The sequence below is a fragment of the Rhodococcus sp. FW305-130 genome, assembly GCF_058788335.1.
The window spans coordinates 1-57671 of the sequence record NZ_JBYTAP010000013.1 but is presented as its reverse complement, the minus strand read 5'-3'; the positions used below and the strand labels follow the sequence as shown (position 1 = coordinate 57671).

Here is a 57671-nt window from a genome sequence, read left to right as displayed (position 1 = left end):
ATAGGCTCGTACGAGACTCGGTTTTCTTCGTGAGTTTTCCCAGGCAGGAGTTCGAGTGTTATGACCGCCACTTCGGAATCTCGTTCGACGACCATCTGGCCGACACTGCGCTACCTCGACGCCCGGGCTGCAATCCACTTTCTGGTGAGCACCTTCGGTTTCGTGGAGAAGGTCGTCTACGGCGAGGGAGACGTGGTGGACCACGCCCAACTCGACTGGCCGGGCGGTGGCGGCATCATGCTGGGTTCGCCGCGCACCGATTCGGCGATCGCCGGCCTGCCGCCTGGAATCGGTTCGGTATACATCGTCGTGGACGACGCGGACGCAGCTGATGCACTCCACGAACGCGCTGTCGCGGCGGGCGCCACGATCACGCAGGGATTGCGCGACGAGGACTACGGTTCGCGGGGGTTCACCTGCCGTGATCCCGAAGGTGTGTACTGGAGTTTCGGCACGTACGCAGGGGAGTAGCCGCCGCGACCTATCTGGTGGCCCAGTGCTCTGCTGGAACCACTTCCGACGGGATGGGCGGGTGAGGCGGTGTGCCGTCCCCGAACGGTCGGCCACCCAACTGTTCGCGGCCGTGCGGTTCGAGCCAGTGCGTCAATTCCGGTCCCTTGGGCACGATTCCGGAGGGATTGATCTCGGAATGCACGATGTAGTAGTGCGCTTTGATCTGTGTGAAGTCGATGGTGTCACCGAATCCGGGAGTCTGGAACAGATCGCGTGCGTAGTCCCACAGCACCGGCATCTCGCTGAGTTTGCTTCTGTTGCACTTGAAGTGGCCGTGATAGACGGGATCGAATCGCACCAGCGTGGTGAACAGGCGCACATCGGCCTCGGTGATGGTGTCTCCCACCAGGAAGCGTTGCCGGGCAAGACGTTCGGTGAGCCAGTCGAGGCGGGCGAACAGCGTGTCGTATGCCTCGTCGTACGCCTGCTGTGAACCTGCGAAACCGCAGCGGTAGACGCCGTTGTTGACGTCGCGGAACACGTACTCGGCCACTTCGTCGATTTCGTTTCGCAGAGGCTCCGGGTACAGATCCGGTGCGCCTTCGCGGTGGTACTTCTTCCATTGCGTCGAGAAGTCGAGGGTGATCTGTGGGTAGTCGTTCGTGACCACCTTGCCCGTCGCGATCTCCACCATGGCGGGCACCGTGATTCCCCTGGGGTATTCGGGATCTCGGGCGAAGTACGCGTCCTGTAGTCGCGGGATCTTCAGTACGGGATCGACGCCGCCCGGGTCGAGATCGAAAGTCCAGCTTCGCTTGTCGTGAACCGGACCGCAGATGCCCATCGACAGTACGTCTTCGAGGCCGAGCAGACGGCGGACGATGATGGCGCGGTTTGCCCACGGGCAGGCACGTGCCACGATCAACCGGTATCGCCCCGGTTCGACGGGGTAACCGTCGCGACCGTCCTCGGTGATCCGGGTCGGGATGTAGTTGGTGTCGCGTTTGAATTCACGACCCTCTTCGACGAATGTCGGTTCGCTCGCGCCGTCTTCCGTACTCATCTGCGGTCCCTCTCGTTCGAGTGTCATTTCGAGTGTCAACTGGGCAGGTGCACGTGTACCCGAGCGTATGCCCCCAGAACGTCGAATTTGGCTTTACGTGGAAGCGTCGCGGCGATCGCGCTGCCGCGACTCGTGCGTAGCTGGGGGATCAACCCGGAATCGAGAGCGTCCTCCGCAGCGAGAAGCGTTACTGCGCAGCCGATTCCGTGACGGCGATGCGCAGGAGCAGTCAGGGTCGTGAGATCTGCCACGAATCCCTGAAATTCGGAGTACGCCGCGCATCCGAGCACCTCGGTGGAATCGGTGACGGCGGTGAACCACCGCGTCCGGTTCTCGAGGTCGGCCGTGGTGCTGTCGTCGGGTGGGCACAGCGCAGCGACGGCGAGGGCGTCGTCGACCTCGTGGGAAATCAGCAGTTGCTCGTCGGGTGGCGCGTCCGTGTAGTCGCCGAGGAAAGCGAGATCGACGGGACCGGTGATTCGGCCGCCGTGATCGCCGGCGATCTCGAGGAGACGCGCCGGTTGCAGTAGTGCGTCGACGGAGATGTCCTCTGTGCGCTCGATGAACCACTGTGGCCCGACGATCGCACCGGAGCCTGCCAGATCGAGAACGTGGATGTCGTCGCCGACGACCCGGGCCGTGTGCGCCGGACGCAGTGCCGAGTCGCCGAGTCCCAGCTCACGCGCCCAGGCAAGTCGGATGATGTCGAGGTGATGATCGTCCACTCGCTACAGGCTAGTCCGATTCGAACGGGTTGATCGAGACGGACAGAGGTCGTATATTCCATGTGGACTATTTCGGGTGGAATAGTCAAGAAATGGTCAATTGCGGCTCGTCAGTCAACTACGGCTTGTCAGGGAGGGGGACTCATGGGTGACGTGTCACTGACGCCTTTGGGAATCACCGTGCTGGGCCTGCTGTCCGAGCGTTCGATGCACCCGTACGAGATGTACCAACTCGCCTCGGTGCGGCGGGGCGATCAGCTGGTGAAAATCAAGCCGGGATCGCTCTATCACACGGTTTCCCGGTTGGAGAAGCAGGAACTTCTGGCTTCGATCGGGACCGATCGTGAGGGCAACCGCCCGGAGCGGACGACGTACGAGATCACTGCCCGTGGCCGTGATGCCCTCGAACATCAACTACGCGAGATGTTGGCGGTTCCGGTGCGGGAGTATCCGCGGTTGCCGCTCGCGCTTGCCGAGATGCACAACCTCTCCGCATCGACTGCGTGTCAGATGCTTCGGATCCGTCTCGCGCACCTCGACAAGACGATTGCGAAATTCGAGGTCGACTACGAAGCGGTGAAGGCCGCGGAGAAACCACGAATCTTCACGGTGGGCGCGGACTACGCCCACGCACTGACCGTCGCCGAAAGAGAGTGGATCGGCGCGTTGGTGACAGACATCGAGAGCGGCGAAATGCCCTGGCTCTCACAAGAACTTCTCGACCGGCTGGCCGGCTCCGCAGGCTCGTCCGCACTACCTAAGGACTGAAGATGGAAAAGCAGGTCAATCCCTGGCACGCGCTGTGGGCGCTGTGTATCGGGTTCTTCATGATTCTGGTGGACAGCACCATCGTCGCTGTCGCCAACCCCGCGATCATGGAGGACCTCGGCACCGACATCAACAAGGTCGTCTGGGTCACCAGCGCGTACCTGCTGGCGTACGCGGTGCCGCTGCTCGTCACCGGCCGACTCGGTGACAGGTTCGGTCCGAAGAACCTGTACATGATCGGCCTCGTACTGTTCACCGGCGCATCACTGTGGTGCGGTCTGTCCGGCAGCGTCGAGATGCTCATCGTCGCAAGGGCTTTCCAGGGCCTGGGCGCTGCAATGATGACGCCTCAGACGATGGCCGTCATCACACGCACGTTCGCGCCGAACAAGCGTGGCGCCGCAATGGGTCTGTGGGGCGCCGTTGCCGGTGTTGCCACCCTGGTGGGTCCGCTTGCCGGTGGCGTCCTGGTGGACAATCTCGGCTGGGAATGGATCTTCATCGTCAACGTCCCGGTTGGTGTCATCGCCTTCCTGCTCGCGTGGAAGCTCGTTCCGTCGTTGCCGACCAGCGAGCACAAGTTCGACATCCCCGGCGTGATTCTCAGTGCCGCAGGCATGTTCCTTCTGGTGTTCGGAATCCAGGAAGGCAGTTCGTACGACTGGAACGGATTCGTCTGGAGCCTGATCGGCGCCGGTGTGGTGTTGCTCGCGGTGTTCGTGTTCTACCAGTCGCGCAACAAGAACGAACCCTTGCTTCCCTTGGAGCTCTTCAAGGATCGCAACTTCTCACTCGCCAATGTCGCCATCACCGCGATGGGCTTTGCGATCACGTCGATGGTCCTTCCGCTGATGTTCTACACACAGGCAGTTCGTGGCCTCTCCCCGACGCAGTCGGCGTTGCTGCTCGTTCCGATGGCAGTGCTGACCGGTATCTTCGCCCCGATCATCGGCAAGCTCGTCGACAAGACACATCCGCGCTACATCGCCGGCACCGGCTTCCTGCTGTTCGCCGTCGCCTTGGGTTGGCTGGCACTGGTGATGTCTCCCGACGTCGCGATCTGGGAACTGCTCCTGCCGATCGGCCTGATCGGCTTCGCCAACGCGTGCATCTGGTCTCCGCTCGCGGCCACCGCCACACACAACCTGCCTCCGATGCAGGCGGGCGCGGGCGCCGGCGTCTACAACACCACCCGGCAGGTGGGTGCAGTTCTCGGCAGCGCTGCGATCGGCGCTCTGATCACTGCACGATTGGCGGCTCAGGGACTGACCGGCGGCAGTTCGGAAGCCGGCGTGGGTCACCTCCCCGAGTTCGTCCGTGAACCGTTCAGCACGGCGATGTCGGAGTCGATCTGGCTACCTGCGGGTGTGCTGCTCATCGGTTTCGTCGCGTCGGTGTGCTTCGCCCGGCCTTTACGCGGGGACGCGCACGACGACGCGATGGCCGTCAGTGCCGAAGCGCGTCGGGAAACATCACTGCGCGATTGAGATAGTCGCTCGGGTCAAGGGCTCGCTTGATCGCCCACATCGTGGCTATGTCCTGCGCCGAGAGGGCCAGGTCCAGATAGTTGCGTTTGAGCGAGCCCACCCCGTGCTCGGAACTGACGTTTCCGCCGTGATCGCGAACCAGCTCGAGGACACTGCGATACACGGTGTCGGCGTTCGGACAGTTCAGGACGTTGAGGTGGATGTTTCCCTCGGCGACGTGTCCGAACAGGATCGGAATTGCCTCGGGCGCTCGGCTCGCGATCACCGCCGTTGCGTCCTCGGTGAAGGTGGCAAGCGAGTCCAGCGGTAGCGCCGCGTCGAATTTCAGTGGGGGACCGAACAATCCGACCACCTCGGCGAAGCATTCGCGTGCCGCCCACAAGCGCGTCGAGCCGGGGGCGTCGACCGCCACGGCCGGGGTCTGCGGTGGGCCGATGCGTTCGAGCAGCTCGGCCAGGTCTTCCAGCGGATCGTGGGCCGCGGACACCTCGGCGAGGAGGTACCACGGTCGCCCCGTCGGAACCGCGGCGTTCAAATGGCGTGCGGCCAGTTCGAGACCGCGCCCGTCCAACAATTCGAGTGCGTCGACGCCGTCGAGAGCGCGCAACACTCGCCCCGCCTCGACGACGTCCTGGAGTGCGTCGAAACCGATCAGCGACGTCACGCGGTAGGTCGGTATCTTCCGTAATTTCAGGTCGACGGAAGTGACCACCCCTAGAGTTCCTTCGCTACCGACCCACAGCGCGGGCAGGTTGTATCCGGAGTTGTCCGACAGCACTTTCGGTGACCGGCGCACAGTAGTTCCGTCGGGGAGTACCACCTCGAGTCCGAGCACCTGTTCGGCCATGTTCCCGTATCGAACCGTGTGCAGGCCACCGGCATTGGTGGACACCATGCCGCCGATCGTCGCAGTGTCCCGCGAGGCTATGTCGACACCGAACTTCAAACCGGCGGCGGCCGCCGCGGAATGTACCTGCGCGAGTGTCACTCCCGCCCCGACGGTGATCCGCCCGGCGGCAAGATCGACGTCGCCGATCGCCGCGAGGCGTTCGGTGGAGAGCAGGACGTCGTCGTGTTCGGGCACCGTGCCGGCGACCAGGCCCGTTCGCCCGCCCTGAACGGTGACCGGTACACCGCGGGAGCGGCACACGTTCAGCAGTGCAGCGATTTCGGCTGTATCGGCCGGTCGGACCAGGGCGCAGGCACGGCCCGTGTACCGCCCTGTCTGATCGGTGGAACGGGTCGTCAACACGTCGGCGTCGGTGACGACGAACCGGTGTCCCACAACGTCCGCGAGCGCATTTCTCAGACCGTCCACCCGACGATCGTAGGCCGGTTCGATGTGGCAGTGTGGCGGCATGACTGCTCCCGAATCGCATCCCACCCGTCTCGAGCGCTTCACCACCGATGGTGGTGCCGAGGTGGCTGTCCTGACGTTCGCGCACGGACCACTCAATCTGTTCGATCAGGCCATGTTCGACGCGGTCATCGCCGATGTTGCGGCGCTGACCGAAAACCCACCGCGCGCGGTGCTTCTGCGCGCCGAGGGCAAGGTCAACTCGGCCGGCGTCGACGTCCATGTGTTCGACGGCCTCGACCCGGAGCAGGGCGCGGAGTTGTGGCGCCAACTGTTTGCCCAGATCTGCCATCCGCTCGAGGCATTGCCGTGCCCGGTGATCTATGCGGCGCACGGGTTGACGCTGACTGCTGCATTCGAGATCTCCTTGGCCTGCGACATCATCCTCGCGGCGCCCAAGGCGAAGTTCGGACTGGTCGAGACAGTGGTCGGTCTGACGCCGTCCATGGGTGGACCGCAGCGTTTGGCCGAGCGTGCCGGTTCCGGACGGGCTCGGGAGTTGGTCATGACCGGCGATCTCTACGACGCCGTAACCCTGCACTCGTGGGGCGTCGTCAATGCAGTTCACGACGATGTCGATGCTGCGGCGCGTGCCCTGGCGACCAGGCTGGCGGACGGACCCACGCGAGCCCACGACGCCACCAAGCAGATCGTCGCGGCCTGGCGTTCCGGCGGGATCGCTCATGCGGATTCGGTGACTCCCGGAGTGTCCGGTGCGCTGTTCGCCACCGATGACCTACGCGGCGCTGTCCGCAGTTTCCTCGACGTCGGACCGGGCAAAGCGGTCTACTCCGGAAAGTGAGTTTGCGACGATTATCGCCAGAGACCTCCACGAACTGTGATCCACGTCATATAGTCGAATGGCCGGTGGGTTGTCAGTGACGTGGAGGTATCGATGCGGTCGACGCTTGTGGAATACCCGTGTTCGAATCAGCTCCTCGCCGACGCCCGCGTCACCCGCGCCGGTGACGGGGTGCTTCGGTACAGCCAACTGGACCCGTCGTTGTCCGAACTACTGGACATCGCCGTCCATCGGTTCTCCTCACGCGTCGCGGTCGAGGAGGTCGACGGCGAGCAGGTCACCTTCGCGGAGCTGTGGGCCGAGGCGTCGCGGGTCGCGGGAGGGCTGAAGTCGCGGGGCGTCGAGATCGGTGACCGTGTGGCCATTCGTGTCGCCGCTGGGGTGAGGTGGATGGAGGCGTGCCTCGGCGTCATCCTCGCCGGCGGTGTTCCGGTCTCCGTCGGTGTGCACTTGAGTGATGACGCGGCGGACTTCGTCATCGCGGACAGTGGTTCGGTGTTGGTGCTCGACGGGGAACTCCCGCACGGTGTTCCGTTCATCGACGACGGCGCCGCCCCGGACGAGATGGCGATCCTCGCGTACACCGCGGATTCTTCGGGCGAGATGCTTGGCGTCGAGTTGAGTAACGAGAACGTGCTTTCTGCCATCGTCGGAATTCTGCACTCGCGTGACTACGGCGTCGAAGGTGTGCGGAATCTGCTGGTGGACAACGACTTCAAGTCGGTGCGGCAGTTCGTGCACGTGCTCGCGACGTTGGTGGTCGGTGGAACGGTGGTCCTCGCCGGGGACTTCTGGCGTGAGAGTGTGCATACCGTCGACATCGTGACCGGGCGGCCCGAGGACTTGCTCGAGCCACGGTTGCTCACGCTCGGGCCGGCGGCGCGTTCCGGTTCGAGGTCGGTGCAGTGGATCGATTGCAGCGGGTCGCCGATCACGGCCGAACAGGAATCCAAGCTGCTGACTCTGTTCCCGGCCGCTCGGCATGTGATCGGGTGGGGTAAAACCGAAACCTGTGGGGCTGGTCTCATTCTGCCAACCGAGTCGGCGCCCACCCACCTCGGAAGCGTCGGAATCGCTTTCGGTGGAATGGAAGTGGCGTTGTACGGCCCGGATGCTCCAGGTGGTTTCGGTGAGTTGCTGTGCCGTGGACCGAGTGTCACGCGTCGGTATTGGAACTCGCCGCAAGCGACCTCGACGAGGTTCACCCAGGGGTGGTTCTGCACTCACGACACCGCGCAGATCGACCCCGATGGCTTCGTCCGTATTGTCGAACGCAACGTCGCGTAGTCACGCGAGCGTGGTCGACAAACGAGAGGGACATCATGGCGGACGAGGTTCTCACCGAGCGGCGCGGGCGGACACTGATCATCACCATCAACCGGCCCGAGGCGCGTAACGCCATCAACTCGGCGGTCAGTCACGCGTTGGCCGCCGCGGTCGAAGAGCTCGATGCGGACGACGATCTGTCCTTGGCCGTGCTGACAGGAGCCGGCGGAAACTTCTGTGCCGGTATGGATCTGAAGGCATTCGCGGCCGGCGAGAACGTCCTCGTGCCGGGACGCGGTCTCGGATTCACGGAAGGGCCACCGCGTAAGCCGATCATTTCGGCGGTCGAGGGCTTCGCGTTGGCAGGCGGCACGGAACTCGTGCTTGCCACCGACCTGGTGGTGGCGTCGTCCGAAGCGAAGTTCGGTATCCCGGAGGTCAAGCGAGGACTGGTTGCAGGTGGCGGCGGATTGTTGCGCCTGCCCAAGCGGATTCCGTACCAGAAGGCTCTGGAACTGGCGCTGACCGGCGACAGTTTCACCGCCGAGGAGGCATACCGCTACGGCTTCGTGAACACGTTGACCGAACCGGGCAAGGCGCTCGACGGCGCACTGGAGCTGGCTGATCGAATCACCCGCAACGGACCGCTCGCGGTAGCGGTCACCAAGGAGATCATCGTCAAGGCCGGCGGTTGGTCCGACGACGAAGCTTTCGCGAAGCAGTTGCAGGTCATGGCGCCGGTATTCGCATCCGAAGATGCACGCGAGGGCGCGACGGCGTTCGCCGAGAAGCGCGCCCCGGTCTGGAAGGGGCGGTAACACCGACATGGCTACACCTGTCGCAGAACTGCACATGCACATCGAGGGTTCTCTGGAGCCCGAACAGATTTACCGACTTGCCGAGCGCAATCGAATGGATCTGCCGTACAAGGACATCGACGATCTGAAGTCGAGGTACGAGTTCACCGACTTGCAGTCGTTCCTCGATCTCTACTTCGCCAACATGGCCGTCCTGCGCACCGCGGAGGATTTTGCCGACCTGACGCGAGCGTACTTCCGCCGGGCGGCTGCGGCCGGCGTCGCGCATGCCGAGTTCTTCTTCAATCCACAGGCGCACGTAGTCCGTGGTGTTCCGCTGACCGAGGTCCTGGACGGGATCATGGATGCGGTGGCATCGAGCGAGCGCGAGTTCGGGCTCAGCAGCGCGGCAATCGCCGCCATCCTCCGAGATCAGCCCGTCAAGGACGCCGAGGAGATCTTCTCCGAGATAATTCGCCTGCAGGCTCCGATCGTCGGGCTCGGACTCGACTCCGCGGAGGTCGGCAACCCGCCGTCACTGTTCGAGGACGTGTTCGCCCGCGCGCGTGCCGAGGGTTTGCACGTCGTCGCTCACGCCGGCGAGGAGGGACCGCCCGAGTACATCTGGCAGGCGCTCGACATTCTCGGCGCCGAGCGGATCGACCACGGAGTCCGGGCACTCGAGGATCCTGCCCTGATCGAGCGTCTGGTCGACGAGGAGATTCCACTGACGGTCTGCCCATTGTCGAACGTTCGTCTGCGGGTGTTCGATTCGCTGTCGGATCACCCGCTTCGATCGATGCTCGAGATGGGTTTGATCGTCACGGTCAACTCCGACGACCCGGCCTACTTCGGGGGATACGTCGACGACAATTTCACCGAACTGGGCCGAGCCTTGGGTCTGACCGAGGCCGAGCGAGACACCCTCGCCCGGAACTCGATCAAAGCCTCGTTTGCGAGCGATGCGCGAAAAGCGGAACTGCTGCGGCGCTGACCGTCAGTCGCCCAGCACCTGACGCAAGTAGTCGTTGTCGAACACACGATTCGCGTCGTACTTGTCTCTCACAGCGACAAAGTCGTCGAGTCGGTCGTACGTAGGACGCAGGTCGTCGACGGTCCGGTTGTGCATTTTTCCCCAATGCGGCCGGCCGTCGACGGCGCGCGCGATGGCTTCCACTGCGGCGAAGTATTCGGTTTCGGGTCGTCGGTGGTACTGGTGTACAGCGATGTATGCGGTGTCGCGGCCGTGAGCAGTCGAGAGCCAGAGGTCGTCGGCGGCAGCAAAACGTACTTCGACGGGGAATGCGACGTTTGTTCCGGACTTCTTCATCCAGCGATCGATTTCGTGGAGTGTCTCGGTGACGTGTTCGCGGGGAATCGCGTATTCCATCTCCTTGAACTTCACCCGGCGCGAAGACGCGAATACTCGGTAGCTGCGATCGGTGAACTCCCGGGCGCCGAGCAATCGAGACGACACGTTGTTGATTCTCGGGATCGCGGCCGGTGCCAGGGTGGCAACGCGGTTGACACCTTCGAAGAGTGTGTTCGAGAGGAGTTCGTCGTCGACGAACGCGCGAACCTTGCCCACTGGATCGGGTTCGGTATCTCCGGGCAGTCGCGTATTGCTCTTCGTCAGGACACGGTCGGTGTGCGGAAACCAGTAGAACTCGAAGTGGTCCAAGCCCAGACGATCGCTCTCGAGGGTGTCCAGTATGTGAGACAGCGTGTCGGGTTCCTCGATTGCGCGAAGTGTGAATCGCGGGACGCAGGCGAGAGTGATCTTCGAAATGATGCCGATTGCGCCCAATCCGAGGCGGCCTGCTTCGAACAATTCGACGTTTTCGTCTGCGCTTGCGGTAACGACGGATCCGTCGGCGAGAACGATCTCGATTCCGCGAATCTGTGTGGCGATACCGCCGAATCGTGCGCCGGTGCCGTGTGTGCCGGTGGACGTCGCGCCGGCCAGTGACTGGACGTCGATGTCGCCGAGATTGGCCATCGCATATCCGCGTTGCCACAAGGCGTCGTTGAGAGCATGAAGGCGAGTGCCTGCAAAAACAGTGACCAGCGCACCGTCGTCGGTCGGCGTGATCGAGTCGATTCCGCTCAAGTTGTCCAGGCTGACGAGGACACCGTCGGTGACCGCGACACCGGTGAACGAATGGCCGGCGCCGACGGCCTTCACGCGTTGGCCGCGCGCCGCGGCCTCGGCGACCAACGACGAAAGTTCACGGGTATTTGTCGGCGTCGCAAAGCGACGCGGCGCGGCACTTTGAGTGCCCGCCCAGTTCTGCCAAGTGTCCGAAGCCATTACGCAATAATGTACTTGGACGGTCGTCCAGGCAAGTATTGCGCGAAGATTTTGTCATTTGCGTTCTACGATCATTGGATGCTGAACAGGCTTCCGGCGGACGAACGCCGCACACAATTGGTCGAGTCCGCTTTGTCTATTGCGGAACAGCGCGGTGTCAGTTCTGTGACGGTGAGGGCGGTGGCAGAGGAGGCCGGCGTATCGCTCGGCGTCGTTCATTACTGCTTCGAGAGCAAGGAAGCGCTGATCGCGGCAATGGGTGAAACGCTCATTCTGCAGCTCAGCGCGTCGATGCAGTATGCGTTCGCGCAGGTCCGCCATGCGCCGGATCTCAGTGGCGTGCAGGGGCTCAGGGAATTGCTGCATATCGGCCTGACCGGAATGTGGCCGACCATCGAAGCAACCCCGGATCGCCAGTTGTTGACCTACGAAATTACCGCGCAGGCACTGCGTAGTCGCAATCTCGGAGCCGAACGTGCTGGGGCAGTTGCATTTGAGCAGTACCGAATCATGGATGAGCTCGCGGTGTCGTTTCTCGAAGAGTGCGCCAAGATATCGGGCACGGTGTGGACGGAGCCGTTGAGTTCGATTGCGCGACTGAGTCTTGCAATGATCGACGGCCTTGTTCTGCGATGGCTGGTCGATCGTGACTCCGACGCGACTATCGCCGAGTTCGGAGAAATGGTTCAGGTAATCGCCAATAAAGCAGTGGTCGCGCCTCAGTAGAACCGCCATCCTGGACATACGTCCAGGATTGGTGATTGACTGGTCGCACGCCGCGACGATTGGATCATCTGTGACCAGGACCCTCGATCGACTCACTGCTGCCACGCGAGAACTCGACCCGCCTCTGGCTGCTCTGGATCTGACCACACTGCGCAGTAATGCAGCCGACCTGGTGCGCCGCGCCGGTGGAACCCCGGTGCGAGTGGCGAGCAAATCGGTTCGTTGTCGTACGGTTCTGACTGAAACTCTCGGTGACACACTGACTGCATCCGGCGGGTTCCGCGGAATCATGGCGTACTCACTGCGCGAGGCTCTGTGGCTGGTCGGGCTCGGCGCACGGGACATCCTGATGGGATACCCGACCGCCGATCGTGGCGCCATCGCGGATCTCGCTGCCGATGACACCGCCCTCCAATCGATCACCTTGATGGTCGACGACGATGCGCAGTTGGATCTCATTCGTTCGGCGTCGACGGGAGATGCGCCTGTCCGGGTATGTCTCGACGTCGATGCGTCACTGCGGATCGGTCCGATCCATCTAGGCGTGCGACGCTCGCCGCTGCGCGAACCTGCCGCGGTCGCCGCACTCGCGGCGCGTGCTCGCCAGCGCGGATTCTCCGTTGTCGGAGTGATGTTCTACGAAGCCCAGATCGCCGGCCTCCCGGACACCAGCGCTCCGATCGGTTGGGTCAAGAAGGCCTCTGCCCGCGAACTGGCGTCCAGAAGGGGCGCTGTGGTCGCGGCCGTCACCGATGCCGTGGGTGCACTCGAGATCGTCAACAGCGGCGGTACGGGGTCGCTGGAGGTCAGCTCGGCCGATCCTGTGGTGACCGAGGTAACAGCAGGCTCCGGACTGTACGTACCGACCCTGTTCGACCGCTACCGTGCCTTCCGTCCCGATCCGGCGCTGTTCTTCGCACTGTCGGCCGTGCGCAAGCCGACGCCGTCCGTCACGACCCTGTTCGGCGGCGGATACATCGCGTCGGGACCTGCCGGAGCCACCCGCGTTCCGTCACCGGTCTGGCCCGCTGGTCTCAAACTGCTCCGCAACGAAGGAGCCGGCGAAGTCCAGACACCGGTCACCGGGAAGGAAGCCGGAAACATCGCGATCGGCGACCGCGTATGGTTCCGTCACGCCAAGGCCGGCGAGCTGTGCGAGCGCTTCGACCGCGTGTATGTGGTCGAAGCCGACGGCACCCGAACCTCGGTTCCCACCTACCGCGGCGAAGGGCAGTGCTTCGGGTAGGACAGTGCTTCGGGTAGGGCAGTGTGTCGGGTAAGGCAGTGTTTCGGGTAGGGCAGCGTTTGGCTGTGAAAATATTCGGCTAGCTCGTCAACCTCATGAACGCGCCCAGCTCCACCAATCCTGCGGGCGTGCTCGGCATGTACTGCGTCAACGCGTGTGATCGGACGATGATCGCGCACCACTTGCCGCGGGAGACAGCAACATTGAGGCGGTTCCGCGACAGAAGGAACGACATTCCTCGCGGGACGTCCTCGACGGCAGATGCGGCCATCGACACGATTGCCACCGCGGCCTCGCGGCCCTGGAACTTGTCGACGGTCCCGACCTCGACCTCCGTGAGACCGGCTTCGGTGAGATCGCGCTCGACGGTACCGACCTGGGCGTTGTATGCCGCGACCACGAGGATGTCCGACTGCTCCAGGGGCCGGGTTCCCTCGAACTCGCTCGGATCGGTCCATGGCGTACCGAGAAGGCCCTGGATCTGGCGAACGATTTCCTGGGACTCTTCCGGGGAGTACGTGGAATTGCCGCGGTGATCGACGAACACCGTGTGCACTCCGGCAGCGAGTCCGTCGAGTTTTCTTGCCGCACTCACGGTTTCCTGAGAATGGAGCTTGCCCTCGTACGACAGTGCGGACACGGGCGCACACAGATCCGGGTGCATCCGCCAAGTCTTCTCGAGGAAATAGCCGAGTTCGGGTGGCAGTGCGCCGTGTCCCTCGGCGAGCCAACCGAGCGCCGATTCGTCGACAGGTTCGGGGTGAGTACCTTGGCTCACCTGCGGCAACTGCTGCGGATCGCCCAGCAGCAACAGGTTTCGCGCGGAAATCGCGACGGCAATGGTGTTGGCGAGCGCGAACTGGCCCGCCTCGTCCACCACGAGCAGGTCCAAGCTGCCCGCTGGAACACGATCGGTGTTCGCGAAATCCCACGCAGTGCCGCCGATGACGCAGCCGACGCCTTCGGCCTCGGCGATGAATCCCGCATATTCTTCGGATGCGATGTCCTGCCATTCTGCGGTCTTGCTGCGGCTGCCCTTCTTCGCGACCAGTGCAGGGTCCACGCCGGCCTTCAGAATGCCGCCGAGCATGTTCTCGACCACCGAATGTGATTGAGCCACCACTCCGATTCGCCACTGATGTTCTTCGATCAGTGTCTTGACGACACGAGCGCCCGTGTACGTCTTGCCCGTACCAGGGGGACCCTGTACTGCCACGTAGGAATCATCGAGGTCGAGAAGTGCGGCGGTGATGGCGTCCGCGTAGTTGTTGTCGGTGCCGACGGGCGGGAGCGGTGAACCCGAGCGTGTCCTCGGGGTGCTGCGCCGGAGAATGTCGACCGCTGCTACGGGTGGCAGTTCGGGCAGGATCTCGCTGGCGCCGGATGCGGCAGCGGCGATGGACTTCTCCATGCATCCGGTGGGAATCGGACGACCAGGTGCCAATGCGACTGGAGCATCGAGGTATTCGTCACCGCCGAGCAGTTCTTCGACGGTGACCACGTCGAGTCCTTCGGACTTGACCACGGCCGTGACCTTGACGCTGCTGGTGCCGCGTTGGGTGGGGTTCTCGCTGGCAACAGCATCGGGGGAGGGGGTTGCGTAGAGAGCGAACAGATCACTGCCCGGGCTCAAAGACGTTCCGGTGCCGAAACTTCCGGTCAGCTGAATGTGTCGACGGAACTTCTTCTGACGTGGGGTGCTCTTGTGCCAGTCCGCCTCGATTTCGGACTGTTCGACCACCATGACGTCGCGGATGTCCACCAGGTCTTCGATCGGTGTGACCAATCGGTCGAAGTGGGCCCACCAGTACGGCTTCCGCTCACGATTGTGGTACCCCACCGCAGCAGCCAGTAGAGCAGCTGCCTGCTGATCGGGGGTACGCGCCGAACCTGCCTTGTGTCCTGCGAATTCGCGGAGCGCGATCTCCGATTCGGTGAGCTCCTCGAGTGGAATCTTGATCTGCCCGGTCGGCTCACGAAGTTCGACGCCGTGTTCTGCGGCGCGCTCGGCAAGCCAATCGCGCAGGCGCAGAGTGGATTCGCAGTCGTATTCGTTGTAGTCGGAGATGCCCTGAAGAAGTTCCCTGGCCTGGTCGGCTGGTCCGCCGTCGCGCAATTGGCAGTAGTCGGCATAAGCGACAACCGAAGCGGCGGCATTGGTCACGTCGCCGTCGCGGCCGTGCTCACCCATGTAGAGCGGCTCGAGTTTCTTGATGCTGTACGAGCGTTGTCCGATCCGCAGGCAGGCGCGGACGATCGGGTACAGGTCCACGAGCACGTTCTCGCTGAGCAGCGTGTCCACCGTCTGCTCGCCGACACCGTGACGTGCGGCCAAGCGCAACAGCGCCGATTTCTCGTACGCGGCGTAGTGATAGATGTGCATGCCGGGGTGAGCTTCTCGGCGCGCGGTGACGTAGTCGAGGAAGTCGAGGAGTGCCTGGCGTTCACCGTCGCGATCGTGTGCCCAGAACGGCTTGAACACGTAGTCGTCCGCCGGTCCTTCGACCACACCGAAAAGGTATTCCAACCCCCAGTCGGTGGATCCGTCCTCGGCCCAGAGGGGATCGCCCTCGAAGTCGAAGAAGATGTCGCCGTCGTCGGGGACGGGTAGTCCGCCGAGCGCCGAGGGTCCGTAGACCTCGAATTCGGCGTCGCCGGATTGTTCCTGACGAAGTTGAACCGCGGCCTGTGCACGGAGTTTGTCGAGTGTTTCCCGTCGAATTCCCTCGACAGGGCCGGTGCTCGCGGCGAGTTCGTCAATTGTCGTGATCCCCGAGACGATCAGCTGTTCACGCTGATTGCCGCGGACGCCCGCAACCAGCAGCAGGTCCCGATGACTTTCGACTTCGACGCTGCAGGTGTTGCATCGACCACAACGCAGGTACCGATCGTCGAGCCACTGTGTCGGTTTCCCCTCGGCGCGGTGCTCGTCGAGGACTCGTTCGAGTTCAGCTCTGCGTGCTGCGAATACCGGCGCGATGTCTCCGATGTCGTGCGACGACGTGCTGCCGTCGCCGAGCAGTAGATGAACCTGATCGGAGGCGGCAATTGCATTGCGCTCCAACGCATCCGCGTATGCGGCGAGTTGTAGAAGTGCCGACACCTTGGCGTGCCGGGAGAGCTTGCTGTCGTAGACCGCGTAGGTGTCGCCTTCGCGGACGAGGAAATCGCAGAACCCGAGGAATCGGCCGTCGAAAAAGGTTCCCTGATAGATGACGGGCGCGCCCGATCGTGCTGCCTCGACAGTGGCCAACGTGGCAGCGGTCAGGCCTGCGCGTGAGTGTTCCGGTCGCGGCATGACGACGACGCCGTCTCCGTGTTGATCGATGAACTTCTGAAGCTGTTCGCGCTCGTGCGAGTCGCCGAGGCTCGACGTCCGCTCGAGCATCGGATCCGCCTCGACCGCCTCGGCTGAGATCAGACCGGTTCGGGCGTCGAGTTGCCGCAACAGTGCGAACTCGCACGAGGCCGCGGCCGAGAGGTCGCTGGCGCTGTAGACGATCTGATCATCGAGTAGGAACACACGGAGATTGTGCCATCGCTCACCGACAAGGCAACCCACCAGTAATCGCCCACCGCCCGCGGATGCCCGTAGGAGAGTGCAGAATGACGAGCATGCCCTTCTTCGACGGACGAACCGGTCAGGTGCACTTTCGGCATTGGCCGGCGGCAGGGGGCGCAGTGCCCACTGTGTCTTTGGTCTTTCTGCACGGCCTCGGTCAGCACAGCGGGCAGTATCACCGTTTCGCGGGTGCAATGACGGCGTCGGGGATCGACGTGTGGGCGATCGATCACACCGGGCACGGTTTGTCGGAGGGTGATCCGGGAGTCGGGGCTCCGCTCTCCGATCTTGCTGCCGATGCAGCCGCGCTGGCTGACATCGCTTTGGCCGAACTGCCCGAAGTTCCGCAGGCGGTGATGGGTCATTCGTTAGGTGCCGTGACTGCGCTGACGGTGCTGGCTCATCGCGATCACGAATTCGCGTCCGCGGTGTTGTGCGGCATTCCGCGCAGCGCGGTGGAGCAACACGGGTGGGCGGAACTCTCCGACGCGGGCATCCCAGTCCTGGTCGTTCACGGTACCGACGACCGGATCGCCCCGGTCGATCCCGTCCGAGATTGGGCGCGGACGCTGCGCAACGTCGAGATGCGCGAGTTCGAGGACGCCGGTCACGACCTGCTGCACGAGAAGGTTCACGCCAGTGTCACCAACGTCAGCCGTGAATTCCTTCTCGCGCATTCCAGGTAGTCCTCTCAGGAGAGCGCGCCGAGCACCTCTTTCGACGTGACGGGGTGCGAGAACATCGGGTAGTCGTAGGTGATTGCGTTCTCGTGTTCGGCGACCGAAGTGCCTGCCACGCAATCGGTGAGTGTGATGACCCGGTAACCGTTCTCGTATCCGGTGCGCATGGTCGATTCGACGCAGCAGTTGGTCAGGAAGCCGCCGAGAACAATCGTGCGAATTCCTTTGCTGCGCAGAATGAAATCGAGGTTTGTGCTGGCAAAAGTGTCGAGTCCACGCTTGCCCTCGATGACGATGTCGCCGTCTTTCGGGGCGAGTTCGTCGACGATCGCAGCTCCCCAGGAACCCTTCACGAAAGCCTTGCCGTCGACGACGCCCTTGAGGATGCCGTACGGATGCGAGGTGATTTCGTTGTACCCCTCGGCGAAGGTGATCGGTGCGTGCATCACGGTGACACCTGCCGCCCGAGCCGCATCGACCAGCGCAGCGGTGTTCGCGAGGAGTCCGTTCGATTCCATGACCGGAGCGACGGCCTCGTGAAGAACACCGCCCTCGGTGGTGAAGTCGTTCTGGTACTCGATGAGCACGACGGCTGTGGTTGCTGGATCCAATTCGAGCTTGTCGGTCATGGTCGACACCTTGTCTGTTGTGGTCCGGGTCACGAATCTCCTCAATTAAACAGTTTGTCAGACAAGCAGGCAAGGGGTGGTAGCGTCGCGGCATGGATACGACTCCGTTGTCGCGCATGCCGCTCAGCCTTGCCGTGTCGGGAAGAATCCGTGCTGCCATACTCGACGGCTCGCTTCCCGTCGGCGAGGCGTTGCCGACCGAACAGGAACTCGCGCAGACCTTCTCGGTGGGTCGATCGACGGTCCGCGAGGCACTTCGTGTCCTGCAAGCACAGGGATTGTTGACCGGCGCGGACACCACTTCTACTGCCAGGCCTCGGGTGACGCACGAGCACACGGCCGATTCTGCGGCCACCGCTCTCAGTACGGCACTGCAAGTGGGCGCGGTTCCGCTCGGCGATCTTGTCGAATTGCGAGTGCTGCTCGAAGCTGCTGCGCTACGAACCGTCACCGCCGTGCCAGACGACGCCCGGGCTGCGATCGAGCGAATGCGCATCGCAACCCGGGCCGACGACTCGGTCGCATTCCACGACGCCGACGTCGACTTTCACGTTGCGCTCGCCGGAGCGGGCGGGAACAAGGCGTTCGGGTTGGTCATGACGGTTCTCCGCGACAGCATCGCCGGCTACCTGCTGAGCGAACTGGACTCGCGCGAGAACTCGGCGGCCACGCTCGGCGCACTGCTGGCCGAGCACGAGGGTATCGCCGACGCGATCGAGCGCGGCGCAGCTGACGAGGCCGCCGATTTGGTCGAGCGCCATGTGCGCGGATTCTACGAAGGACGAACGGAATGACCACGAGTATCGATCTGTTGGGCGAACGCTTGCAGAAAGCGGTGGGGGACAGGGCGACAACCGATCCCGACCGGATGGGCGCCTACGTCCGGGATCAATCACTGCTCACTGCAGCCGGAAGGCCCGCCGCGCTGGTCAAGGCGAAGACGGTCGACGACGTCGTCGCGGTTATGACAGTGGCGCACGAACTCTCCGTTCCGGTGGTGACACGAGGGGCAGGTACGGGGTTGGCCGGCGCTGCCAATGCGCTCGACGGGTGCATCGTCTTGAGCGTCGCGGGCATGGATCGCATTCTCGAGATCGATCCTGCCGCGCGCACCGCCACGGTGGAGCCCGGAGTGATCAACGGTGACCTGGCGGAAGCTGCTGCACAGCAGGGTCTTTGGTACGTACCGGATCCGGGAAGCCGGGCCATCTCGAGTATCGGCGGCAATCTGGCGACAAATGCAGGCGGCATCTGTTGCGCCAAGTACGGCGTCACCGGTGATCACGTCGCGGCCCTGACGGCGGTACTCGCCGACGGGCGTGTGGTCCGTACCGGTGCACGGACGCGCAAAAATGTTGCGGGGCTGGACCTGACACATCTGCTCGTGGGCTCGGAGGGAACGCTCGCGGTCATCGTCGAAGCCACGATGCGGTTGCGTACGGCGCCCACTGCGGCGACCACCGTCGTCGCCTTCTTCGATTCCGCGGAGTCCGCGATCGATGCCGTCCTCGCCGTGTCGGCAGTGGCCGAACCGTGTCAGATGGAGTTGATGGACGACGTCACCATCGGCGCGGTCAATCGGCTGACGAAGATGGGGTTGGACGAATCGGCCGGGGCGATGCTGCTCATCCAGTGCGACGGTAGGTCGGCGGCCGCCGAGGCAGCGGACTGCGCCGCGGCGTGCGAAAGTGCCGGGGCTCGAGAGGTTTTCCACACCGACGATCCCGTGGAAGGTGAGGAGTTCACTGCCGCCCGCCGGATGGCGTTGCCAGCTCTCGAGGCGTTGGGCACGGTACTTCTCGACGACGTCGCGGTGCCGGTGCCGGCGTTGCCGTCCATGTTGGAATGCATTCGTGAAGCGGCCGATCGCCACGGTGTCACGATCGGAACCTTCGGCCACGCCGCCGACGGCAATCTCCACCCGACCATCGTGTTCGACGCTGCCGAAACGGGAGCGCAGGATCGTGCGCGCGGAGCTTTCGACGACATCGTTGCCGGCGCACTGGCATTGGGCGGAACGATCAGCGGTGAACACGGTATCGGGGTTCTCAAAGCGCCGTACATGGCAGACATGGTCGGCCAGACCGAACGCCAGTTGATGCTTGCGGTGAAGGCCGCATTCGATCCGAAGAGCATTCTCAATCCCGGACGGGGTATCTGAGCGCTTCTTCCGACCCTCACTCGTCGGAAATTGCGCTACCAGACGAACTTGTTGCTGCACGACGCTTTTTCGAGTGACGATGGCCGTCATGAAGTTGCTGATGCTCGGAGGAACACGGTTCCTCGGCCGTGCCCTCGTCGACGACGCCCTGGCACGGGGCTGGGAAGTGACAGTGCTCCATCGGGGGCTCACCGGAGCGCCACCACCTACCGCGGAGGTTCTGTTCGCGGATCGCACCGATCAGCGAGCGATGGTTGAGGCGCTCGGTGATCGTCGATGGGATTTTGTCGTCGACACCTGGTCGGGTAGCCCCCGAGTTGTCGGTGAGAATGCACGCGTCTTGCACGGTCACGTCGACCGGTACGCATACATCTCCAGTGGATCCGTCTACCAATGGGGCTTGCATGTGGACGAGGGCTCGCCGGTGGTTGCCGCATCTGCGACGTCCGATGACTACAGCGATTACGCGTCCGCCAAACGCGGGGCCGAACTCGCTGTCCTGGAATCCTTCCCGGACGCGCTGCTCGCGAGGGCAGGGTTGATCCTCGGTCCGCACGAGGACATCGGGCGGTTGCCGTGGTGGTTGCAGCGCATCGCTGCGGGTGGACGCGTCGTTGCTCCCGGAGCGCCGACCAGACCGTTGCAGTACGTCGATGCCCGCGACATCGCATCGTTTGTCCTGTCCGGACTGGCGGCCGAAATCAGCGGGACGTACGACGTCATCAGTGCGTCCGGGCACACCACTACCTCCGGGCTCCTCGAGGCGTGCGTGGACGCCACCGGTTCGGGTGCGGAGTTGGTGTGGATCGACGAGGACCGACTTGCAGCAGCGGGAGCGCAACCGTGGACACAACTGCCGTGTTGGGTCCCGCAAGAGGGCGAGTTCGCGGGTTTCCTCGAAGCCGACACTGCCAAGGCGGCGCGGGGAGGGTTGCGGTGCCGTCCCGTCGAAGACACCGTGCGCGATACCTGGGAATGGATGCAACGGGAAACTCTGCCGACCCAGCGGGAGGATCGTGCGGTGCACGGCCTTCCATCCGAGATCGAAAAGGAACTACTCTCTGCCGGTGAGTGAAACGAGTCTGGCCCGGTTCGCATTCGAACCGGGCCAGACTCGTGAAAGACGATCGATCAGGCGTACAGGTCGCTGATCTTGGTCTTGTGAGCTTCGTGAATGATGTTGCGCTTGAGCTTGAGCGTCGGCGTCAATTCACCGGTCTCCTGGGTGAAGTCGACCTCGAGGATCGTGTACTTCTTGATCTGCTCGGGGTTGGAGACCTTCTTGTTCGCGTCGGCAACGGCCGAGTCGATCTCGGCGATCAGGTCGGCGTTCTTCACCAGATCCGCGATAGCGGTGCTGGCGGGCAGGCCGTTGCGCTCGACCCAACCGGGCAGAGTCTCCGGATCGAGGGTGATCAGTGCACCGATGAACGGCTGACCGTCGCCGACGACGAGGCACTGGCTGATCAGAGCGTGCGCACGCAGGGAATCCTCGAGGCCTGCCGGTGCGACGTTCTTGCCTCCGGCCGTGACGATGATTTCCTTCTTGCGCCCGGTGATGGAGACGTAGCCCTCGTTGTCGATCGATCCGAGGTCGCCGGTGTGGAACCAGCCGTCGACGATCGATTCGGCCGTCGCCTTGTCGTTGTGCCAGTAGCCGGCGAACACGACCGGGCCCTGCAGGAGGAGTTCGCCGTCCTCGGCGATCCGTGCTGCATGGCCGTTGATCGGCTTGCCGACGGTGCCGACGCGCTGCGCGCTCGAGGTGTTGACGGTGATTGCGGCGCTGGTCTCGGTGAGTCCGTAGCCCTCGTAGATCGGGATGCCGACGCCGCGGAAGTAGTGGCCGAGACGCGCGCCGAGGGCTGCGCCACCGGAGACTGCACGCTCGCACTCGCCGCCCAGAGCTGCGCGCAACTTCGAGTAGACGAGCTTGTCGAATACCGCATGCTTGAGCTTGAGTGCCAGCCCGGGGCCACCCTTTTCGAGGGACTCGCTGTATTCGATGGCAGTGGCGGCAGCCTTGTCGAAGATGCTGCCCTTACCGCCGTCGACTGCCTTCTGGCGAGCCGAGTTGTACACCTTCTCGAACACGCGCGGTACCGAGAGGATGAAGTTGGGCTTGAAACCGGCGAACTGCTCGAGGAGCGTCGTCAGATCCGACGTGTGGGCGACGGTGACCTTGGCGTCGAAAGCGCCGAAGGAGATCGCTCGCGCGAATACGTGGGCGAGCGGCAGGAACATCAGCGTCTTCTTGCCGGGGACCATCGACTCCGGCATCGCCAGGCGGCAGGCGTTGGACTCGGCGTAGAAGTTGGAGTGCGTCAGCTGGACACCCTTGGGGCGTCCGGTGGTTCCGGAGGTGTAGATCAGGGTCGCGGGCGAGGCAGCGGTGACCTGGTGACGACGAGTGTGCAGTTCTTCGTCGGTGATTGCCGAACCGCGACTGGACAGCTCGTCGATAGCACCTGACTCGATGACCAGAACCTCGCGGAGGGCTTCTGCACCGTCGGTGACTTCCTTGTGAGTCTCCGCGTGCTTGGCCGTTTCGACGACCAGAAGTGTTGTCGCGGAATCCTCGAGGATCCACTGGGCCTGATCAGGGGAGGAGGTCTCGTAGATCGCGACGGTGCATCCGCCGGCAGTCCAGATGGCGTAGTCGAGAACGACCCACTCGTAGCGAGTTGCTGACAGGATAGCGACGCGGTCGCCGAGCTCGACGCCCGAAGCGATCAGGCCCTTGGCAACTGCGGAGACCTGCTTCGCGAATTCAGCTGCAGTGACGTCGACCCATCCACCGTTCGACGGCCTCTTGAACGGCACGAATGTGGGGTCTTCTTCGGCGTGACGGAACACGGAGTCGGCCATGGATACGTTCTCCGGAATTGAGAACGACTGTGGAACTGAGAACTCGCGCACTATTGACCCCTCCAGTGACTACTGACATTTCTGATGTGCATTGCATCACATTAGTCGTCATTTTGCACTGTCGTTACTATTCGGTAGAACTGGTCGGGCGCTGACCTGCAGTTTAGTGTGACCGCCTGTTTACAGGTACTCAGGCGACGTGTTGGAGCATGCGGCCGTGCACGGACAACCACCGGCGAATTGCGTAGTCCAATCGGTCCGGATCCACTCCGAGTTGCTCTGCAGTAGCTGCAAGGATCTCCGAGGTGTCTCCTGACAACTCGGTGGTGCCGAGTGTTGCGCTGATGAACGTGTCGGCAGCGGTACCCAGATCGGTGTGTGGAATTCCGGCCAACATCAACAGGTGGGCCCAGGTCACTTCGGAACCGTCTCCGCAGGCGTCCACCCAGGCAAGGTGAACCGCATCGAGAGCGTTGTCGGAATCGGCAGCAGAGAGCAGGTCCTCGACGCTGTTGATCCGCAAGTGATGGAGTTTTTCGGCGACCTGTTGGATGTGACGTGCCTCGATCGGGACACCCGTCGCCGTGTAGCGACGCTTGTACGAGCCGATCTTGCCTGCCCACTGGTCCGAACTCCCGGCTTCCTCGAAGGTGCGGAGTAGTTCGCGTGCGCCGTCCGTGACGGGTTTGTCTTCGCGGGCTTTCCGGTAGGCCAGGTAGCGATCTACGACGGTCACTTCGCTGTGACCCGACGTGGACTGAACGGATTCGATGATGCACAGGGCGAGGCTCTGTCGATAAGCGTCTGACGCAACCCAGGCGGAAGGGTCGCCCAGGCGGTCACGGCACGCAGCTGCGACGGCGTCGACGGTATCGGTCGAGATGGTCACGGTTCCTCCAGAAAGCCGAATTCTTTTTGTTCCATTTGGGCTATCGGCACCGAGGAGCGAAATGTTGCACACATCACAAATTCTCAGAGATCTCTTGGACTGCGCTCAGGCTGGAGGGGTGTCCTCTCAGGCGAGGAAGGTCAGCACTTCGTCGTCGCTGAGTTGATGAAAGTCCTCGAATGCAGCACCGACGCCGCCCAGCAGGGCAGGAACGAAGGGGCAGACGACCCGATCGGCTGAGCACGCGATCACTCTCATTGCTTCAGGGGAGGCAACTGGGACAGCGACGATGACGGATGCAGCACCCGCGGTGCGCGCGCAGCGGCAGGCAACGGCGGCACTCGCACCCGTGGCCATTCCGTCGTCGACGATCACTGCGGTGCGTCCGTGGAGGGAAACCGGGGTCCGTCCCTCGCGCAGGAGTCGCGCTCGCCGTTCCAATTCGGTTCGTTCGTCGCGTTCGACGGCGGCGAGTTCACTTTTCGAGACGCGAACCGCTGCGATGACGTCGTGATTGAGGACCCGCACGCCACCCTCACCGATGGCGCCCATCGCCAGTTCCGGGTTGTACGGACTGCCGAGCTTGCGCACCACCACGATGTCCAGCGGAGCGTTCAGTGCCGCAGCCACCTCGGCTGCGACCGGTACTCCGCCGCGTGGGAGTCCGAGAACGACAGGCTTGTCGAGACGCAAAGACTCGAGCCGCCCGGCCAGAAATTTGCCGGCGGAAGATCGATCCCGATACTGGGTCACTGCGTTGTCCTCGAGAAGCTCGAACCCCGACCTGTTCGACGCTACCCGCTGCAGGTCACCGCGACGAGACTGTGAACCTCCGCAGCGCGAGAGCGGGATTCTTCTCGCGTACTTCGGCGATGCGAGCGGCCGAAACAGTCGCGGCGGCAACCCCGACCTGCTCGCCCAGTGAACACATCACGACGCCCATCGGGTCGACGATCATGCTGGCACCCGCGCCGCCGCGCGCGCTCTGGTCAGCCGCTGCGATGTACATCGTGTTCTCGATGGCCCGGGCGCGTACGAGAGTGGTCCAGTGGTCTTCCTTGAGTGGCCCGGGCACCCACTGGGCGGGCAGGAGCAGGATGTCCGCGCCGACGTCGACGATCCGCCGGGTGACTTCCGGGAAGCGCAGGTCGTAGCAGGTCTGGAGGCCGAAGGTCAGGCCGTCGCACCCGAAAGTCTGCGGTTCCGTGATGTCGCCGGCACGGATCACGGCCGACTCCTGGTAACCGAATGCGTCGTAGAGATGCAGCTTCCGGTAGGTCGCCACCAGTTCGCCGTTCGGGTCCATCGCGACGAGGGTGTTGGAGATTCTGCTCACGTCGTCGATCCGCTCGTTCATTCCCGCCACGAGGAAGATTCCGAACTCCGCGGCGACCGCCGCCAGTGCCGAACCGAATTCGCCGTCCAGGTCCTCCGCGGACTCGATCAGTCGTTCATCCGTCTTCGGTGCGGTGAACATCGAGTATTCCGGCGCCACGACAACTTTCGCGCCCCGTGCTGCTGCATCGGAAGCCAGTGATCGCAGTGATTCGAGGTTGGCTTTCTTGTCCGTCCCCGGGGCGAATTGGGCAATCGCGACAACGGTCTGGGCGGGGGTGGCAACGGTGGCTTCGGTCATGCTCCATACGCTAGGCGAAACCCGCTGGGAGGGTGGATCTGTCGTAAATGCACCCCCGGTATGTCGTCGTGTCTATACTCTATCCGCTAAACTGCTGGTCAAATGAGTGATATTGAGCGTGACCCCGAACCCCCAACATTTGCCGACCTCGACATCGATGATCGGGTACTGAAGGCACTGTCAGACGTGGGCTACGAGTCGCCCTCGCCGATTCAGGCTGCCACCATTCCGCCGCTGCTCGAAGGCAAGGACGTCGTCGGTCTCGCACAGACCGGTACCGGCAAGACCGCAGCTTTCGCAGTTCCAGTCCTGTCGCGGATCGACACGTCGATCAAGCAGACCCAGGCGCTGGTGCTTGCTCCCACGCGTGAGCTGGCGCTTCAGGTTGCCGAGGCATTCGGCAAGTACTCCGCGCACATCCCCGGACTCAACGTGCTGCCGATCTACGGTGGCCAGAGCTACGGCGTCCAGCTGTCCGGCCTGCGCCGCGGCGCACACGTCGTCGTCGGTACCCCGGGTCGTGTCATCGACCATCTCGAAAAGGGCACCCTGGATCTGACCAATCTCAAGTACCTCGTTCTCGACGAGGCCGACGAGATGCTCAAGATGGGGTTCCAGGAGGACGTCGAGCGCATCCTCCGCGACACCCCCGGCGACAAGCAGGTTGCCCTGTTCTCCGCAACGATGCCCGGCTCGATTCGCCGGATCTCGAAGCAGTACCTGAACAATCCGGTCGAGATCACCGTCAAGTCCAAGACGTCGACCGCTTCGAACATCACGCAGCGCTACATTCAGGTTGCTCATCAGCGCAAGCTCGATGCACTGACCCGAGTCCTCGAGGTCGAGGCATTCGAGGCGATGATCATCTTCGTCCGTACCAAGCAGGCCACCGAAGACCTGGCGGAGAAGCTGCGGGCCCGCGGGCACTCGGCTGCCGCGATCAACGGCGACATCGTCCAGGCACAGCGTGAGCGGACCATCGGTCAGCTCAAGAACGGCGCCCTCGACATCCTTGTCGCGACCGACGTTGCCGCTCGAGGCCTCGACGTCGATCGAATCTCCCACGTCGTCAACTACGACATCCCGCATGACACGGAGTCGTACGTTCACCGCATCGGTCGTACCGGCCGCGCCGGTCGTCAGGGTGACGCGTTGCTGTTCGTCGCTCCGCGTGAGCGTCATCTGCTCAAGTCCATCGAGAAGGCGACGCGTCAGCCGCTTGCGGAGATGCAGCTTCCCAGTGTCGACGACGTCAACGCCCAGCGCGTGGCCAAGTTCGGTGACTCCATCACCGAGAGCCTGGCCTCGGAGAATCTCGCGATGTTCCGCAAGATGATCGAGGACTACGACCAGGAACACGATGTTCCGCTCATCGACATCGCTGCCGCTCTGGCATTGCAGTCGCGCGACGGCGAAGCATTCTTACTTTCTCCCGAGCCGCCGGCACCGCCGCGCCGTGAGCGCGAGCCGCGTGAACCGCGTCCCCCTCGTCGTTTCGACGACGGCCCGGCTCCTCGCTCGCGTGGACCCGAGGGCCAGGAGTTGGCTGCATACCGCATTGCAGTCGGCAAGCGTCACCGCGTCGTTCCGGGTGCCATCGTCGGTGCCATCGCCAACGAGGGTGGACTTCGTCGAAGCGACTTCGGGCACATCAGCATTCGCCCGGATCACAGCATCGTCGAGCTGCCGGCCGACCTCTCCAACGAGACTCTCGAAGCTTTGCGTCGCACACGCATCTCCGGCGTCCTGATCCAGCTGCAGCCTGATTTCGGCCCGCCGCAGGGACGTCCGAGTGGCCGTGGCGACCGTGGTGGCCGGGACGATCGCGGTGGACGTGACGACCGCCGCGGTGGCGGACGCGATCGCTACAACGACTGACCTACAGCTTCAACGACTGACATAAAGACTGAAACAGGCGCTGCCCTCCGCGAGGAGGACAGCGCCTGTTTTCTGTGTGGAGGGCAAGGCGCTGCGCGGTATCAGATCGGCGTCGGTGCGAGGGCGCCGTTCTTCCGGGCGTTGGTGTCGAACTGCGTGCGGTACAACTCGGCGTAGCGGCCACCGTGCGCGAGCAGTTCCTCATGGTTGCCGCGCTCGACGATCTGGCCTGCTTCGACGACGAGGATCAGGTCGGCGGAACGGATCGTCGACAACCGGTGAGCGATCACCACCGCAGTCCGCCCGGCGAGTGCTTCGCCGAGTGCTTCCTGAACCGCGGCTTCCGACGTCGAGTCGAGATGCGCGGTGGCCTCGTCCAGGATGACGACGCGAGGCTGGGCCAGGAGCAGTCGTGCGATGGTCAGGCGTTGGCGCTCGCCGCCCGAGAGGCGGTAACCGCGTTCACCCACCACGGTCTCCAGTCCGTCGGGCAGCGACGCAACCAGGTCGGTGAGCCGTGCTCGCTCCAGAACCTCGCGCAGATCTTCTTCGGTGGCATCCGGTCGCGCAAGGAGCAGGTTGGATCGAAGGCTCTCGTGGAACAGGTGCCCGTCCTGCGTGACCATGCCGACGGTCTCGCGGATGGAATCGGCACTGAGGTCGCGGACGTCGACGCCGCCCAACTCGACCGATCCGGAATCGATGTCGTAGAGACGCGGAATCATCTGGGCAACGGTCGACTTTCCGGCGCCGGACGTGCCGACCAGGGCGACCATCTGTCCTGCTTCGGTGCGGAAAGACAGGTTGTGCAACACGTCCTCGCCGCCGCGAGTGTCGAGGATCGCGACTTCCTCCAGAGAGGCGAGAGACACCTTGTCCGCTGACGGGTACGCGAAAGTGACGTTCTTGAACTCGACCGACACCGGGCCCTGCGGCACCGTGCGTGCATCGGGCTTCTCGGTGATGAGCGGTGCCAGATCGAGAATCTCGAATACCCGCTCGAAGCTGACCAGAGCGCTCATGACGTCCACCCGCGCGCTGGCCAGTGCGGTCAGCGGCGAGTACAGGCGCGTCAACAACAACGCCATCGCAACGACGGCGCCTGCGTCCAACTGTCCGCGCAGCGCGTAGAAGCCGCCGAGTCCGTAGACGAGGGCAAGAGCCAGGGCCGAGACCAGTGTCAGCGCTGTGACGAAGACGGACTGCAGCATTGCGGTCCGGACTCCGATGTTGCGCACACGCCTGGCACGAACCGCGAACTCCGCAGACTCTTGCGACGGGCGACCGAACAGCTTGACCAGAGTCGCTCCGGGAGCGGAGAACCGTTCCGTCATCTGGGTGCTCATAAGCGAATTATGGTTGGCTGCTTCACGATTGAGTGCTGCAAGTTTTGCACCCATCCGCCGAGCGGGGATGACGAAGATGGGGAGAAGCAACAACGCGAGGACGGTGATCTGCCAAGAGATCCCGAGCATGACGATCAGCGTGATCACCAGGGTGACCAGGTTGCTGACCACTCCGGACAAGGTGTCGCTGAAGGCGCGCTGTGCGCCGATGACGTCGTTGTTGAGCCGGCTGACCAGTGCTCCGGTTCGAGTTCTGGTGAAGAACGCGATGGGCATCTTCTGGACGTGATCGAAGACGGTGGTGCGCAGATGCAGGATCAGATCTTCACCGATGCTGGCCGAAAGCCACCGGGTCAACAGGCCCAGAGCGGCTTCGAGAAGTGCAACCAGTGCGATCAGTGCGGCAAGTTTGACGACCACGTCGACGGCGTCGCCGCCGACTATCGCGTTGACCACGCGCCCGGCCAGGACGGGGGTTGCCACGGCAAGTGCAGCGGTGACGACGCTCAGTACGAGGTACCAGCTGAGGTTACGTTTCTGCGGAACCGCGAACGTCGCGATCCGCTTCAGTGTCGCCTTCGAGAACGGGCGCCGATCTTCTTGCGCGTGCATCGCGTTGTACATCGCGTTCCACGCGGTGACTTCCATACTCATGACTTCGCCCCTCCGGTCGCCGGCCACGAAGATTACGTGGCCGGTACGACACGAAGGTAGAACCTCAACCAAACTTCAGGTCAAGTGCGGCCTCAGCGGGCCACGTCGACCACCACTCGCGGAGGGTCGCTGAGCGTCGTGACCGTGAACGGCTGCTTCTCAGTCACGCCGATGAACGACTGGGTGACTCCCTCGAAGACGTTGGACCCGTTGACCTCGGTCACGACTCCGCCGACGCCGGGGACCGGGTTGGGGCCGGAGTACTGCTCGACTCCGCTGTCGAAGGGATAGGCGGAACCGTCGATCAGGACCTGGATCACTGCGGCACCCTTGATGTCCACGGGCTTACCGCTGCCTTCCTGTGTCGCCGCGTCGACGTACTTGACGCGCCATCCGGGTGTGCCGGTTCCGCCCATTTCGTAGACGACACGATCGAATCCGTCGTGCTCGCCCACTCGGATGTCGACGACGGTGAGCTTGGATTCGGTGCCCGCAGCCGACGTCTTGTCGGAGCTGTCCGTCGGGACTGGTTCTGTGGTCGACGCTGCTGCACTCGAGGTCGAGGTGACGGCCGAGGTGGCTGCCGTGGGAGTGGTCTCCGCGTCCTGCGAACAGGCAGTCAGGCTCACGCCCACTGCGATGGCAGCGACAGCGGCAAATGATCTCGTCCGGTTCGTTGTCATGACTCGATCGTAGGGCTCGCGTTATCGGGATCCGCGGCGGCGGTGCCCGGAGTTACCTAACCGATATCGCCGTCGACGTAGAGCCACTTACCCTCTGTTCGCGCAAATCGACTGCGTTCGTGGAGCATTCCCCGCTCGCGCCCGAATGTGTAGTGAGCGCGAAATTCCACGACGCCGTCGGAATCGAACAGCCCGCCCCGTTCGGTGTCCAGGATCTCCAACCGGAGCCATGTCTGGTCGGGGTCGAGATCGAGTTCGGTGGGGCGATGGGCGGGATGCCAAGTCTGCGTGAGATATTCGTCGTTCATCACAGCGAAGGCCGTGTAACGCGAACGCATCAGGGTTTCGGCAGTCGGTGCGTGCGCTTCACCGCTGATGTACTTTCCGCAGCATTCGGCCAACGCGTTGCCGCTGCCGCACGGGCACGGATCGGTCGGATTGGGTGTGGTGGGGCGGCGCGAAGTCACCGCCCCATTACAGCACGCGAACTCAGACCAGTTTGTGTTCGCGGTTGTCCCAGTACGGTTTGCGGAGGTCGCGCTTGAGGATCTTTCCGGTGGGATTGCGGGGAAGGATCTCGACGACGTCGATACTGGTCGGGCACTTGAACTTTGCGAGGCGTTCCTGTGTATAGGTGATCAGTTCGGCTTCGTCGATCTGCGCTTCGGCAGTGAGAACCACGACTGCCTTGACGGTTTCACCCCAACGGTCGTCGGGAACGCCGATGACCGCGACCTCGGCGATTGCCGGATGCTCCACCAGTACTCGTTCGATCTCGGGGGAGTAGACGTTCTCGCCGCCGGTGATGATCATGTCCTTGAGGCGGTCCTCGATGAAGACGAAGCCGTCGGAGTCGGCGCGGCCCATGTCGCCGCTACGCAGCCACCCATCTGCGGTAATCGTTTCGGCCGTCGCCTCGGGCTTGCCCAGGTATCCGGGAGTGCACTGTTCGGATCGCCACCACAGTTCGCCGGTCGTTCCGGTGGGCACGTCCTCGAGCGTGACGGGGTCCACCACACGCATCTCGACGCCTGGGATCGCCGTGCCTGCTGATGCCATGCGCTCGACCTGCGACTCGTCGCGGTGAACGTCCGGCATCAACGCGGTAATGACACCTGCCATTTCGGTCATGCCGTAGACCTGGACGAATTCGGTGTCCGGCCAAGCCGCGAGTGCTGCTCGCAACAACGGAAGGGGCATGGGGGCGGCGCCGTAGGTAATGCGTTTGAATGCCTTGAAGGCGGCGACGGCCTGCTCGCCTGCGGCCAGGACTCCGGCAATGACCGGTGGGACGAGAAAGGCGATGTTGGCTCCGGCGGCGAGACCGGCGAAGATCGACGGTCCGTCGGCTTCTCTCGTGAAGTAACAGCGCCCACCCGTGTGAATTGCCATGATGGCGTAGCACGTTCCGCCGACGTGAAACATCGGCATCGCGATCAAGAATCGGTGATCCTCGTGGGCCGGCAGGATTTCGAGCACATTGTTGCTGTGCGCGAACAGGTTTCGATGCGTGAGCTGTACGCCTTTGGGCCGACCGGTCGTCCCGGAACTGTAGAGAACCAGAGCGGTGGCATCGGGGCTCACCTCGGGGCGGGAGTGCAGCGGTGCGACCTCGTCGATCCACGGTTCGAACTCGTCGTGTTCCCCGCCGACGGCGAAGATCGATTCGACGGCCGTCAAGCGGTCGCGCATGGCGACGATCTGGGGGAGTAGTTCGCTGCCGACAAACAGAATGCGAGCGCCACAGTCCGCGAGGACGTAATCCAGCTCTTCGCCCGAAAGTCGCCAGTTGGGAATGACATTCGCGGCGCCGAGCAGTGAGGCGGCGTAGGTGACTTCGAGGCAGGACAGATGATTCTTGTCGACGAACGCGACAGTGTCGCCGGCGCCGATGCCGGATTCGGCGAGGGCGGCGGCGATACGCAAGATGCGGTCTCGCCACTGGGCCCACGTGTATTCGGTCCCTTGGAAGGTCATCGCTGCTTGATCAGGCTTGACCGTCGCCCAGTGCTCTAGCCGATCGAAAATGATTCCAGCGGTGGCGTCGGACATTCGGCCGCCTCTCTCGTGTGATTGGTGTCACAAGGTTAATGTGCGCCCGGTCTTCGTATCGCTGTTTCTCGTCAATGCGCACAAGCAGAAAGAGCACATTCCCGCGACCCTGACCGGCTCGGCTGCAGATATCAGGGTGGTCCCCGATGGCGAGCGCGCCCGACACCCGACAGGATGGAACCAACCATTGCGGGCGTCCGTGTTTTCACGGGCGCCCGTCACGCCCACAAGTAGTACCGAAGTGAACAGGAAAGGCGATCATGAGTTCGCACGCCCAGGATGTCGCGGCCCGCGCAGTCGGCCTGTCCAAGACCTACGGCACCGGAGATACCCAGGTGCACGCACTCAGTTCGGTGTCCGCAGATTTCGCCCGCGGTGAGTTCACGGCGATCATGGGGCCGTCCGGTTCCGGTAAGTCGACGCTGATGCATTGCCTCGCCGGTCTGGATTCCGCAAGTTCGGGTTCCGTTCTCATCGGCGACACGGAACTCACGACGCTTTCCGACAAACAGATGACCCAATTGCGACGCGATCGCATCGGTTTCGTTTTCCAGGCGTTCAACCTGGTGCCGACGCTGACGGCGCTCGAGAACATCACGTTGCCGCTCGACATCGCGGGACGCAAAGCGGACCCGACCTGGCTGAACAGCGTCCTGACCAAGCTGGGTCTCGGGGATCGCCTCGATCACCGGCCGGGAGAGCTCTCGGGTGGTCAGCAGCAGCGTGTGGCGTGTGCGCGTGCGCTGGCGGGTCAGCCGGAGATCATCTTCGGCGACGAGCCGACCGGAAACCTCGATTCGAAGTCCTCCGGGGAGGTGCTCTCGATCCTGCGGGCGGCCGTCGACGAGTTCAACCAGACCGTGGTGATCGTGACGCACGATCCGCGGGCAGCGGCGTATGCCGACCGGGTGGTGTTCCTCGCGGACGGCAAGATCGTCGACGAATTGCGCGAGCCTACGGCGGATTCGGTCCTCGACCGGATGAAGCGTCTGGACGCTCCGCAGGCGGTCGTGAACGTGGAAGCCGGGGCTTGAGCACATGGCTTCGGTAAGCAACTCGCCGATGCGCAAGGTTTCCCTGCGCAACTTGGCGGCACACAAGGTGCGACTTGCACTGACGGTTCTCTCCGTGGTGCTTGGTACGGCTTTTGTCGCGGGGTCGTTCGTTTTCACCGACACCCTCCAGAAGACTTTCGATTCGATCTTCGAGAACACCGCCCAGGGCGTCGACGTCCGGGTATCGATGGAAGAGCGCAACACCAGTGGCGTTCCGGTCGAGGATGTCGACAAACTTGCGGCGGTCGACGGCGTCCGAGCGGTAGCCCCGGCCGTCAGTGGACAGATCGTCCTGATCAACGCAGACGGCGGCGCCGTTCAGACCGGCGGCGCGCCGAGTATCGGGCAGTCCTACCTACCGCCGGGCCAGGCGATTGCCGAACCCGACACCTTCGTCGAGGGCGCGCCTCCGACGCAGACCGGTCAGGTCGCGCTGAACACCAGCGCCGCCGAGCGAGCCGGACTGAAGGTGGGGGACTCCGCCAAGGTTCTGGCACCGGCCCGCGGAATCGTGGACGTGACGTTGTCCGGCATCTACGAGGGGGCGGGCAGTGACACCGGCGGGTTCATCGGCGCGCTCTTCACCGACGAGCAGGCCCGTGGACTCTTCACCGACGGCCAACATGTCGAGTACATCGACGTCGCGGGCGACGGGGTGTCGCAGACGGAACTGCAGCAACGCGTCGAGCAGGTTTTCCCCGATCTCAAGGTGCAGACCGGCGACCAGGTTCGTGAGGAGACCAAGGCCGAGGTCGACTCGGCGCTGAGCTTCATCAACTACTTCCTGTTGGCGTTCGGCGCGATTGCTCTGCTCGTCGGAACGTTCATCATCTACAACACCTTCTCGATGATCGTGGCGCAGCGTCTTCGTGAGCTGGCGCTGCTGCGTGCGATCGGTGCGAGCCGAGCGCAGGTCGGCCGTTCGGTGGTCACCGAGGCGCTCGTGGTCGGACTCATCGGCAGCATCATCGGTCTGCTCGGCGGTATCGGTCTCGCCTACGGATTGCGCAGTCTGCTCAACACATTCGACGTCGGTCTGCCGGAAGGCCCGCTCCAGGTGGGTGCCCGCACGATCATCGTCGCGTTGGTGGTCGGCGTCGTCGTCACGACGCTCAGCGCTTACGCCCCGGCTCGTCGTGCGTCGAAGATCCCGCCGGTAGCGGCCATGCGTGAGGAGTTCGCCTCCACCGGTGACTCACTGCGAGTGCGGACGTTGATCGGTGCGATTCTCGGCGTGATCGGTGTGGCACTGCTCGTGTTCGGCTCTCGCGGTACCGGCGGCGGCGCGGCGCTGATCGTCGGGCTCGGTGCGTTCTCGTTGATCATCGCGGTTCTTCTCGGGGCTCCGGCGCTGTCGCGGCCGATCGTCGGCGCGCTCGGTGCCGTGTTCGCCAAGCCGTTCGGCGCCATCGGGCGATTGGCTCGTACCAATGCGGTGCGTAATCCTCGCCGCACGGCCGCAACGGCATTCGCGCTGACTCTCGGTCTGATGCTGGTGACGGTCATCGGAGTGTTCGGTTCTTCGGCCAAGGCGAGCATCAATGCTCTTGTGGACGTGGGTGTCTCGGCCGACTACATCCTGACCGGTCCCAACGCGATCGGTGTGCCGCGAGGTGCGGCCGACGCGGTCCGGCAGGTACCCGACGTACAGAGCGCGACGTCCTTGCACGGGGTGCGCGCGAAGGTCGACGGTGAGGACGAGCAAGGCGCTTCGTTCGACGGACCGATCGAAGGTGTGCTCGAGTACAAGATCCTCGAGGGCACGGTCGATCTGACCGGCAACAACATGCTCGTCTCGAAGTCGACTGCGGATGACAAGGGCTGGACTGTCGGCTCGACGCAGACGTTGACCGGTCCTGGCGGCGTCGAGTACCAGACCGTTGTCGCGGGAGTGTTCGAGGACAACCAGCTGATCGGCTCGTGGATCGTCTCGGACGAGGCGTACCGGAAACTGATGCCGGCCGAGAGTCTCCCGGACTTCGTGGTGCTGGTGAAGGCGAAGCCTGGTGCGGATCTGACCATGCTGCGATCCGAGCTGGAAACGGCCACGGAGAAGTACGTCGTCGTCCAGGTGCAGGATCGTGAGGAGTTCAAGGGAACTCAGGGCCAGCAGATCAACACCTTGTTGGCGATCCTCTACGGACTGCTTGCACTCGCGGTCGTGATCGCAATCCTGGGCATCATCAACACCTTGGCACTGTCGGTGGTCGAGCGGCGACGAGAAATCGGAATGCTGCGAGCTGTCGGCATGCAGCGCGGACAGATGCGACGCACGATCTACCTCGAGTCGGTGCTCATCGCGGTGTACGGCGCGGCGGTCGGAGTTGTTCTCGGCATCGCGTTCGGTTGGGCCTTCGTGAGCACTCTCGCGGATCAGGGCCTCGACAAGATCACGATCCCGTGGGGTCAGGTGGTCGGAATGCTGATCGGCTCGGGTGTGGTCGGTGTCTTGGCGGCGCTGTGGCCGGCCAACCGAGCGGCCAAGACGAAGCCGCTGGAGGCGATCGCAGACATGTAGGGCCTTCGGCCCCGTGCGCACTTTTGGTAGCGGAAGCAGCCGAAAGTGCGCACGGTACCGTTGCCACATGAGCACCCTTCAAGAAGTCGGCGAACGTGAATCCTGGCGCTGCTGGCTGTGTGACGAACCGGTCGATCCCGACATGTCCGTCAACGATCCGCGCGGCCCGAGCATCGACAGCATCAACACCGCAAAAAAGGGTGGCAAGACCAAAGGTGGCGTCGAACGCTTGGCGCACCGCGCATGCAACACCAAGAAGGGTGCGGTCAAACCTGTTGTGGAATGGCCGGATCGGCTGTTCGTCGTGGATCCCGCTCCGATCATCGGGGTCGTGGAGCAACTCGAGCGCAAGGGTGGCCGCGTCGCGGTCGCTCGCTGCCCCGGCAAAGACGACGCCCAGGAAGCGTCTGATTGGTTGATCGATCGGTTGTCACGTTTGGCTCCGTCGCTGAACGTGGAAACGAGCATCGACGCCGCGGGCGGGGGTTACCTGTTGGTCCTCAAGACCGTGTAGAAGGTCGGCCCTGAGTGCCGTCTTTCGCGGTACCTGTTCCGCCTCCATGGTCGTCGGGGTACGGTCGAACCGAACATGAATCCGGTTTCGAGTGCGAAGGAATCCCGATGAACCTGGCATTGACCGACGAGGAACTAGCGTTCCGCGACGAGATGCGGACGTTCTTCCGTACGCAAATCCCCGCGGACATCAGGGAGGCGTACGCCCACGGCGAGGAGTTGGGGCGCGACCGTATGGTCGAGGCGCAGCAGATCCTCAATGCTCACGGTCTGGCGGTACCGCACTGGCCGGTCGAGTGGGGCGGCAAGGACTGGACCCCGGTCCAGCACAACATCTGGCTCGACGAACTTCAGCTTGCGTCGGTCCCCGAACCGTTGGCGTTCAACGCCAACATGGTCGGTCCGGTCATCGCAGCCTTCGGCTCGCAGGAGCAGAAGGAGAAGTTCCTTCCCGCGACCGCGAACCTCGACATCTGGTGGTGCCAGGGATTCTCCGAACCCGAGGCCGGCTCCGACCTCGCTTCGCTCAAGACCCGCGCGGTCCGCGACGGCGACGACTGGGTCATCAACGGTCAGAAGACCTGGACGACGCTGGGACAGTACGCCGACTGGATCTTCTGCCTCGTGCGTACCAATCCCGATGCGCCGAAGCGCCAGGCAGGTATCTCGTTCATTCTGGTCGACCTGAAGACGCCTGGCGTCACGGTCCGCCCGATCAAGCTGATCGACGGCGGCTACGAGGTCAACGAAGTGTTCTTCGAGGACGTCCGCGTTCCGGGAGAGAACCTGGTCGGTGAAGAGAATCAGGGCTGGGGCTACGCCAAGTTCCTGCTCGGCAACGAGCGCACCGGTGTCACCCGCGTCGGTTTCTCGAAGGTTCGTCTGGCCCAGGCCAAGGCCCGCGCTGCCGAGGTCAAGGTCGGCAACGGGACCCTGCTCGAAGATCCGCTCTTCGCTGCTCGCCTCGCCGAACTCGAAAACGAATTGCTTGCCCTCGAGCTCACTCAGCTCCGGGTGGTCGCCAGTTCCGCTGACGGCCAGCCGAACCCGGCGTCGTCGCTGCTCAAGCTTCGTGGCTCCGAATTGCAGCAGGCGAGCGTCGAATTGTTGATGGACGTGGCCGGCCCTGATTCACTGCCGTACGACGCGGGCAGCGACATCGCCTCCGCGAGCTGGGCACAGCACACTGCCCCGACGTACCTGAACTACCGCAAGGTATCCATCTACAGCGGATCGAGCGAAGTGCAGCGCAGCATCATCGCCTCCTCGATCCTCGGATTGTGAGGCGTGGCATGGACTTCGAACTGAACGACGAACAGAAGCTTCTCCGCGACACCACCAAGGACCTCCTCTCGCGTAGCTACGACGCCGAAAAGCGCAACGCGATCATCGACTCCGATCCAGGGTGGAGTCCGCAGGTCTGGAAGCAGTTGGCCGAGGTCGGCTTGCTCGGCCTGACATTCTCCGAGGACGACGGCGGCATGGACGCGGGCCCGGTGGAAATCGGTGCGGTCATGACCGAGATCGGTCGACGCTTGGCCCCCGAACCGTTACTCGACGCGGTCGTGACGCCGGGCGGGCTCATCTCCGAAGGAGGCAGCGCAGAGCAGCGCTCGTCGATTCTTCCCGGAGTGGCCGAGGGCACCACGTTCCTCGCGTTCGCCGATCAGGAACCCGGAATTCGTTGGCCGGCAACCGAACGGGCCACCGCGGCGGCGCAGGTCGACGGCGGCTGGACCATCACCGGTATCAAGAATCCCGTTGGCCACGGCGCGACGGCGGACATCCTCGTCGTGAGCGCTGCGCTCCCGGATGGCGGCGTCGGACTGTTCCTCGTCAAGAGCGATGCCTCGGGCTTGGTACGCAAGTCCTACGCCACTCACGACGGTTTGCGCGGGGCGCAGATCGAGTTCACCGATACTCCCGCCGAAGCGCTCGGTGAGGGCGGAGACGCTTCTGCTCTGATCCAGGCCGCACAGATCCGTGAGCAGGCCGCGCTGTGCGCCGAGGCTGTCGGAGCAATGGAAGAGGCGCTGCGTCTGACCACCGAATACCTCAAGACGCGTAAGCAATTCGGTGTTCCGCTCGCAAAGTTCCAAACATTGACGCATCGTGCCGCCGATCTGTACGTCTCGCTCGAGTTGGCGCGCAGCATGAGTCTGTACGCAACGATGTCCCTTGCCGACGGCGTCGTCGATCCGGTGATCGCTTCGCGGGTGAAGTTGCAGATCGGGCGTTCGGCTCGGCTCATCGGCCAGGAAGCGATCCAGATGCACGGTGGCATCGGTATGACCGCGGAGTACCCGGTGGGTCACTACGTGAGCCGACTCGTCGCCATCGAGCACACCCTCGGCAGCACCGAAGATCACCTCCGGGTGTTGGCCGCCGGTGTGGCTGATCACGAGATGGTCAGCGTGGTCTGATCTTTCACCATCGACAGAGGGGCCGCATTCCGTTCGAGGGATGCGGCCCCTTCGTCGTTCAGTGGTGATGACGTAGAACGTCCAAGCGGAGTTGACGCTGCTCGATGTTGACGGCGCTGTCGGTGAATGCTTGTTGCCACCCGGGGTCACTCGTTCGTGCCGCCGCGTCCTGCAGAAGCGGTACGGCATCGAAAGGGAAGCGCGCCTGCACGCTTCGCAGAGTGGAAAAGTGACTGTGCCGCGAGTGAATGCCCAAGTCCTCACCCGTCGCAGCATGCTCCATCGCTTCGTTCTCCAAGGCGTTCAACAACTTTTCGGCGACGGCGAGGGGCCATGGACGGTCGATGCCGTCGAGTAGTGCGCTGCCGTCGACGCCCAGAAGGTATTCGTCCGCGTGGCCGGCAACGATGTATTCGACGCGCTCGCGTGGGTCTGCGATGGCGACGATTCTCCGGTCGGTCGTGCGCCCGTCCCGCTCCAGAAATGCCGACGCCCACGCTGTGTTCTTCTGAAGAACTGTTGCAGCAGTCCATGATTCGATCATCACGGTGCGCCATTGCTTCTCGATGGGGATGGCGAGGGCCTCGCGTGGCGAACCGGCCATCGATTCCCACAGCGTCAGTGGAGTGGCGGTCACGACTTGCCGTAACCACCAGCGCCGGATGCCTTTGTTCTTGTAGTGGACGTCTTCGATGCCGTCACGAAATGCGAGGTCGTCGAGCGAGCCCGGCAATCGGACGGCAAGGCGCGGTCGCAATGGCTTCGTCTCGAGCCGGACCCACGACTTAGCCCGAGTGACCATGCGAGAGGCAAAAGGAGATCGGGGGAGTTGCCGTAGTAGTTGAATTGCACGCTCACGAACCCGCACGGCTGGATCGTCGAGTGCACGCTCGAGGAGGGTGTGATCGTGTTCACCCAGTCCGACCTCGAGGTGATCGAGGAAGTGCAGGCGGTTTGCGGTGGGCTCGTCGTCCCAGGCGATCTCGAGCTCCTCGCTCGCCAGTTCCGGGTCGACCGTACGTATGTAATCGAACCAGGCCGTACGGTCGTTCGGATCGGGCGATAGCCACAGTTCGTCCCGGCGTGACCCGATCCGCCGCAATTGGGCCCAATCGGGATTCTGCTCCGCCAGGTACTGCCCGCGTCGGCCGGCGAGGCGAAGGAGCGCCTCGCGGTGCTCGGGATACTTCAGCGCGGCTTCCATGAAGAGCGGAACACTGGCCGCGGGCGCGAGGAATCCGCGTTGGTCGGCCATCGCGAACCATTCCGCGAGAGTCCAGGAACGTACCTGCAACAACGACTGGAGTTGTTCGATCGCGAGATCGGGAAGTAGTGGTTGAACCGCTGGAGGAGTCCGCGGTGCGCGCGAGTGACCTGCTTGCACGTCTGATCGCAGGGAGGTCACCCGCCTACGGTATGGCAGAGGTGCGTCGGCTTCGGGAGCAGGGGTCGGGCGCGTGTCGGCAGATTCTGGAACAGTGGTAACCGGCACCCAGCAGGAGGCGTGAGATGACGGATGGCCGTGAGATGGCAGACGGAAATGGCGACGTCTTTGTCGTGGCGTCGGTGACCGAACGGCGAACGCTCATCTCCACCCGAGTCAGGGAGTGGTGTGCGGCGGGGACCGTCGAGTCGAACCGGCCGGAGTTGTCCGACGATGTCGCATTGCTGATCGCCGGCGGCTATGCGGACGAGTCGACGCGGTCGATCCTGGCGAACCGGCGCGGTGTCGGACGTTCGTTCCCGGAGATCGGCGGCTTTTCGGAGTTGAGGTATCTCACCGACGAGCTGGCCCGCACCAGGCGTCGACTGCTCGCGACCCGTCTCGGCCCGGTTCAGGTTGTCCTCGACCGGCGGGTGCAGGCGCTCGAGAAGCGCGTTCAGTCGATGCGGTCGGCGATCGTGCATTCCAATCGCCACTTCGCGAGCAGCGTCCGTGCCATTCGCAAGGACCGCCGCGACGGTCTCCATCTCGACGTCGAGCAGCGCGAGGCTCTCTTTGCCGGGCTCACCCGCACGCCGGTTCCGGCCAAGCTGCCGGTGGGTCTCGGTGTCGTGGCCAGCAGTGGAAACGCAGCACTCGACAAACTCGCCGCCCAGTTCGGGAAGGTCCAGGGAACCGGTGTCATCGCCGATGCCGGAAGACGTATCGCGGAAGTCCTCGACGGACTGGTCGATTCCGAACCCGAAGGACGCGCCGGTGAGTACGACGCACTGCTTTACCTCGCCGGGAATCTTTTCGACCGGCTCGAGAGTTCCAGCGCGTGGCATTCCGATCACTTCGTCATTCAACGTAATCAACTGGACTTGGCAGACGAGATCACGCAGATCGCGGTCGATACCGTAGCGCTGCGTTCGATACTCGCAGAGCTGGACGACGCGGCTGCGCTGGCACGCGACGAGGGAACCCGAGCCGGAATCGCTTCGCGAAGGGAAGCGCTCGGCACGGTCTGGGACCAGCTGGTCGAGCGCGTCGCGGCGCTCGCGCGGATCGGTGACCTGGTCGCACGGGCCGAGGATCAGTTGAGTTCGCAGCGTGCGGTTGCGCATGCAGCGAGCCTCGACAGCCGGATCGACGACCTCCTCGCGCGCTCTGGTTCACGTGAACTTTCGGCTGCCAACACGCACTACGTCGGGGATCAATTCGACGGTGTGGAAGAACTGATGTTCGCTCACCGGGCGGCTCTTTACGGGGACATTGCACTGCTGACCTCCGGGAACGAGCGTCGGGCGCCGTAGTCAGGCTGTCGCCGGAGCTGTAAGGTCGAAGGTACTGACCGGCCGCACGATCGAAGAACAGGCCGAGAATTCGCTCTTTGCTCGACCCCGATGCCGATCCGGTGATGCGGGCGTACCCGCTCGAGACAGGTCGATCATGGAAGACACCGCAAGCCGCGGCATCAATGCGTTCATTTCCGAAGCTACGCAGCGTGGGGGCAAGGCTGTCCGCCTCACGCACTCACGTCGTAATCCCGTCGAGGTGACGGGCGCAGACGGCATCAGCCGAATCGTCCGAGTGCGTTCCAAGCTCGACGGTGACTGGCAGGCCAGGCGTCAGGACGAGTCGCTCGAGAGCGACGACACGCGCTCCGAGTTCTGGGTATTCGTCGACCTGGCTGCAGACCCGCACGAGTTCTTCATGCTGCCCTCCAACGAGGTCGCGGACGACATCCGTGCCGAGGTCGACCTGTGGATCATGGACAGCCCCGGACGCAATCGCACCGGACATCACGCGATTCCGCGCGGACGCGTCGTACACGGTCACGATCGTTGGGATGCGCTGGGCCTGGCCGCGGTCAAGGATCCGAGCATTTACGTGGAGGCCCCGGTTGCGACCAAGCGCAAGACGTCGCCGGTCGCCGCGAAGAAGCGTCGCGCCAGCGGTGTCGAGGAGATCGAAGTTGTCGACAATCGCCTCGAGATGACGGCTGATTGCCATGGATACCGCTGGGTCGGACGCTTCGACGAAAGCACCGAGGTCGTCGAGATCATGCGCGGACCGATGGAAGGCCGCCGATTCCCTGATCCGACCGCGGCCGCCAATGCCGTGACCGGTCACATTTCAGGCGACACCGAGAGCCATGACGGCTGGTCGTTTTGGACGATCAACAACACGGCCCTCGGCGCTCATCTCAAAACTGCCTGATTTCAGGCGCCGACTGCCGCCGACACCCGTTCGAGAGTGTCCAGTTCATTCGACGACAGCACCAGATTCGGGGCGTCCAGTAGCGCCGGGAGCTGCTCCGGCCGGCTGACGCTCGCGATCGGTGCGGTGATGCCCGGTCGAGTCAGCAGCCAGGCCAGCGCGACGGTCGAGATCTCGCTGTCGTGTGCCTGCGCGATTGTTGCCAGTTCCGCGACGACGTCGAGTCCGGCGTCGCTGAAGTATCCGGCGGTCAGCCGTTCGCGGGAGCTGCCTTCGATGTCCGCGCGGGTCTTGTACTTTCCGGTCAGGAAGCCGGAAGCGAGAGCGAAGTACGGGAAGACGCTGATGTTGTTGTCGGTGGCGATCTGCGCGAGTTCGGGTTCGTACGACTTGCGGTGCACCAGGTTGTAGTGCGGTTGCAGCGCGATGGGCGCGGCGTAACCGTTCTCCTCGGTGATCCGCAGCCACTCCCGGACGCGGTCGGGGCTGTAGTTGGAGATTCCGAGATAGCGAACCTTGCCCGCGACGACCAACGCATTGAAGGCTTCGAGAGTTTCCTCGAGCGGAGTCTGCGGGTCGTCGAAATGTGCGTAGTACAGATCGATGCAGTCCGTCTGCAGGCGCTGCAGCGACGCCTCAGCTGCGGCCGCGATGTTGTCGGCCTTCAGTCCCTTGAAATCGGGATGGCTACCCACCTTGGTGGCGACGACGATGTCGTTCTGCAGTCCCCGATCGGTGATCCATTTCCCGATGATCGTTTCGGATTCCCCGCCGGAATTGCCGGGAGCCGACGCCGTGTACGAGTCGGAGGTGTCGATGAAGTTTGCACCGGCTTCGGCGAACGAGTCGAGGATCTCGAAGGACGTCTTCTCGTCTGCTGTCCATCCGAAAGGGTTGCCGCCCAAGCTAAGTCGGAAGATGTCGAGGTCCGAATTTCCGATGATCGCCACTGTGTGGAACTCCCGTCGATGAAGGTGGTCGCTGCATCCCGCACCGTACCCTCTCACGGCGCTGACGATGGCGCGCCCTCGCCAGGTTCGCCGAAAAATGTATCGGATCGTGATTGCCGCCGTCGGTGTTGGGTATGGCCTCAAATACTGAATTCTTCGATGGACTGCTGATAGGAGCGTCCGATGATGATTGTCGACGAAGCCACCCGCGTCGTTCGTGGTGTGGCAGACGCAACGACGACGGTGGCTGGAGCCGTCGGTGGTGGAGTGATCGGTGGAGTGACGGGCGGGATACGCGGAACGGCGGAGGGCGTCCGAGACGGAATTCGTGCGGGTAGTTCCTCGACGCCGACCGCGGTTCTCACGATGGCCGCCGTCGGCGCGGCGGGATTGGTGGAGTGGCCGCTGCTCTTGGCGGTCGGCGGCACGGCCCTGGTACTTCACGAATGGGATCGCAAGAGCGCGCGGCCCGATCGTGCGGTCAAGGCGGTTGGGCGCGCGACCAAGACGGAACCGGCAAAGAAGGAATCGAGCGGAAACTCCCACAAGGCGGCCAGTCGGTCGCAGGATCGAACTCACAGTTCTTCGCACACTCGATCCACTTCCTGATGTTCTCAGCGATGGCCCGGCGTGCGGTGTCGGTGGCAACTTTGCCGCCGCGCCTGGCGTTGTCGGGTCTGGCGTTGGTCGGTGGTTCGACGATTCCGCGAACCGCTGTCAGTGACGTGGCGCTGCGGACTGGCACTCTTGCGCTGGCGGGCGTCGGGATGATTCCTGCAGCAGCGGGATCGTTTCTTCGTGCGCCGCGAATGCCGGGTTCCGCCTATGTCTCGGCGGCGGTGTCGGCGATCAATTATCAACCCCGGGTGCGTCGGCGAATCGAACAGCGCCTTGGCCGTTCGCTCACCGACTTCGCTTTGGAGTCGGCGACGTCGTTCGCGGATGTTCTGACCTATGCGCCTGCGTCATTGGGCGTGGATTTCGGGCTGCGGACGATGCTGCTGCGCGAAACTCTGGCGGCGCGAAACTCTCGGCTGGTGTGGCCACTCGAACCTGGCGCTCGCGGTTCTTCCACGAGGCGTGACCCGAGTGGTCCGGGGGAGCGTTATGCCGACAGGATCGCTGGGGTTCAGCTGGCGGCTGGGGCTGCACTGGCTACTGTGTCTGCCGGCGGTGACACCGTTGCGACGAGCATCAAGGTTTCGGCGCCGCGGCCGCTTCGGATGTCGCGCGAATCGTTCGCTGCTGGTTTGTCATACGGTCTGTGCCGGACGCACCACGTCGCCGTTTCGGACCCCGCGGCTCTACGCATGCTCGATCGTGTCGATACCGTCCTCGTCGATCCGAGTGTCCTTTTCGAAGACGCGCTCCGGGTTTCCGACATACGAGAGGTGTCCGAGTCGGACCGCGTCGTGGTGTGGGCACATGCCAGGGAAGCGCTTGACGCCGGCTCGCTCGGGGTCGGAAGACACCGCATCGACGGCGCCGAAGTTGTCGTAAGACCGGTGCGAAAAGGGTTGGCGGAATCACTGATAGGTGAGATACGCGCGAGCGGAGTCGCAGCGGCCACGATCGACGACGACGGGCTCGGATCACTGCGAAGCGGATTCGACGAGCTCTATCCGGCGCCATCGACTCCCGAAGCCGGCCTGCGCGACGCTCTCTCGGCGTTGGTGGCCGAGGGTCGGACAGTTGCGATCGTGTCGAGTAGGGCGATAGCGGGGCAGGCAGTGCTACGCATCGGGATTTCACCACCGAGTGGCGAGCACGTGAGTGCCGACATCCACACCGACTTGGCCGGGGCGTGGCGGGTCGTCCATGCGCTCTCGGCTGCCCGAACAGCGACGAGGCGCGGCGTCGAACTCTCCTCGGGTTCTTCGGCATTGGGTGCCTTGATTATGCTTCCGGGAATTCGAGGGGCTGGGCCGGGGCCGGTCACGGCTGGTTCGGCCGCGGGACTGTGGACCGGATACACCCTGTCCCGATCTGTGATTCAGGCTCCCGCCCCTGTCGGTGCTCCGAGCGATAGCTGGCATGAGATGGACGGTGATTCTGTCGTTCGCGAACTCGCCGAATCCGTCCGGCATACGCCGCAGCGCGCCGACGCTCGTGTGCGAGCGCCCGCACGCTTCAGGTTGATCCGTGACGGATTGTCGGCGTTGCGAACAGAATTGGCGGATCCACTCACGCCGGTGTTGGCAACCGGCTCGGCGGCCAGTGCAGTCCTCGGTTCACCGGTAGACGCCGTCCTGGTCGGTTCGGTTTTGGTCGGCAATGCCGCGATGTCCGCTGTTCAACGACTGCACTCGGAACGCGCAGTGCAGCGACTGTTGCAGATGCAGGATCCGGTAGCTCGGCGAGTAACCAACGCCGGCACGGTCGAGACTGCGGCAGACGGGCTCGAACTCGGTGACGTCGTGGCCCTCGAGTCCGGGGACATCGTGCCCGCCGATTGTCGACTGTTGAGCGCCGAATCGCTGGAAGTCGACGAGTCGTCGTTGACGGGGGAGTCCATGCCCGTCGACAAGCAGACCGACCCGACCCCGGGGATGCCCCTGGCCGAGCGAAGGTGCATGGCCTATACCGGGACAACAGTGCTTGCCGGCTCCGGTCGTGGCGTGGTCACGGCCACCGGAGCTCGTACGGTGACCAGGCGCGCCGATGTCGGTGTATCCCGATCCGGACCTGCTGTGGGCCTGACCAACAGACTGCGCGAACTCACCAGGGCGACTCTACCGGCCAGTATCGGCGGCGGAGCGTTGGTGACAGTCGCGGGTCTGATTCGTGGTACCGGTCTGCGCCGCGCCGTCACCGGAGGCGTGGCCGTTGCCGTGGCCGCCGTGCCGGAGGGATTGCCTCTGGTTGCGACCCTGGCTCAGCAGGCGGCAGCTCGAAGGCTCACTGCAGCAGGAGTGTTGGTGCGTGCTCCACGTTCGATCGAAGCGCTCGGCCGTGTCGACGTGGTCTGCTTCGACAAGACCGGAACCCTCAGCGAGAACAAGCTACGGGTGGCCGCGGTCGAACGCGTCGACGGTTGGGGCGAAAGTGAGATTTTGGAAGTTGCGGCGCGCAGTGCTCTGGGAAGTCGCGACGATCGCGTGTTTCATTCGACGGACGCCGCCGTCGTCGATGCAGCCGAACAAGCTCTGGACGAGGCTCGGGTTTTCGGTGATGCCGACGCGCTCAACCTCGTTCCGTTCAGGTCTGGGCGGCCGTACTCGGCAGCCCTACTGGGCAGACGGATCGCACTGAAGGGTTCACCGGAATTCGTGGCGGAGGCAGGGCGGGATCCGAATGCTGTGTCGGCGAGCCACGTTCAGAGCATGGCCGGACGCGGACTGCGGGTGGTTGCCGTCGCACAGCGCGAGTTGTCGGAACACGATGCGCGACGCGCTGCGGAGGACTCGGAATTTCTCGAACAGTGTTGCTCCGAGGGGTTGGAAGCGGTCGGCCTTCTCGGACTCTCGGACACGCTGAGACCCGAAGCAACGCAACTTGTTCGAGAACTTGAAGGCAACGGACAGCAAGTGCGCGTGCTGACCGGGGATCATCCGACAACAGCGGCGGCGGTCGCCACCGAACTGGGGATGGATGTGGCGCGCGAGGACGTGGTCACCGGTCCGGACTGGGAGAACTTCTCTCGCGCAGAACGACGGAACGCCGTCCGCGGCAGCAGCGTCTTTGCGCGCGTGACACCCGAGCAGAAGGTCGAGATCGTGCAAGCGTTGGAGACTGACGGGCGCGTGTGCGCCATGGTCGGTGACGGCGCGAACGATACTGCGGCGATCCGAGTTTCCAGCGTGGGAATCGGGGTGGCGTCGACTGACAGCGATCCGGCGCGCGGCGCCGCAGACATCGTGCTCCTCGACGGCCGTGTCGGCGGATTGACCGACGCATTGGACGAGGGCAGTCAATTGTGGCGGCGGGTCAGATCAGCGGTGGGGGTTTTGCTCGGAGGCAACGCGGGTGAAGTCGCATTCGCTCTGATCGGTTCTGCGCTGTCCGGCGAATCACCGCTCAACGCAAGGCAGTTGCTACTGGTCAATCTGATGACGGACGCCTTGCCCGCTGCTGCGCTTGCGGTGAGCACCCCGTCCGAGAACGGATCCGAGAAGTCCGAACAGATGGACACTCATGCGTTGTGGCAGACGATCGCTGTCCGCGGCACTGCCACGGCAATCGGTGCGCTGGCAGCGTGGCTTCTGGCCCGGACGAGCGGCAGGCGGCGGCGAGCGTCGACGGTGGCGTTGGTTGCCCTGGTGGGCACCCAACTGGGGCAGACGCTGCTCGAATCGCGCAGTCCGCTGGTGGTCGCAACAGTTGCCGGGTCCGCTGCGGCGCTGGCGACGCTCGTCAGCACACCGGTGGTGAGCCAATTTCTCGGTTGCACGCCGCTCGGTCCGATTGGGTGGGGACAAGCAGTGGGCTGTGCGTCGGCAGCGACGCTGCTGGCGGCGCTGGCTCCGCGGGTGTTGGAGCGGATCGCCGCAACTGAGGAGACTGGAACCGAGGAGAGCGCGGAAGGTCAGTCGACGATTCGCAAGATCCCGACGCGGACGAGCACCGCGTACACCTCCCGAACCGGGGGAGTCAGCGCTCGCGACAGCGTGGAAATCAGCGAAGCGGAAATCAAAGAAGCGGAAACCGGTGAATCGGACACGCTTGTGAGCGTCGCTGCTGGAAGTGACACGTCGCCGAACTCCCGGGCGACCCGAGATGAATCCTGAGGAATCGTGACATGTCCCAGAACACCGTCGACCAAAGGAACCCCGTCGATCACCGCGCGGTAGTGGAATCCGTCCGTTCGGCACGGAGCTTCGAGTTGGAGCTACCGATCGTCGGTGCCATTCCGGTTCCGAGACCCGAGCAGATCGCCTATTTTGCGGTGATGGGACTGATGGTTGCGTTCGAGATCATCGAGTGGCCCGTGGCAGGCACCATCGCGGCGGGGCATCTGCTCGCAACAGAGCAGCACAATCACGTCCTCGAAGAGATCGGAGAGGCGCTCGAGGGCGTCTGATGCCGGCGCGGTGCGGACACAAATCGAGCGGCCCCGCATTTCGCGGGACCGCTCGACGTGCGGAGAAACTTACTGCGCGAGTGCGCGCTTCATGCCGCGTTCGACTGCTGCGATGATCTGCGGACGCAGTTCTGCGGCAGGGACGATCTCATCCACCGAGCCGACCTCTCGGGCCCGCTGGATGTTGTGGATCGCTTCGAATTCGGATGCCACTTCGCCGAGCTTGTCGGAGCGGACGGCGATGCGCTGAGCGTTCAGTTCGACGCGCAGGTGTGCTTTCTCCGTGTCGTCCTTGGCTGCTGCCAAGTCTGCTTCCAGTTGCTGCACCTTCGGGTCGTTGTTGGTGCGGGTGTTTACCTCACGGGTGAAGACCACTGCGGCGGCGGGGGCGCCGCCGAGTACCGAGGCGAACGAACCTTCGACAGCAAGAACTTCCATGTTGTCGTTGAGCGCACCGGAGAATACGACGAACGCGCCGCCGTGGTAGCGGGAAACGACGCAGAACACGATCGGTCCGTCGAAGTTGACGATGGCGCGGCCGATCTCGGCGCCGTACTCGAGCTGGATGTTGCGCAGTGACTCCGGTGAACCGTCGAAGCCGGACAGGTTGGCCAGCACCACGATCGGACGGTTGCCGCTCGCCGCATTGATCGCGCGGGCCGTCTTCTTCGACGAGTTCGGGAACAGCGTTCCCGACGTCCAGGTGTCGGGACCGTCGGCGGGGAAGTGACCCTTACGCGGGATCGCGCGGGATTCGATGCCCACCACTGTGACCGGATGTCCGGCGAGGTGCGCGTCCAGAACGACCGAGGTGTCGGCGCCGGCCATGTCGGCCCAACGCTCGAGAACCGAGTGGTCCTGGTCGACCACCGAACGCATCACGGTGCGAATGTCGAAGGGCTTCTTGCGATCCGGGTTCTTCGCCGAGGAGAAGATGTCGCCGACCGTCTCGAAGTCGCTCGACGGGTGGGTGTGCGGGAAGCTACGTACGTCGCGATCGACTGGGTCCGTCGTCGCTGCGCGGCGTGGGAACCGTTCGCCGGGAGCGAGGTACGAGTGTGCGTAGTGACGGAACAGGATCTCGCACGCCGCAGTGAGGTCGGGGGCCCAGTACTGCGCCTGGCCGTTGGGGCCCATGACGCGGTCGTAACCACCGATACCGAAGTTGTCCTCGGCCGACACACCACCGGAGTAGTCGAGAGACTGCTTGCCGGTCAGCACCATCGCGCTGTCCGGGGTCATCACCAGAATGCCCTTGGTGTGCATCAACATGGTGGCTTCGGCGTTCCAGTAGGGCTGAGCGCCGACGTTGATTCCCGTGACGACGATGTTGATCTCGCCGCCGTTCTGGGTGAAGGTGATGATCCGGCGCAGGCCACGGGAGACCCAGTCCATGTTCTCGGTGCCGCTCTCCATCGAGATGGTGGCACCCGAGGACAGTGCAAACCACTCGACCGGAGCGTTCAACTTCTCGGCCAGGTCGATGGCAGCGACCACGCGTGAGCATTCGGCCTCGGCCACGGTACCGAGCGCCTTGGTGGGGTCACCGAAGAGCGCGACACGGGTCATTCCCTCGGGATAGCGCGGCGTCGGAGTGTTCACGAGGCCGACGACGATGCCGGCCTTGTTGAGCCCGTACGGACGCTCGACAGGTGAGAGGACGCCCGCTTCGTCGAAGTCGTGCTCGACGAAGGTGCCCTTGGTGCCGGTCAGGAGCGGAATCAGCTCGTACGGGTACACCGTGCCGCGTGCCCGCGAACTCTGGACCTTCTGGGCGTACGCGTCGAGGGGGAGCAGCGGTTCAGTGGGAGGCGTGGTCTTGTTGATGACCACACCGGCACCTGCGCGGTAGGAGAATCGCAGCGCAACTTCCTTGGGCGCGCCGCCCTTTCGGTCCTTCAGGCGGGTGATGAGTGTGATCTCTTCGAGCCCGGCGCCGACGGTCAGTCGGGCTGCGTTCTGAGCGATCACGGAGAAGCGTTCGCTGGGAACGTCGGCGACCGGCCACACGTAGAGCACGACGCGGTTGGCTGCCAGTCGACGCTTGTCGCCGCGCTGAGACTGCGCACGGCGGATGCCGTCGAGGCACGCGGCAAGTGTGCGCTCGATGGCCGGAAGCGCAACCATCTGGCCTTCGTCGTCGAGCTGCGGTGTCACGTCACGGATTTCCGCGAGAGCGATCAGGCGCTCGTCCTTCGGGTTCTCCTTGGCGGAGAGGTGGAACAGGTAGGTGTTCTCCGGAGCCGGCAGACGCTTGCCGTTGAAGTTCTTCAGGCGCCACATGTCCAGACGCTGACCCGTGAGCGGATGCATGTCGCGGATGATGTTGTCCTCGACCAGTTCACCGTCGATCGGGCGGAAGGTGACCCAGCGGACCGGCTCCCCATTCGGATTGCAGATGATCACAGTCGCGCGGCGGGACCGGGTGATCGTCTCGTTGCGCGAGAGTTCGGTGCGCAGCGTCTCGACGAGCGTGTCGCCGTCGGCGGGCTGATTCGGCCAGTCGAGGTAGATGTCGACTACCAGGCCGCGACCGGATGGAGCATCCTGCGCGATTGTGGCGACATCGTCGAGAGCCGTTCCGAGAGCGTCGAATTCGGCCACCGTCGAGACTAGATGTAGCCCGTCGCCCTTGAGGTCGAAGTTACCGGTCACGAAACGGCGGTCGACGTGCTCGAAAACGCGGACGTCTTCGAAGGAGTGAATCTTGTAGTAGCGACGCGTGATGACCTCGAGTAGAGGGCCGCCATCGCGGTTGCCAAGGCCGATCTTTCGACCCAACAGGTCCAGGAGCGGTTCGGGAGTGGCGACGAGGTTGGCGATTCGCTCGTCGAAATCGGCAGCGTCCGGCTGCTCTTCGAGGTAGGCGAGGTTGCCGCGTACTCCGTCGTAGACGTCTTCGCGAACCTTGCGGATGCGCGGCTCGTCGAAGAACCGGAAGCGAAGGTTGCGGGCGACGTCGCCGATGACGGGGTAGCGGACCTGCGTCGCGACGATGAGTCGATCGAGAACCTCGTTGAGCTCCTGAGCCGAGCAACCGGGAGCCTTGTCGCCGACCAGCCAGCCTTCGAGAAGTGCTGCAATGACCGGGATCTGGGCTTCCATGCGCTGCAGAGCCAGGAAGAGTCGGTACACCGCTTCCTCGACGGCCTGGCGATCTTCCAGATCGGTGACGTCGTAGTGGCGAAGTGCCCGTTCGAGTCTCGTGCGGAACGACGCCGGCAAACCTTCGCGCTCGGAGTCGAGTGAGTGCAGGAAGGTGTGGAAGTGCTCGCGGGGGCTGTGGACGGATTCGTCCTTCGCGGACTCACCCGAGGTGGGCTTGTTGCGCGAGAGTTCGCAGATGTCGGCGAAGGTGGTCAGCACAGCCAGTTCGGCCTGTACCAGTTCGCGGTCCTCGGATTCGAGTGCGCTGCGAAGTGCGTCGTACTCGGCCAGAACAGCGTTTGCGTGCTTACCGCTGACGTCGTAGCCACTGATCATCGCGGTCAGTGCTTCGAGCTGTGCCAACGCGTCGTCGCGGGCGTCGGAACCGGAAGTTGCTGCCGGAAGATCGAATTGGACTCGCGGAGCCTTCTCCGTGACAGCTTCCTCGCTGACCTGGTCGACGCGCAGGAGCGGCGCGCCGGCATCGACCTGAGAGTTGACGGTAGCGAGAACTTCACGCACCTTGCCCGCGTACGGTGCGCGAACTGCGGTCTCCATCTTCATGGATTCGAGCACGACCAGGGTGGAGCCGGCTTCGACGTCGTCGCCGACCGCGACCGGTATAGCCACCACGACGGCGGGAGCCGGCGCGCGGACCACTCCGGCGTCGTCCTGGCTGATCTGGTGGCTGATGCCGTCGACCTCGACGAGATAGCGAGCCGGGCTCACGACGGAAACGACGTGGAAGCGCCGATCGCCGATCACCAGCCGTGACTCGAAGTCGCCGAGACGATCGACGTCGACCTCGATGTCGCCGGCGTCTCCGTCGACGCGGTAGCGGTGCGGGCCGATACGCCCGACGGTCAGTTTGTATGCCTGACCTTGGTAGTTGAGCTCGACGGTACGGCCGATCGCGTGATTGGCGCGGGGACGGCCGCCACGTGCCGAGGCGAGGAAGGCCGCACGCTCGAGGGACTCCTCGGCGTCGTAAGCATCGATGGCGGTGGCGATCAGTGCGACGTCCGCGCGACGAGTGGTGCCGGTGAGGGCGCCCGTGCGGTCGAGCCAGCCGGTATCCGCGGATGCCGAGATGACCTCGTCGCGATCGAGTAGATCGAGGAGGAACGACTTGGTGGTGGTGCCGCCGTCGAGTACGACTGTGGTTTCACGAAGGGCGGTACGCAGGCGCGCAAGTGCCTCGGAGCGGTTGCGGCCCCAGGCGATGACCTTCGCGACCATCGAGTCGTAGTCGGGCGGAATGACGTCCCCGGCAGCGATGCCGGTGTCGACCCGGATGCCGGAGCCGAGCGGGAACTTGAGGAGCTGAACCGTGCCGGGTGCCGGCGCGAAATCGTTGTCCGCGTCCTCTGCGTTGAGGCGGGCTTCGACGGCGTGGCCGAATGCGGGCGGGCAGTCACCGACCAATTCGTCACCACTGGCGACCAGAATCTGCAGTTTGACGAGGTCGATTCCGGTGGTGACCTCGGTGATCGGGTGCTCGACCTGCAGACGGGTGTTGACCTCGAGGAACGTGAAGAGCTTGTTCTCGGGCTGGTAGAGGTATTCGACCGTGCCTGCGCCCTGGTATCCGGCTGCCTTGACCAATTCGGCGGACACCTTCTTGAGGTGGTCAGACTGTTCTTCGGTCAGGACGGGGGAGGAGGATTCTTCGATGACCTTCTGGTTGCGACGCTGAATCGAGCAGTCGCGAACGCCCGGAGCCCAGACATTGCCGTGGTTGTCGGCGATGACCTGTACCTCGACGTGGCGTGCATCGGTGACAAGGCGTTCGAGGAAGACGACGGGGTCGCCGAAGGACCGCTCTGCTTCGCCCTGCGTGCGCTCGAGTGCAACTTCGAGTTCGTCTTCGGCCCAGACCTTGCGGATACCGCGTCCACCGCCGCCGCTTCGGGCCTTGATGATCAGGGGATATCCGATGGACTGAGCATGACGACGAGCGTCGGCGCGCGTTTCGACCGGTCCGCCGCTCCACGGGGCGACAGGTACGCCGACCTTCTCGGCCAGGATCTTGGCGGCAACCTTGTCGCCGAGCAGGCGCATCGCGTCGGCGCTCGGGCCGATGAACGTGATGCCCAGTTTCGCGACGATCTCGGCGAAGGCGGGATCCTCGGCCACGAAGCCCCAGCCGACCCAGACTGCGTCGGCCTTGGCCGCGAGGAGTGCTCGCTCGAGTTCGGCGTAGTCGAGATACGGGCTGCCGGTGCCGGTGCTGCGCAGGGTCACACCCTCGTCTGCCTGGCGGACGAACATGGCGCGGCGCTCGGCCTCGGTGTGCAGTGCAATGACGCGAATGCCGTAGTCGTGTTCGGCGTTCAGTTCGCGTACAGCCCTGATCAGCCGGACCGCGGCCTCACCTCGATTGACCACTGCGATTCGTTTGAACATTGTCACTGCCACCGTCCTTGATGAGATTCTTCGTCACGTACGTTGCGATATGAGCCGACTGTGTCCCACATACCCGGATTACCTGGTTCGTGAACTACGCCGCGATGCGCTGTGTTTCCCCCGGTTGCGCGTCGGCAAGTGATTGCCCTTCCGGTTCGTAGAGTCCCCTGCGCTCAGGCACGGCGTGCCTTGTACGCCACCCTGCAGGCGTGGACTCAGAACCGCTCCAATCACGAATCAGCAACATATTGTGTCTGCTTCCAGGGAATCCCTGGTTTATCTAAGAATGCAGTATGTCGACGCTCATGTCACCTGGGCGAATTGAAGAATATTAGTCAACGTGAACCACGGTTACACGTATGGCGTTAAATCATTGCAGTGCAATGGAATTCGACCCTGTGACACGGATCACGATGGTAATGAAATTGGCAAGAAAGTGAATACTGACTGGTAACAAAATCGCGTATTCGGAGAATTCTCCCGATTGCTCGATTATTACTGATCGGTACTACTGGCGAGTATTTTCTATGTCCCCTCGGACTGTATTCGAGAAATCGCCTTCGATGGTTGCAATGTGCTGTGCGATCGCGTCGAGTCCTGCGGGAGGGAGCTGCAATGCGTTGGCGAGAGCAAGCGAAGCCCGCTTGAAGTGCTCCACGAGTGGTTCGTACTTCGTGACCAGCCTCAGCCTGTCGGTCTCGCTCAGGTACTTCACGCTTCCCGCGTTGTCGACGAAGTCGCTGAACTTCACGAGGAACACTGCGGGATCCGCGATCGCGCGGATGACGTGATCCTGGTAGCCGGTGGTGTTGTCGTGCGGGTAGTCGATTGGATTGGTCACTGCCTCAACAAGTTCGGAGATTCTGTGGCCGAAGTGCGAGGTGATGAGTGTTGACGCACGTTCTTGCGCTTCGGATGCAGACATGTCGTCCGCAGTCCGGCCACCGAGGAGTGCGATGACGGCGTGTGGTCGGTCCTCGACCGTGTCGTGAAGCGCGGTTGCGCTCAGGATCTCGACATCAGAGCACCCGTACCGAAGCAGCCGCAACACATTTCGTAGGGGATGAACGATGTAGGGATCCTCGTTTGACTTGATCCCGTTCTTTCTGAACTGATCGAGGTGCGCGAGGGTCGCGACCTCCATGGCGAGCCGCAAGGTTTCACCCGGGAGAGCCATCTCGTCGACGGCGCTCTCGATCGCGAAGACCAGCGTCGCTGCGTCCATTTCCTTCAGAGGTAGCTGGTCGAATGCAGATCTGATCGGGTCGGAGTGGCTCATGGCGAACAGCCTTTCGTTTGGTGTAGATGTCGCGACGAAAGTCTTTGTGAGAATCTGCCCTCGAACCGTGGTCGTGACTGGGCGTGGGGCGGAAGTCAGAATCATCTTGATTCTATCCGGCGACTACGACAGCAAGTGTTCCTAGCGTTGTGATCGAGGTGGGCGGGGAGTTTCGGTCGCCTCCATCACTGGAAGACTTGGATAGGAAGAGGTTCGATGACCACGGAGGCGACCCTGGCGTCGTTTGTCGAGACTGTTGACACGGATGTCGACATCCATCCACTGGACGATCCTGTGCGACAAGGTCTTCGCGGACATCATGCGCAATTCGCTCGCTGGGCAGGGAGAGTTGCGCGATACGACCCGACAGTCGCTCCGTTTGTCGGTCATCCGCCCGAGTTGGACGCCGAAGACTGGGAGAACCTACGCACACTCGTAGGTCCAGGCGGCACAGTAGGTTTACGAGGATTTGATCATCAGCCGCCGGAAGGGTGGCGCGTTGTGGATCAGTTCGGCTCGGTGCAAATGGACGGTTCCGCACTCGAAGTCTCCGTTGATCCGTCGGTCGAACTTCTCGGAAGGGGCGACGTTCCCGAAATTCTGGCGTTGATCGAGCGCACCAAGCCCGGACCGTTTCTTCCTCGTACCGTCGAGATGGGGAGCTACTACGGCATTCGCGTCGACGGAAGACTTGTTGCCATGGCGGGGGAGCGGTTGCACCCTCCGGGATGGACGGAAATCAGTGCGGTGTGCACCGACAGCGACTTCCGAGGTCGAGGCCTGGGTACGACGCTGATCCGTGCCGTCGCTGCCGGGATTCGCGAACGCGGCGAGCTGCCGTTTCTCCATGCAGTGCAATCGAATACGAATGCAATCAGACTCTACGAATCACTGGGGTTCGTTCTTAGGAAGAGATCCCGGTTGACCGCGGTGCAGGCGCCGGCCTGATCGAATTCTCGCCGACGCCTGTGTTTCGGGCGCTCGGCCACTAGTCTGAACAAATGACAGTCGATCAGGCGTTGGACAGTGATTTCCTCACTCTTGCCGATCCGTACCGCCGCGAGTTGCTGGCGCACTGCTATCGCATGATGGGGTCGATTCACGACGCCGAAGACCAGGTCCAGGAGACGTTCATCCGGGCTTGGCGCGGGTTCGAAGGTTACAAAGGCCAGTCGTCGCTCAGGACCTGGCTCTATCGCATCGCGACGAATACGTGCCTGACCGCGCTGGAGGGGAGATCGAGGCGTCCACTCCCGACCGGCCTCGGTGCACCTAGTTCGGACCCGGCCGACGATTTGATCGAGCGCAACGAGATTGCCTGGTTGGAACCGATCGCGGATTCGGCGTTGGGCGACGTCAATGATCCCGCCGTCATGGTCGTCAATCGCGATTCGGTCAGGCTCGCGCTTGTTGCCGCGCTGCAGCACTTGTCCGCGCGCCAACGTGCGGTTCTGGTTCTGCGTGACGTTCTGCAGTGGAAGGCATCGGAAGTTGCGGAGGCGCTGGACACCACAACCACTGCGGTGAACAGCCTGCTGCAGCGGGCTCGCGCGCAGATCAATCACATCGGGCCCACTGAGGACGATCTCGTGGAACCGACTACCGAGGCTGCCCGGAAGTTGCTCCGCGACTACGTGCACAGCTTCGAAAGCTACGACGTCGAGGCAATCGTTGAGCTGTTCACGCGGGAAGCCATCTGGGAGATGCCTCCGTTCGAGGGTTGGTACCAGGGCCCCGAGGCAATCGGGCAGCTCATCGGAACCAAATGCCCGGCCGACGGACCAGGCGCTATGCGGCTGCTACCGACCGCCGCCAACGGCCAGCCGGCGTTCGGCCTTTATATGCGCGAGCCCGATGGGGTTCACCGTGCTTTCCAGTTGCACGTTCTCGATGTCACCGAGTCCGGGATCTCGCACGTGACGTGTTTCTTCGATCTGAGTCTGTTCGCACGGTTCGGATTGCCTGCCGAGCTGTAGGGGCAAGGAGTTGCGCGAGCCCTCCGGTATGGAGGGACCCGCGCGGCTACTCGCTATTGCTGTTGCTCTGCGTTACTGCTGGGGAACAGTCGCAGCCGGGTCCATCCACATGACCTCCCAGACGTGATTGTCGAGGTCGCGGAACGCGCGTCCGTACATGAAGCCGTGATCCTGGGGCTCCATCCACTTGCTACCGCCGGCAGCGATCGCCGCGTCGACGAAGGTGTCGACTTCTTCCCTGCTGTCGGCTGACACGCACATCAATGCTTCTCGAGCTTTCGACGTGTCACAGATGTCGTCGGCGATGAAGTCCCCGAAACGGGGTTCGTTCAGGAACATGACGGTGGCGGAATCACTGACGATCATCGAGACAGTGTTCTCGTCACTGAACATGTCGTTGAACTCGAAGCCGAGGCCGCTGAAGAACGCCCGGGTAGCGGCGACGTCCTTGACCGGCATGTTGACGAAGAGAAGACGAGACATTGGGTGCTCCTTGAAGTCGGTTGACTGATTACTGAACGCTTCGGTTCCTGTTGGTTCCTGCTCATACAGACCGCAGTGGGCGCGGAAAGTCATCGCGAGAGGCAAAAATTCGAGGAAACTATCGGCTGTTAACCCGCTTCAGTGCTCTGACCTGGCGATTTGGTGTTGTGTTGATCTTCGCGTAACTTTGTCCAGGTCAGAGCGACACGGACACCG

At 63.4% G+C, this 57671-nt stretch carries 44 protein-coding genes and 2 pseudogenes; 26 read left to right on the top strand and 20 right to left on the bottom strand.

Annotated elements, in window-relative coordinates; translation table 11 throughout:
- Window positions 1-60: 60 nt before the first annotated feature.
- Window positions 61-471 (top strand): VOC family protein, encoded by a 411-nt coding sequence (locus AC3WQS_RS29605; RefSeq protein ID WP_019749325.1) that lies wholly within the window; start codon window positions 61-63, stop codon window positions 469-471.
- A 10-nt stretch (window positions 472-481) separates the two neighbouring features.
- Here the strand turns inward: AC3WQS_RS29605 and AC3WQS_RS29600 are convergent, their stop codons facing one another.
- Window positions 482-1516, bottom strand: a complete 1035-nt coding sequence (locus AC3WQS_RS29600) for a glutathione S-transferase family protein (RefSeq protein ID WP_020970189.1) — start codon at window positions 1514-1516, stop codon at window positions 482-484.
- A gap of 35 nt (window positions 1517-1551) precedes the next feature.
- Complete coding sequence (locus tag AC3WQS_RS29595) at window positions 1552-2241, bottom strand: GNAT family N-acetyltransferase (protein WP_020970188.1); 690 nt, start codon at window positions 2239-2241, stop codon at window positions 1552-1554.
- 144 nt (window positions 2242-2385) lie between these two features.
- Between AC3WQS_RS29595 and AC3WQS_RS29590 the strand changes: the two genes are divergently transcribed.
- The gene (locus AC3WQS_RS29590; RefSeq protein ID WP_019749322.1) at window positions 2386-3009 is read left to right on the top strand and encodes a PadR family transcriptional regulator; all 624 of its coding nucleotides are present in this window, start codon (window positions 2386-2388) and stop codon (window positions 3007-3009) included.
- A 2-nt stretch (window positions 3010-3011) separates the two neighbouring features.
- A complete protein-coding gene (locus AC3WQS_RS29585; RefSeq protein ID WP_019749321.1) occupies window positions 3012-4496 on the top strand; it encodes a DHA2 family efflux MFS transporter permease subunit in 1485 nt (494 codons plus the stop codon).
- Here AC3WQS_RS29585 and AC3WQS_RS29580 read toward each other — a convergent pair.
- Both AC3WQS_RS29580 and AC3WQS_RS29575 read right to left on the bottom strand, forming a co-directional pair.
- Window positions 4456-5178: pseudogene (locus AC3WQS_RS29580) on the bottom strand (FAD-binding oxidoreductase); the annotation flags it as partial. The gene AC3WQS_RS29585 and the pseudogene AC3WQS_RS29580 overlap by 41 nt on opposite strands.
- Window positions 5179-5298: 120 nt before the next feature.
- Window positions 5299-5856, bottom strand: a pseudogene (locus AC3WQS_RS29575) (FAD-binding oxidoreductase); the annotation flags it as partial.
- On the opposite strand from AC3WQS_RS29575, the gene AC3WQS_RS29570 reads away from it, so the two are divergent.
- From AC3WQS_RS29570 to AC3WQS_RS29555, 4 genes are all read left to right on the top strand, one after another.
- Complete coding sequence (locus AC3WQS_RS29570) at window positions 5855-6655, top strand: enoyl-CoA hydratase/isomerase family protein (RefSeq protein ID WP_021344976.1); 801 nt, start codon at window positions 5855-5857, stop codon at window positions 6653-6655. The pseudogene AC3WQS_RS29575 and the gene AC3WQS_RS29570 sit on opposite strands and share 2 nt — an antisense overlap.
- A gap of 93 nt (window positions 6656-6748) precedes the next feature.
- Window positions 6749-7942, top strand: a complete 1194-nt coding sequence (locus tag AC3WQS_RS29565; RefSeq protein WP_042952424.1) for a class I adenylate-forming enzyme family protein — start codon at window positions 6749-6751, stop codon at window positions 7940-7942.
- A gap of 35 nt (window positions 7943-7977) precedes the next feature.
- Window positions 7978-8739 carry a crotonase/enoyl-CoA hydratase family protein gene (locus AC3WQS_RS29560; RefSeq protein ID WP_492713260.1) on the top strand — a complete coding sequence of 254 codons (762 nt, stop codon included), beginning with the start codon at window positions 7978-7980 and terminating at the stop codon, window positions 8737-8739.
- Window positions 8740-8746: 7 nt separating this feature from the next.
- Window positions 8747-9712: an adenosine deaminase gene (locus tag AC3WQS_RS29555; RefSeq protein ID WP_019749316.1), complete on the top strand. Its 966-nt coding sequence runs from the start codon at window positions 8747-8749 to the stop codon at window positions 9710-9712.
- Window positions 9713-9715: 3 nt separating this feature from the next.
- On the opposite strand, the gene AC3WQS_RS29550 is transcribed toward AC3WQS_RS29555, so the two are convergent.
- Window positions 9716-11029 carry a D-arabinono-1,4-lactone oxidase gene (locus tag AC3WQS_RS29550; protein ID WP_492713259.1) on the bottom strand — a complete coding sequence of 438 codons (1314 nt, stop codon included), beginning with the start codon at window positions 11027-11029 and terminating at the stop codon, window positions 9716-9718.
- 78 nt (window positions 11030-11107) lie between these two features.
- On the opposite strand from AC3WQS_RS29550, the gene AC3WQS_RS29545 reads away from it, so the two are divergent.
- Together AC3WQS_RS29545 and AC3WQS_RS29540 are read left to right on the top strand one after the other, a co-directional pair.
- Window positions 11108-11755 (top strand): TetR/AcrR family transcriptional regulator, encoded by a 648-nt coding sequence (locus tag AC3WQS_RS29545; RefSeq protein ID WP_020908434.1) that lies wholly within the window; start codon window positions 11108-11110, stop codon window positions 11753-11755.
- Between the two features lie 70 nt (window positions 11756-11825).
- Entirely contained in the window at window positions 11826-13001 is a 1176-nt protein-coding gene (locus tag AC3WQS_RS29540; protein ID WP_020970184.1) for an amino acid deaminase/aldolase, read from the top strand.
- 79 nt (window positions 13002-13080) lie between these two features.
- Here the strand turns inward: AC3WQS_RS29540 and AC3WQS_RS29535 are convergent, their stop codons facing one another.
- Complete coding sequence (locus AC3WQS_RS29535; protein ID WP_492713258.1) at window positions 13081-16524, bottom strand: TM0106 family RecB-like putative nuclease; 3444 nt, start codon at window positions 16522-16524, stop codon at window positions 13081-13083.
- 83 nt (window positions 16525-16607) lie between these two features.
- Between AC3WQS_RS29535 and AC3WQS_RS29530 the strand changes: the two genes are divergently transcribed.
- Window positions 16608-17249 carry an alpha/beta hydrolase gene (locus AC3WQS_RS29530; RefSeq protein ID WP_020970182.1) on the top strand — a complete coding sequence of 214 codons (642 nt, stop codon included), beginning with the start codon at window positions 16608-16610 and terminating at the stop codon, window positions 17247-17249.
- Window positions 17250-17254: 5 nt separating this feature from the next.
- Here AC3WQS_RS29530 and AC3WQS_RS29525 read toward each other — a convergent pair whose 3' ends face one another.
- Window positions 17255-17872, bottom strand: a complete 618-nt coding sequence (locus tag AC3WQS_RS29525) for a cysteine hydrolase family protein (RefSeq protein WP_208114758.1) — start codon at window positions 17870-17872, stop codon at window positions 17255-17257.
- Window positions 17873-17964: 92 nt separating this feature from the next.
- Here AC3WQS_RS29525 and AC3WQS_RS29520 point away from each other — a divergent pair, with 92 nt between their 5' ends.
- The 3 genes from AC3WQS_RS29520 to AC3WQS_RS29510 all read left to right on the top strand — a co-directional run bounded on the left by AC3WQS_RS29520 (window position 17965) and on the right by AC3WQS_RS29510 (window position 21108).
- On the top strand, window positions 17965-18666 hold the full coding sequence (locus AC3WQS_RS29520; protein WP_047888039.1) for a FadR/GntR family transcriptional regulator: 702 nt from the start codon (window positions 17965-17967) through the stop codon (window positions 18664-18666).
- Window positions 18663-20033, top strand: coding sequence for an FAD-binding oxidoreductase (locus tag AC3WQS_RS29515; protein WP_060939473.1), 1371 nt, complete (start codon window positions 18663-18665; stop codon window positions 20031-20033). The genes AC3WQS_RS29520 and AC3WQS_RS29515 overlap by 4 nt, the downstream gene beginning before the upstream one ends.
- Window positions 20034-20121: 88 nt before the next feature.
- Complete coding sequence (locus AC3WQS_RS29510) at window positions 20122-21108, top strand: NAD-dependent epimerase/dehydratase family protein (protein WP_041816081.1); 987 nt, start codon at window positions 20122-20124, stop codon at window positions 21106-21108.
- A 56-nt stretch (window positions 21109-21164) separates the two neighbouring features.
- Here the strand turns inward: AC3WQS_RS29510 and AC3WQS_RS29505 are convergent, their stop codons facing one another.
- The 4 genes from AC3WQS_RS29505 to AC3WQS_RS29490 form a co-directional block, all read right to left on the bottom strand.
- Complete coding sequence (locus AC3WQS_RS29505; RefSeq protein WP_477993893.1) at window positions 21165-22952, bottom strand: AMP-dependent synthetase/ligase; 1788 nt, start codon at window positions 22950-22952, stop codon at window positions 21165-21167.
- A 139-nt stretch (window positions 22953-23091) separates the two neighbouring features.
- Window positions 23092-23790 carry a DUF8548 family protein gene (locus tag AC3WQS_RS29500; protein WP_029255787.1) on the bottom strand — a complete coding sequence of 233 codons (699 nt, stop codon included), beginning with the start codon at window positions 23788-23790 and terminating at the stop codon, window positions 23092-23094.
- 126 nt (window positions 23791-23916) lie between these two features.
- Entirely contained in the window at window positions 23917-24543 is a 627-nt protein-coding gene (locus AC3WQS_RS29495; protein ID WP_029255786.1) for a phosphoribosyltransferase, read from the bottom strand.
- A 55-nt stretch (window positions 24544-24598) separates the two neighbouring features.
- Window positions 24599-25426 (bottom strand): carbon-nitrogen hydrolase family protein, encoded by an 828-nt coding sequence (locus AC3WQS_RS29490; protein WP_020908425.1) that lies wholly within the window; start codon window positions 25424-25426, stop codon window positions 24599-24601.
- 102 nt (window positions 25427-25528) lie between these two features.
- Here AC3WQS_RS29490 and AC3WQS_RS29485 point away from each other — a divergent pair, with 102 nt between their 5' ends.
- Window positions 25529-27304: a DEAD/DEAH box helicase gene (locus tag AC3WQS_RS29485; protein WP_003945121.1), complete on the top strand. Its 1776-nt coding sequence runs from the start codon at window positions 25529-25531 to the stop codon at window positions 27302-27304.
- A gap of 101 nt (window positions 27305-27405) precedes the next feature.
- Here the strand turns inward: AC3WQS_RS29485 and AC3WQS_RS29480 are convergent, their stop codons facing one another.
- The 4 genes from AC3WQS_RS29480 to AC3WQS_RS29465 all read right to left on the bottom strand — a co-directional run bounded on the left by AC3WQS_RS29480 (window position 27406) and on the right by AC3WQS_RS29465 (window position 32039).
- Window positions 27406-29304 (bottom strand): ABC transporter ATP-binding protein, encoded by a 1899-nt coding sequence (locus tag AC3WQS_RS29480; protein ID WP_133727802.1) that lies wholly within the window; start codon window positions 29302-29304, stop codon window positions 27406-27408.
- Between the two features lie 92 nt (window positions 29305-29396).
- A complete protein-coding gene (locus AC3WQS_RS29475; RefSeq protein ID WP_019749302.1) occupies window positions 29397-29987 on the bottom strand; it encodes an AMIN-like domain-containing (lipo)protein in 591 nt (196 codons plus the stop codon).
- Window positions 29988-30043: 56 nt separating this feature from the next.
- Window positions 30044-30454, bottom strand: coding sequence for a YchJ family protein (locus AC3WQS_RS29470; RefSeq protein WP_492713257.1), 411 nt, complete (start codon window positions 30452-30454; stop codon window positions 30044-30046).
- A gap of 22 nt (window positions 30455-30476) precedes the next feature.
- Complete coding sequence (locus AC3WQS_RS29465; RefSeq protein ID WP_019749300.1) at window positions 30477-32039, bottom strand: long-chain-fatty-acid--CoA ligase; 1563 nt, start codon at window positions 32037-32039, stop codon at window positions 30477-30479.
- 260 nt (window positions 32040-32299) lie between these two features.
- Here AC3WQS_RS29465 and AC3WQS_RS29460 point away from each other — a divergent pair, with 260 nt between their 5' ends.
- From AC3WQS_RS29460 to AC3WQS_RS29440, 5 genes are all read left to right on the top strand, one after another.
- On the top strand, window positions 32300-33073 hold the full coding sequence (locus AC3WQS_RS29460) for an ABC transporter ATP-binding protein (protein ID WP_003945134.1): 774 nt from the start codon (window positions 32300-32302) through the stop codon (window positions 33071-33073).
- A 4-nt stretch (window positions 33074-33077) separates the two neighbouring features.
- Window positions 33078-35612, top strand: a complete 2535-nt coding sequence (locus AC3WQS_RS29455; protein ID WP_060939479.1) for an ABC transporter permease — start codon at window positions 33078-33080, stop codon at window positions 35610-35612.
- Between the two features lie 67 nt (window positions 35613-35679).
- On the top strand, window positions 35680-36126 hold the full coding sequence (locus AC3WQS_RS29450; RefSeq protein ID WP_020970172.1) for a hypothetical protein: 447 nt from the start codon (window positions 35680-35682) through the stop codon (window positions 36124-36126).
- A gap of 107 nt (window positions 36127-36233) precedes the next feature.
- Window positions 36234-37409 carry an acyl-CoA dehydrogenase family protein gene (locus AC3WQS_RS29445; RefSeq protein ID WP_007736177.1) on the top strand — a complete coding sequence of 392 codons (1176 nt, stop codon included), beginning with the start codon at window positions 36234-36236 and terminating at the stop codon, window positions 37407-37409.
- Between the two features lie 8 nt (window positions 37410-37417).
- The gene (locus tag AC3WQS_RS29440) at window positions 37418-38548 is read left to right on the top strand and encodes an acyl-CoA dehydrogenase family protein (RefSeq protein WP_492713256.1); all 1131 of its coding nucleotides are present in this window, start codon (window positions 37418-37420) and stop codon (window positions 38546-38548) included.
- A gap of 58 nt (window positions 38549-38606) precedes the next feature.
- Here the strand turns inward: AC3WQS_RS29440 and AC3WQS_RS29435 are convergent, their stop codons facing one another.
- The gene (locus AC3WQS_RS29435; protein ID WP_492713255.1) at window positions 38607-39953 is read right to left on the bottom strand and encodes a DUF5691 domain-containing protein; all 1347 of its coding nucleotides are present in this window, start codon (window positions 39951-39953) and stop codon (window positions 38607-38609) included.
- Window positions 39954-40057: 104 nt separating this feature from the next.
- Between AC3WQS_RS29435 and AC3WQS_RS29430 the strand changes: the two genes are divergently transcribed.
- Both AC3WQS_RS29430 and AC3WQS_RS29425 read left to right on the top strand, forming a co-directional pair.
- Window positions 40058-41287, top strand: coding sequence for a hypothetical protein (locus AC3WQS_RS29430; RefSeq protein WP_492713254.1), 1230 nt, complete (start codon window positions 40058-40060; stop codon window positions 41285-41287).
- Between the two features lie 136 nt (window positions 41288-41423).
- Entirely contained in the window at window positions 41424-42194 is a 771-nt protein-coding gene (locus AC3WQS_RS29425; RefSeq protein WP_019749294.1) for a hypothetical protein, read from the top strand.
- A 2-nt stretch (window positions 42195-42196) separates the two neighbouring features.
- Here AC3WQS_RS29425 and AC3WQS_RS29420 read toward each other — a convergent pair whose 3' ends face one another.
- Window positions 42197-43144, bottom strand: coding sequence for an aldo/keto reductase (locus AC3WQS_RS29420; protein ID WP_007732210.1), 948 nt, complete (start codon window positions 43142-43144; stop codon window positions 42197-42199).
- A 183-nt stretch (window positions 43145-43327) separates the two neighbouring features.
- Between AC3WQS_RS29420 and AC3WQS_RS29415 the strand changes: the two genes are divergently transcribed.
- From AC3WQS_RS29415 to AC3WQS_RS29405, 3 genes are read left to right on the top strand one after another with little or no spacing between them, the layout of a single operon-like run.
- Window positions 43328-43753, top strand: coding sequence for a hypothetical protein (locus AC3WQS_RS29415; protein WP_492713253.1), 426 nt, complete (start codon window positions 43328-43330; stop codon window positions 43751-43753).
- Window positions 43753-47871: a cation-translocating P-type ATPase gene (locus AC3WQS_RS29410; protein WP_492741626.1), complete on the top strand. Its 4119-nt coding sequence runs from the start codon at window positions 43753-43755 to the stop codon at window positions 47869-47871. Before AC3WQS_RS29415 ends, AC3WQS_RS29410 begins: the two co-directional genes overlap by 1 nt.
- An 11-nt stretch (window positions 47872-47882) precedes the next feature.
- Entirely contained in the window at window positions 47883-48164 is a 282-nt protein-coding gene (locus AC3WQS_RS29405; RefSeq protein ID WP_492713251.1) for a hypothetical protein, read from the top strand.
- 69 nt (window positions 48165-48233) lie between these two features.
- On the opposite strand, the gene AC3WQS_RS29400 is transcribed toward AC3WQS_RS29405, so the two are convergent.
- Entirely contained in the window at window positions 48234-53717 is a 5484-nt protein-coding gene (locus tag AC3WQS_RS29400) for an ATP-binding protein (RefSeq protein WP_492713265.1), read from the bottom strand.
- Between the two features lie 508 nt (window positions 53718-54225).
- Complete coding sequence (locus AC3WQS_RS29395; RefSeq protein WP_492713250.1) at window positions 54226-54996, bottom strand: hypothetical protein; 771 nt, start codon at window positions 54994-54996, stop codon at window positions 54226-54228.
- A 216-nt stretch (window positions 54997-55212) separates the two neighbouring features.
- On the opposite strand from AC3WQS_RS29395, the gene AC3WQS_RS29390 reads away from it, so the two are divergent.
- A complete protein-coding gene (locus AC3WQS_RS29390; protein WP_029255775.1) occupies window positions 55213-55944 on the top strand; it encodes a GNAT family N-acetyltransferase in 732 nt (243 codons plus the stop codon).
- 53 nt (window positions 55945-55997) lie between these two features.
- Entirely contained in the window at window positions 55998-56972 is a 975-nt protein-coding gene (locus AC3WQS_RS29385; RefSeq protein WP_020970164.1) for a sigma-70 family RNA polymerase sigma factor, read from the top strand.
- A gap of 72 nt (window positions 56973-57044) precedes the next feature.
- Here AC3WQS_RS29385 and AC3WQS_RS29380 read toward each other — a convergent pair whose 3' ends face one another.
- On the bottom strand, window positions 57045-57455 hold the full coding sequence (locus tag AC3WQS_RS29380) for a VOC family protein (protein ID WP_003945103.1): 411 nt from the start codon (window positions 57453-57455) through the stop codon (window positions 57045-57047).
- Window positions 57456-57671 lie beyond the last annotated feature (216 nt).

What these genes read in the sequence shown, in the direction of transcription:
- AC3WQS_RS29430 (WP_492713254.1), top strand. Translation starts at nt 40,058, where the DNA reads ATGACGGATGGCCGTGAGATGGCAGACGGAAATGGCGACGTCTTTGTC.
- AC3WQS_RS29425 (WP_019749294.1), top strand. Translation starts at nt 41,424, where the DNA reads ATGGAAGACACCGCAAGCCGCGGCATCAATGCGTTCATTTCCGAAGCT.
- AC3WQS_RS29460 (WP_003945134.1), top strand. Translation starts at nt 32,300, where the DNA reads ATGAGTTCGCACGCCCAGGATGTCGCGGCCCGCGCAGTCGGCCTGTCC.
- AC3WQS_RS29415 (WP_492713253.1), top strand. Translation starts at nt 43,328, where the DNA reads ATGATGATTGTCGACGAAGCCACCCGCGTCGTTCGTGGTGTGGCAGAC.
- AC3WQS_RS29600 (WP_020970189.1), bottom strand. Translation starts at nt 1,516, where the DNA reads ATGAGTACGGAAGACGGCGCGAGCGAACCGACATTCGTCGAAGAGGGT.
- AC3WQS_RS29380 (WP_003945103.1), bottom strand. Translation starts at nt 57,455, where the DNA reads ATGTCTCGTCTTCTCTTCGTCAACATGCCGGTCAAGGACGTCGCCGCT.
- AC3WQS_RS29485 (WP_003945121.1), top strand. Translation starts at nt 25,529, where the DNA reads ATGAGTGATATTGAGCGTGACCCCGAACCCCCAACATTTGCCGACCTC.
- AC3WQS_RS29555 (WP_019749316.1), top strand. Translation starts at nt 8,747, where the DNA reads ATGGCTACACCTGTCGCAGAACTGCACATGCACATCGAGGGTTCTCTG.
- AC3WQS_RS29445 (WP_007736177.1), top strand. Translation starts at nt 36,234, where the DNA reads ATGAACCTGGCATTGACCGACGAGGAACTAGCGTTCCGCGACGAGATG.
- AC3WQS_RS29590 (WP_019749322.1), top strand. Translation starts at nt 2,386, where the DNA reads ATGGGTGACGTGTCACTGACGCCTTTGGGAATCACCGTGCTGGGCCTG.
- AC3WQS_RS29550 (WP_492713259.1), bottom strand. Translation starts at nt 11,029, where the DNA reads ATGGCTTCGGACACTTGGCAGAACTGGGCGGGCACTCAAAGTGCCGCG.
- AC3WQS_RS29530 (WP_020970182.1), top strand. Translation starts at nt 16,608, where the DNA reads ATGACGAGCATGCCCTTCTTCGACGGACGAACCGGTCAGGTGCACTTT.
- AC3WQS_RS29605 (WP_019749325.1), top strand. Translation starts at nt 61, where the DNA reads ATGACCGCCACTTCGGAATCTCGTTCGACGACCATCTGGCCGACACTG.
- AC3WQS_RS29450 (WP_020970172.1), top strand. Translation starts at nt 35,680, where the DNA reads ATGAGCACCCTTCAAGAAGTCGGCGAACGTGAATCCTGGCGCTGCTGG.
- AC3WQS_RS29400 (WP_492713265.1), bottom strand. Translation starts at nt 53,717, where the DNA reads ATGTTCAAACGAATCGCAGTGGTCAATCGAGGTGAGGCCGCGGTCCGG.
- AC3WQS_RS29510 (WP_041816081.1), top strand. Translation starts at nt 20,122, where the DNA reads ATGAAGTTGCTGATGCTCGGAGGAACACGGTTCCTCGGCCGTGCCCTC.
- AC3WQS_RS29515 (WP_060939473.1), top strand. Translation starts at nt 18,663, where the DNA reads ATGACCACGAGTATCGATCTGTTGGGCGAACGCTTGCAGAAAGCGGTG.
- AC3WQS_RS29570 (WP_021344976.1), top strand. Translation starts at nt 5,855, where the DNA reads ATGACTGCTCCCGAATCGCATCCCACCCGTCTCGAGCGCTTCACCACC.
- AC3WQS_RS29410 (WP_492741626.1), top strand. Translation starts at nt 43,753, where the DNA reads ATGTTCTCAGCGATGGCCCGGCGTGCGGTGTCGGTGGCAACTTTGCCG.
- AC3WQS_RS29480 (WP_133727802.1), bottom strand. Translation starts at nt 29,304, where the DNA reads ATGAGTATGGAAGTCACCGCGTGGAACGCGATGTACAACGCGATGCAC.
- AC3WQS_RS29525 (WP_208114758.1), bottom strand. Translation starts at nt 17,872, where the DNA reads ATGACCGACAAGCTCGAATTGGATCCAGCAACCACAGCCGTCGTGCTC.
- AC3WQS_RS29395 (WP_492713250.1), bottom strand. Translation starts at nt 54,996, where the DNA reads ATGAGCCACTCCGACCCGATCAGATCTGCATTCGACCAGCTACCTCTG.
- AC3WQS_RS29455 (WP_060939479.1), top strand. Translation starts at nt 33,078, where the DNA reads ATGGCTTCGGTAAGCAACTCGCCGATGCGCAAGGTTTCCCTGCGCAAC.
- AC3WQS_RS29545 (WP_020908434.1), top strand. Translation starts at nt 11,108, where the DNA reads ATGCTGAACAGGCTTCCGGCGGACGAACGCCGCACACAATTGGTCGAG.
- AC3WQS_RS29465 (WP_019749300.1), bottom strand. Translation starts at nt 32,039, where the DNA reads ATGTCCGACGCCACCGCTGGAATCATTTTCGATCGGCTAGAGCACTGG.
- AC3WQS_RS29585 (WP_019749321.1), top strand. Translation starts at nt 3,012, where the DNA reads ATGGAAAAGCAGGTCAATCCCTGGCACGCGCTGTGGGCGCTGTGTATC.
- AC3WQS_RS29385 (WP_020970164.1), top strand. Translation starts at nt 55,998, where the DNA reads ATGACAGTCGATCAGGCGTTGGACAGTGATTTCCTCACTCTTGCCGAT.
- AC3WQS_RS29565 (WP_042952424.1), top strand. Translation starts at nt 6,749, where the DNA reads ATGCGGTCGACGCTTGTGGAATACCCGTGTTCGAATCAGCTCCTCGCC.
- AC3WQS_RS29490 (WP_020908425.1), bottom strand. Translation starts at nt 25,426, where the DNA reads ATGACCGAAGCCACCGTTGCCACCCCCGCCCAGACCGTTGTCGCGATT.
- AC3WQS_RS29405 (WP_492713251.1), top strand. Translation starts at nt 47,883, where the DNA reads ATGTCCCAGAACACCGTCGACCAAAGGAACCCCGTCGATCACCGCGCG.
- AC3WQS_RS29560 (WP_492713260.1), top strand. Translation starts at nt 7,978, where the DNA reads ATGGCGGACGAGGTTCTCACCGAGCGGCGCGGGCGGACACTGATCATC.
- AC3WQS_RS29390 (WP_029255775.1), top strand. Translation starts at nt 55,213, where the DNA reads ATGACCACGGAGGCGACCCTGGCGTCGTTTGTCGAGACTGTTGACACG.
- AC3WQS_RS29440 (WP_492713256.1), top strand. Translation starts at nt 37,418, where the DNA reads ATGGACTTCGAACTGAACGACGAACAGAAGCTTCTCCGCGACACCACC.
- AC3WQS_RS29475 (WP_019749302.1), bottom strand. Translation starts at nt 29,987, where the DNA reads ATGACAACGAACCGGACGAGATCATTTGCCGCTGTCGCTGCCATCGCA.
- AC3WQS_RS29520 (WP_047888039.1), top strand. Translation starts at nt 17,965, where the DNA reads ATGGATACGACTCCGTTGTCGCGCATGCCGCTCAGCCTTGCCGTGTCG.